The following is a 56,598-nucleotide window of genomic DNA, read 5'->3' on the forward strand; positions in this document are numbered from 1 at the left end:
GCTTTCGCAAGCAGCCGCCCGCGAAGGCGCGGTATTGCACCCAGTGGAAGACCGAGCAGTCCGCAGATACCTCACGACCGCGATCGGCGACGGCGCACGGGTTCCCGCCCAGATGCGTCATGAAGAGGCGTACGCGCGAAGCGCATCACTGGCCGCTCCGCAGGGTGTTCTCGTTCGCGCTGCTGCGGGATCGGCGGGAAACCGGCTCCCCCGAGGCGAAACGGAACCCCGCGCCGACGGAGCATCGCTGGTGGTGCTCAGCACGCCCGGCGACGATCACCTCGCCTGGCTGCGTGCGGGAGAGGCACTGAGTTCGGTGCTGCTGACCGCCACCGTGCACGGACTCGCGTCCGGCCGGTTGAGCCGGGCCAGCCGACGGTTGCGCGAGGCTCTCGCGGAACGCGTCACGCTTGGCCACGCGCCCCAGGCGGTGCTGTGGGTGGGACGGCCGCCGGTCGGCGTGAAGCGGGTCCGGAGGACGCGATCGCAGGCCAGCGTCGACGACGTGCTCGAACCGCTCCAGGCGCCGGCGAGGCATCGCGGCTGACCTTCCCCTCCCGGACACGCCAATCACCGCACCGGCCATCCAGCCGCGGTTGTCCACTTCCGACGGTGCCGGACGCCGGTGCTTTAGAGTGGCACCGTGGCAGCGGAAACCGGCGAATTCCCCCGCGCCGGGCGTCCCGCGCGCCGGCCGGTCCTTTCCGATGTCGCGCGGCTGGCCGGAACCTCCACCGCGGTGGTCAGCTACGTCCTCAACGACGGGCCCCGTCCAGTCGCCGACAAGACGCGGCGCAAGGTCGAGGACGCCATCCGCCTGCTCGGCTACCGGCGCAACCCGCTCGCCGGGGCGTTGAGCGGCGGCCGGTCCAATTTGGTCGGACTGCTGGTGCCGGACACCGCGAACGCCTTCTACGGCGAGATGTCGCGCTGTCTCGAAGCGGAGGGCCGCCGCCGGGGATTGCTCACCCTGCTCGGCAACACCGATTACCGCCCGGGCCTCGCCGACGAATACGGCGAGGCGTTCTCCGAACTGCGGCCGCGCGGGATTTTCGTGACTACCGGCGAAAAGCCGCGGCTGGCGGCCGAAACTCCGTGCGTGTTCCTGCAGTGGGCCGCACCGGACGACAGCTCGCCCAGTGTGGTGTTCAACGACTTCGACGGCGCACGGCTCGTCACTGAGCATCTGCTCGGGCACGGGTACGAAGACATCTTGTGCGTGGCAGGCGAAATCGCGGTGGGTCCGGCCGAAGGTCGCGAAGGCGGCTGGCGCAAGGCGATGGCGGACGCCGGTCTGCCCACCGAGGGCAGGCTCGTCCGGACGTCCTTCGACAAGGTCGAGGCGGGCCGCGCGGTGCGCGACGTGCTGACGAGCGGCAGCCGGATCCGCGCTGTCTACGCGACCACCGACGAGCAGGCGCTGGTGACCATCCGCATCGCGCACAGCCTGGGGTTGCGCGTGCCGGAGGACCTCGCGGTCGTCGGCTTCGACGGGACGAGGGAAGCCCGTCTCGGCAACGTTCCGCTCACCACGGTCCACGTTCCGCTGGAGGAATTCGCGGTGCGGGCGTTCGATGCCCTGGACGGCAAAGGCGACTCGTCCGCCGTGCTGGACGGAACGCTCAGCATCGGCGTCACGTGCGGCTGCGAACCCGGAGCTGCCGAGCAGGCCGCCCACGCCGGAGCAGCCGCGCGCGGATAACCGCCCCGCCGCGGAGAAACCCGCGACGGGGCAGGTCGCTACCGCGCGAGAGTGTTGTGCTCGTCCGAGGCGTACTCCGGGTTCAGCGACAGCGCGCTGAACCGGAACGGCCGGTCCACGCGGGTGAACCCGAGCGGGCAATGCCGGGTGCCCGCGGGCAGATACACCGAACCGCTCGTGGTGATCGTGTGCCGGACGCCCTCGACGTCGAGGTAGATCTCCGCGCCCAGGTCGTCGGGGTCCTCCGGATTGTTGCCGTGCCAGATCAGGACCTCGTCGTAGTCGTGCTGGTGCTCCTTCACCCACTGCACCGGAGTGTCGCATTCGCCGATCCACGTGTAGGTGAGGTGGATCTTGCTCTCCGGCACCTCCTTCGCGCGCATGAGGGCGAGCGATTCGCCGACGTTGGGCGGTTCGACGACGCCCGCCGCCGCGCCCTCGTTGACGAGGTCGTCGAGACAGTTGGGCATTTTCCTCACGAACAGGCGCTCGTACGGACTGGTCATGCGGCTGCTTCCTCCTCTGCTCCCTGCACGGGGTCGAGCCGGTTGCAGGCACACTCTAAACGATTAGCTTCTCCACTTGTAGACTCTTCCCTCTTGCCGGAACTGGCCGTACCCTGTGGCGACGCCTGACAGATCTAACGGATTAGATTTCTGGCTTCCCTGGAGGTTCCCAGTGTCGCGCGGACCCCGATGCCTGCCCGCCCTCCTGCTCGCCGCCGCGCTGCTCGCGGCCTGCAGCCGTCCGGACGACGCGGCCGCCGGCGGCGCCGACACGCTTCGCGTCTCCGTCTCCGCCGACGCCGGCGAGAGCCTCAATCCTTACGTCGGCACCCAGAGCCCGATCCAGGAACTGCGCAGCTCCCTGCTTTTCGAGGGGCTCACCGCGCTGGACCCGGCGGGCAGAACCGAATGGCGGCTCGCGACCGGCATGACGCCGAACGACGACCGGACACAGTGGACGATCACGCTGCGGCCCGGCGTGAAGTTCACTGACGGCACCGATTTCACCTCCGCCGACGTCGTGTCGAGCATCAAGTACCTGCGCGATCCGGCTCATGCCGCGCAGGGCCTCGCGCTGATCCAGATGATCGACCCCGCTTCGATCCAGGCGGTGGACAAGCTGACCGTCCGAATCGGACTGACCGAGCCGTTCAGCCCGTTCAAGGACATCTGGGCGAGCGTGCTGCTGCCGATGACCGAAACCGGTTCGGCCCCGGCGAAGCCGATCGGCACCGGGCCGTTCGCGGTCAGGTCGTTCGCCGCGGGCCGGGAGTCCACAGTGGAGCGATTCGACGGCTACTGGGGCAAGAAACCCCGGCTTTCCGTCGTCCGGCTGATCGAGTACCAGAGCCAGCAGGCGCAGGCGAACGCGTTGCTGTCCGGCCGGGTCGACATCGCGTCCAACACGACGCCGACGATCGCGAAATCGCTCGCCGGGCGGGACGGGATCCGCTTGCTCGACAGCAAAGGGAATTTCAGCCTGCGGATCGGGCTCGACACGGCCGTCGCGCCGTTCAGCGACGTCCGGGTGCGCCAGGCCTTGCGGCTGCTGGTCGACCGGCAGCAGATCGTGTCCAACGTCTTCAGCGGCTACGCCCGGATCGCGAACGACTACGAAACCACCGCGCCGCCGTGCGCCGCGCCGAACATCCCGCAGCGCGCCCCGGACGTCGCGACAGCGAAACGGCTGCTGGCCGAGGCCGGGCAGAGCGATCTGTCGTTCGCGATCACCACCGACGGCCTGCTGCCCGGCATGTCGGAGCTGGCGCAGGTCTTCGCGCAGAACGCCGCGCAGGCCGGGGTCAAGGTGAGCGTCAACGTGGTCCCGACGCCGGAGCTGCTGGCGAAATGGGGCCAGTGGCCTGCTTTCGTCGACTACAACCCGGTCCCCTACCTGCCGTCCGTGCTCGGCTCGCTGCTGCCGGACCGGATCGGCAACGGTTCGCACTGGAACGACGCCGCGTTCGTGAAGCTCGCCGGCCAGCTGTTCTCCTCGCCCGAACCGGACCAGTGCCCGCTCATGAACCGGATGCACGAAATCGAGTACACGAGCGGACCGAACATCACGCCCGCGTTCTCCGACGTGCTCATGCCGCACCGGGCGACGGTGCACGGACTGGTGCCCGACGTGAACGGCCGCCCGCTGTCGTTCCTGACCGACGTGACCGTCGGATGACCGCACGATGGCTGGCGCGCCGGCTCGCGCTCGGCGTGCTCGTGCTGTTCCTGGTCTCGGTGCTGGTTTTCCTGGTGACCCAAGCGTTGCCGGGCGACGTGGCGCGGATCGTCCTCGGCAAGGACGCCACCCTCGAGCAGGTGGCGAACCTGCGTCACCAGCTCGGCCTCGACCAGCCGCTCCTGGAGCAGTACGGCCGCTGGCTGGGCGGACTGCTCACCGGCCACCCGGGAGTATCGCTGCAGAACAAGGAACCCGTCTCGGAAATCCTCGGGCCGCGGATCGTGAACTCCTTTGCCCTCGGCTTCATCTCGATGGCGCTGATCCTGCCGCTCTCGGTGGTCGCCGGAGTGCTGAGCGCCGCGCGCCGCGACAGTTTCGCGGACAAAGCGTTCGTCGCGGTCACGTCGCTGAGCATGGCATTGCCGCCGTTCGTCGTGGGGATGCTGCTGATCGCGCTCTTCGCCACCTCGATGCTCGGGGTGCTGCCAGGGGTCTCGGACATCCCGCCCGGCGACCTGCCGTGGTGGCATCCGGCGGAACTCGTGCTGCCCGTCGCCACGCTCACGTTCATGGGGGTGATGTACTTGGGGCGCTTGGTGCGCGCTTCGGTCATCGACGCGCTGGACAGCGAATACGTGCAGATGGCTGTCCTCAAAGGACTGAGCCGTCGGCGCATCCTGTTCCGCCACGCGCTGCCCAACGCCATCGCGGCGAGCCTGCCCGCGGCCGGTCTGGTCGCGGCCGTCACGATCACCGGCGTCGTGGTCGTCGAATACGTCTACTCGTATCCCGGGCTCGGCACGGCGCTGGTCAGCGCGGTGAACTCGCACGATCTGCCGGTACTGCAGGCGTGCGTGCTCATCCTCGCGGCCACGTACTACCTGTGCAATCTCCTCGCGGACGTCCTCGCCGCGGCCGGGCGCACCCGATGAGCGTTTCGGTGGCGCGCCGCGCGGCGCGGACCGGTCGCGCACGGCTCGGGCTCGGATTGCTCGCCGCGATCGCCTTCATCGTCGTCTTCGGCCCGCTGCTCGCGCCGTGGCCGCCGACCGCCATCGTCGCGCCTCCGCTGGAGGGACCGAGCGCGCACTTCCCGCTGGGCACCGACCTTTTGGGCCGGGACGTGCTCAGCCGCCTGCTGTCCGGCGGCGGCACCCTCACCTGGATGACGCTCCTCGCCACCGGAATCGGCGTAGTGCTCGGGGCGCTCATCGGTTTGGCCGCCGCCTATCGCGACGGCATCGCCGACACCGTCCTCATGCGAGCGACGGACATCGTGCTGAGTTTCCCGGAGACCATCTTCGTGCTGGTGTTCGTGGCCGCGTTCGGCCGCCATCCGCTGCTCACCGCGTCGCTCGTCGGAGTCGCGTTCGCCCCCGGCGTCTCGCGAGTGCTGCGCGGCGCGGCACTTCCGGTGCTCGACAGCGAATACGTGTTGTGGGCCAAGGCGAACGGCCTGCCCGGTCGGCAGATCGTCCTCGGCGAAGTGCTGCCCGGCGTGACGTCACCGCTGATGGTGGAGACCGGAATGCGGCTGGTGTGGGCAGTCACCGCGATCGCCTCACTGAACTATCTCGGCTTCGGCATCGCCCCGCCCGCTCCGGATTGGGGGCTCATGGTCAGCGAAAACCAGGACGGCCTGGCCGCAGCGCCGCTGCCGGTGCTGGCGCCGATCGCGCTGATCCTCATGATGGCGCTCGGCGGCAACCTCGTGGCCGAATCCGTCGCCAGGACTGTCAGCCGCACGGAAGGAAAGAGCTGACGTGGCCAAGGAAGTCGCGGTGTCGGGCGTGACCGTCGAGGCCGCCGGGCACACCATCGTGCGAGACATCGGCTTCGAACTCGGTCGCGGCGAAGTCCTCGGCGTGGTCGGCGAATCGGGCTCCGGCAAAAGCACTCTCGCGCTCGCGCTGCTGGGTTTCGCCCGCACCGGCGCGACAATCGCCAGCGGACAGGTCGTTGTCGACGGAGTAGACCTGCTTTCCTTGCCACCCGCGCAATTACGCCGCGCACGAGGCCGGAAAGTCGCCTATGTGCCCCAGGATCCGGCCACCGCGCTCAACCCGAGCCTGCGCGTCTCGACCCAGCTGACCGAGGGGCTGGACCCGCCCGCGCTGCCCCGCGTGCGGCAGCTGCTGGACACCGTCGGGCTGCCCGGCGACGACGCGTTCCTGCGCCGCCGCCCGCGCCAGCTTTCCGGCGGCCAGCAGCAACGGGTCGCCATCGCGATGGCGATCGCGGCCGGACCGCGGCTGATCGTGCTCGACGAGCCGACGACCGGGCTCGACGTCGCCACCCAGTCCCGCGTGCTCGACCTGGTGCGGGAACTGTGCCGGACCCGCGATCTGGCGGCGATCTACGTCTCGCACGATCTCGCGGTGGTCGCCGACGTCGCCGACCAGGTGATGGTCATGTACGGCGGCGAGGTAGTCGAACACGGCGCCGCCCGCTCTGTGCTCAGCCGCGCCGCACACCCCTACACCCGCGCCTTGCTGGCGGCCGTGCCGTCCGCGACCCACCGGCACCGGCTGGTCCCCATCCGCGGACGGGCACCCGGCATCGGCGATCCTCGTGCTGGGTGTGCCTTCGCACCACGCTGCGATTACGCCGCTTCTTCTTGCAGCACAACGCATCCGGCGCTGACCCGCTCGACTTCGGGAACCCTCGCACGGTGCATTCTCGCGGAAGAAGTAGCTCGGACTGCGCGAAGCGTGCCGCGCGCACCCGAGCCGGACGTACCTGCTGCGGACCAGGCGGCGCTGTTGTCGGTCTCCGGCCTGAACGCCAGCTACCGCGGACGGCAGGTCGTCTTCGACGTCTCCTTCGACCTGCGACCCGGCCAATGCCTCGCCGTCGTCGGCGAATCCGGCAGCGGCAAGACCACCATGTCACGATGCCTGGCCGGGCTGCACCCCGAACACCAGGGCGAGGTGACCTTCGACGGCAAGCCAGTCCCGCCCGCCGCTGCCCGGCGAGACTCCCGCACGCGGCGCGAACTGCAGTACGTCTTCCAGAACCCCTATGGCTCGCTCAGTCCACATCGGACAGTCGAGGACGGTCTGCTGGTCGCCCTGCGCCACTACTTCGGCGTGCACGCCCGCGAAGGCCGCCGCCGGGCCCGCGCCGCGCTCGACCGCGTCGAAATCCCGGCCCGGCTGGCCGGCCGCTACCCGTCGGAACTGTCCGGAGGACAACGCCAGCGAGTCGCGATCGCCCGGGCGCTGGCGTGCGAACCGAAGCTGATCATCTGCGACGAGGTGACGTCCGCTTTGGACGTTTCAGTGCAAGCGTCCGTGGTGGAACTGCTGCGCTCCTTGATGGACGACGGACCGTCGATGATCTTCGTGACGCACAATCTCGCGGTGGTGCGCAGCATTTCGGACGAGGTCGTCGTGCTCAGCGAGGGCCGGGCCGTCGAATCGGGACGGACTGACCGGGTACTCGCTTCGCCGTCGCATCCGTACACGCGGAGCCTGCTCGCGGCGACGCTGGAGGTGCCTGATCAGCTCGGGCCAACGCGGCGATAGCGGATGTGCGTGGTGAGCGGCGAATGCAGCACCTCGACGGGCTCGAAGCCGAACGACTCCACCCCGTCGAACATGCGCTCGCCCGACCCGAGCAGGACGGGCGCGATGTCGAGCGTGAACTCGTCGATCACCCCGGCGAGCAGCGCCTGCCGGACCGTCGAAGCCCCGCCGGCGATGTCGACGCCCTTGTCCCCCGCAGCCTCGCACGCAGCCGCGTAGGCAGCGTCGAAGCCGTCGGTGACGAAGTAGAACGTCGTCCCGCCCTCCATCTCGATCGGCTCGTGGCGATGATGAGTCAATACGAAAACCGGCGCGTGATACGGCGGTTCGGAGCCCCACCAGCCCGACCAGTCCTCGTCCCAGTCGCCGCGGACGGGGCCGAACATGTTCCGCCCCATGACATACGCGCCGCGAGGCCGCATCAGCCATTCACTCGCGGTCTGGTCGGCGTCGTTCGCCCGGGGGTCGCCGATGTGCCAGCCGTGCAGCTCCGTCCCCCGTCTGCCGAGCGGGTCCTCCCGGCTCTGCGCCGGCCCGGCGACGAAACCGTCCAGCGACATCGACATGTGACAGGTCGTCTCCGGCACGGCGAACCTCCCGAGTGATTGCGGTTTGCAAGCGGTTGGGAGGAACATAGCACCCAGGAGCCGGAAGCGCTACGCGTTGAGCGGGCGGTCTCCGACTCTCCGAACAGCCATCCTCATTCGGCGGCCAGCAAGGCCCTGAGTTCCTCGGAGGAAAGGCGCCGCGCCGGATCGGCCGCACCACCGGAGAACCGCACACCTTCTCGCCGCAGCACGTCAGTGACGGTTTCGTCGCGTCCGTCCTCCCATCGGAAGTGCGGCGACGGGCTGCCGTCCGCCGAAAGCACCCGCCAAGCGTTCTCGCATTCCCGGCAGGTGCTCAGGTGGCGGCCCAGCGGCTGCCCGGCGGTGCCGACCACGGTCGCGACATCCCCGTAAGTCGTCCAGCGCCCGGCGGGGATCTTGGCGAGCAACCGGTGCAGCTCCGACCAGTCGAAGGGACCGGCCCCGGCACCCGTGCCCGCGAGGGCGGCGAGAGTCTGCCCGTCGGGAGCGGCGACCAACTGAGTGGCGGCACCGGCTGGCACCGCCGCCTGCGCTTGCCGGTAGAGGTATTTCACGAGTCCGGTGACGGTGAAGTTGCCGGTCGCGCCCCATTCCGCGGCCTCTGTCCCGGTCCAGCGCAACGGCCTGCTGGCGGTGCCGGTCCAAACCGCGCGGTCCCGGTGCGCGACAGCGGCCCACTCCGCGAATTGCGCCGCGTCCGGCCCTCCCGCCAGCACCCGCAACTCAGTGCCCGGAGGGAGAACGTCGCTGGCGATCAACTGACGCACGGCGGGCTCCTGCCGGGCTGCCCGGCGCACGTCCTCGTCGCGCTGGCGCTTGGCGAGCAGCGGCGACACGGTGAATTCTTCGACCGCCGGCGTCGGGTAGAGGGCGCTGACCGAAACGACCGGCCCGCCGCCGGTCTGGTACGCGCTGATCGCGCGCAGGCTGATGTCGATGCCCATTTCCCGCAACCACACCGCGACTGCCGTGGTCGACGCCGTGAACCCGCCCGCCAGCAACACGATCCGCGGCTGCCCCAAGGGCGCGCCCGCCAACCCGCCGACGTCCTCCCCCAGGTGCGCTTCCAGCCGCGCGGACGCCTCGTCCCCGCTGAGGTTTTCGCCCCGGCTCGCGCGCCAGGCCCGGTACTCGTCGACCAGCGTTTCCGGGGTGAACCGGCTGCAGTACGCCGCGTACTTCAGCGCCTGCATCTCCACCGTCTCCGGAGCGACGTCGCGTTTGAGCTCAGCCACCACCAGGTGCCCGTCCGTGTCGATCGCCAGGACGTCGAGCCGGTCCCGCTCCCGGCCGCGCGCGGAAGTCCACCGATCGCATTCGCTGGTGACGACCAGCAGGCCGTCGCCGAGCATCTCCGAGTGCTCGAGCACCCACTCCTGCAAGTGGTCTCGCTCCTTCAACCCGGCCTGGGCCAAGGTGATCGGAGTCGCGCGCTCGGCTGCCGCACCGGCGACCTGATAGACCAATTCGTCCATGCTCCGACCCTACTGCGGCTTCGGGGAGGCCCCGGCTCCAGCGACCCGCGCACGAGCGGAGCACCGCGTCTCAGGCGTGGCGTTCGCGGGCGACGCCCTCGCTCCGTCCAACGCCAACACGCCAGGGCTGGTCGCGTTCCGGAAATTCGCCTTTCGCGGGAAAGCGGCGCCGCTGAACCAGGTCGGCCCGCTGATCACCCGTCCCGGCGAAGCACGATCAGAAAAGAGAACCCACCGCGACAGCCGCGCACACCGACAGGAACAGCCCGCCCACCGCGAAGCCCAGCGGTTTCTGCCGCCATGCCGTATGCCGGTCCAGCGCGTACCAGCCGGGCCCGGTCAGCAGCAGGGCCAGCGCCATCGCCGCGAGCGTCAGTTCCAGTTCGAATCCCGGGCCGGTGCTTCCGAACAGGCCGCCCGACCACTTCACCCGGACCGCGCTGAGGGCCACGCCCAGCAGTCCGGCCGCGGCGAGCGGGGTCAGCAGGCCCAGCGCCAGCAGGACGGCGCCGCCGACCTCGGTGATTCCGGTCAGCCAGGTCAGGAACTCGATGTTGTGGCTGAAACCGTAGCCCCGCACCAGGTTTTCGAAGTGCTCCATCCCGGAGCCGCCGAAGAGGCCGAAGACCTGCATCAGCCCGTGCGCCCCCATCGCGACCGACAGCATCAGCCGCAGCACCAGCAGACCGAAGTCCAAGCCGCCATTCTCATCCGACCAACGGGACATGTTCGCCACGCCGGACACCCTAGCCATTCCGCGGACCCGCCCCGGCGACCCACCGGACGTGTCGCGGAAAACGTCACGGCGCGGAGGCGGCACCCTCGGGCAAGTAGCTGTCCCGGAAACCGAACGCCCTCGGCGAGGGCCCGTTCCCCCGCAGCAGTTCCAGTCGCTCGACGGCTTCCTCGACCGTCGGGAGATGCCCGGCGGGCACCCACCACAGCACCTGGAACGGCGACTTCGGCAGTTCGAACCACTCCGAGCGGCGGCGCAGCATGTCCAGGTGACCGCTGCGGTAGACGTAGTCCCACAAGGCGTCGCGGGTTTCCCAGACCGACATGTTGACCAGGACGTCGTCGCCGAGCGAGGTCCGGATCGCCGTGGCGTCGTTGCCGCCGTCCTCGACCAGGCGCCACACGAAGCCGGGCGCGTTGTCGGCGACCTCGTTCAGCGTGTCGAGCATCGACGTGAAGCCGTGCATGCGGGCGTCGGCGAGCGGGAATTTGAGGATGCCCACGTTGAGCTGGGCGAGGTGGTGTTCCGTCACTCCTTCACCTCACCATCGCCGGGCCTTCTATGTCAACTATCATTATTTTTAGAAGACTCGACGACGACACAGCACAGCCCGGGGCGCGGATCCATGCGCGCGGTCAGACCGTCAGCGTCTTCGAGCAGCCCCTCCAGCAGCGCCAGGTTCATGCCGCACACCAGCCCCGGATGCCGCTGCGAGAGGACGTGGAAGGGGCAGTTGACGAGACGCAGGACGTCGTCGTCCAGGCGAGGCTCGTACCCGCGAGCGGCCAGCAGTTCCTTCGCGGCGGCGAGATCTTCGACCGGTCCCGCGGCAGCACGGCCCTCCCGCCGGGCGGCGGCCTGCAGTTCAGTGTCCAGCCGGGCGACCTCGGCGACCTCGGCCAGCAGATCGGCGGCGGTGCGGTAGTCGCGCGCCGGAACGGAGAACTGCCGCTCGGCGCCGGACCGGCGGTACAGCTTCGCCGGACGGCCGGCGCCCGGACCCGAACGTCCGCTCAGCCGCTTGCTTTCCGTCTCCAGCAGGCCCGCGTCCACGAGCTTGTCGAGATGGAAAGCGGCGAGCGTGCGCTGGATCCCGGCCCCCTCGGCCGCTTCGTTCCGGCTCACGTCGTGATCCTGGGAAACCACGTAGTCGTACAGCCGCCGCCGGACCGGATCCTGCAGGACGGCGATCGCCTCGATGTCTTCCACGCCGCCAGTCTAAGAACAACGAGGATGCGCGTTAGAGGACGCCGCTCCCCTTCGAGGCCCGCCGCGTCGCAACCGACCGCGGCGGCTCGGCGCGCATGTGGTCGCGGACGCGGGCCATGATGCCGCCCAGCGCGTCCAGGTCCGAAGTGGACAGTGGGGCGACCAGCAACCGGCGGACGACCTCGACGTGCCCGGGAAGCACCTTCGCGACCAGCTCCCGGCCCGCCTCGGTGATGGCGACGACGGTGGCCCGCTGGTCGTCCGCACTGGGACCGCGGGTGACCAGGCCCGCCTTTTCGAGCAAGCCCGCCTGATGAGTCAGGCCGCTGCGGCTGTAGACGACGCCGTCGGCCAGCTCCGTCATCGTCAACGGCCCGCCGGAATCGGAGAGCCGGGCGAGCAGTTCGAACTGCACGTAGCTGAGGTCTCCCTCGGCCCGCAGCTGCTGGCTGACGGCGTGCTGCAGCAGGCTCACAGCCTCCATCAGCGAGAAGTAGGTAGTGAGCTGCCCGGGCTCCAGCGCGTCCGCCATGCCGTCAGTCTAGATGCTTCGAAGTCGAATCATTGTGGCCGTCCTCACGTCTCCGAGACTTTGCTTCGACATCGAAGCATACTCGCTCCCAGATGCTTCGATGTCGAAACACATTACGGAGGATGTCATGAAAGCAGTGCGCTACCACCGCTACGGCGGAAGCGAAGTCCTGACTCTCGAAGAAACCGAGCGACCGGTGCCCGCCGAGGGACAGGTGCTCGTAAAGGTGGCCGCGACGTCGTTCAACCCGGTCGACCTCGGGATCCGCGCGGGCGGTCTGCAGGAGGTATTTCCCTTGGCGTTCCCGCACATTCCGGGCATCGAGGTCGCCGGAACGATCGCCGAGCTGGGTCCCCGGACCGACGGCCGTCAGGTCGGCGACGCGGTCGTGGCCTTCCTGCCGATGAACGCCGACGGCGCCGCGGCCGAGTACGCCGTCGTTCCCGCCGACGCGCTGGCCGCCGCCCCGAAGACGGTCGATCTGCCCGACGCCGCCGCGCTGCCGGTCGGCGGATTGACGGCCTGGCAGGCGCTCTTCGACGACGCTCACCTGCGAGCAGGCCAGACGATCCTGATCAACGGCGCCGGCGGAGCGGTCGGCGGCTACGCCGTTCAACTCGCGCATCAAGCGGGCGCGGCAGTCACCGCGACCTCGAGCCCGCGCACCGAGGAACGCCTCCGCGAGTATGGAGCCGACCGGATCATCGGACACCTCGACTTCTCTTCCGGCGCGCCCGCGGTCGACGGAGGACTGTTCGACGTCGTGCTCAACCTCGTGCCCACCACTCCGGAGGAGACCGCGGCGCTCGTCAGCCTGGTCGCCGACGGCGGAACGCTGGTCAGCACCACCACTCCCCCGCCGGAGAACCCCGGACGCGGGATCCGGACGGCGCGGGTGTTCGTCGCCAGCAAGGCCGAGCAGCTGGCCGAACTCGTCGAGCGCGTCGACGCGGGGACGTTGCGGATCACCGTCGCCGACCGGCGGCCGCTGGCGGATCTCCCGGCTGTGCACGAGGAAGCAGCCTCGGGACGGCTCGTCGGCAAGACCGTTCTCATTCCCTGAAAGTCCGGTTCGAGCGCTGGAGGACCCCGCCTTCAGCGCTCGAACCGCACAGGCTCAGCTCCGGGCCTTCGCCAAACCCGCCGGCACCGCACCGAGCCACCAACGCGGGTCCGCCGTCCCCTCCGTCGTGCGGCCGTCGCGGTGGACGAAGAACCGTTCATCCCGCCCGGGCGTGTCGAACTCCCCGTCCAGACCGCGCGTCAGCCATTCCGCGCCGAAGGCGAAGACCTCCGCCGCAGTTCCGCCCAGCGGGTGGAATTCGTCTTCGTAGACCCGCATTTCCTTGGGCGCACGGATCTTTTCGTAAGTCTCGAGCGCGCTCTCCACCGGCGTCAGCTCGTCGAACTCGCCGATGCCGAGCAATACCGGGCAACGGATGCCGGTCACGAGGTCGCCCAGCGGCATCTTTTCCTTGAGGTCCCGGTCGAACGCCGCCTCGTCGGCATAGCCCGCCATGTACAGGTAGTTGTTCTTGAAACTCGGCTGCGCCCGCTCGAAGATCGTCTCGAAATCACCGGACACCGCCTCGAAGGCGGCCACCGCGCGCAAGCGGGTCCCCTGCACCGCCGCGGCGCGCAGTGCCCAGTAGCCGCTCATGCTGATGCCGAACATCCCGATCCGGTTTTCGTCCACTTCGGACAGACCGGCGAGGTACGCCGCGTAGGTTTCGAGAGCGCGTTCGTAGTTGTCCAGGGTCACGGTCAGCCCGCGCGCCCGGGTCTCGCCCTGCCCCGGCCCCTCGATGGACAGCGCCACGACTCCGCGCGAGGTGTAGTAGCGCTCGGCCGCGAAGATGTAGTCCTCCTTGATCATGTCCATGCCAGGCCCGAGAATCACCGCCGGGACACCGGAAACCGGCTGCGCGGGCAAGTGCAGCAGACCGAAGATCTTGCCGCCTTCGAAGTCCAGCTCGACCCGGCGGACCGTGTTTCCGCGAAGCTCTCCCAGCCGTGCCACGCACGAATCGCAGCGCTCGCGGAAATTCGCCTTGCGGCCGTCGGCGGAGTCGAAGATCGAGTACTGCGCGCGGCCGTACATCACCGCTGCCCGCAGATACAAATCCGACGCCGTCCTGCGGTAGCCGAGCCGCTCGTGGTGCGCGGCCCGCTCCTCCGCCTGTCCCGCGACGACAGCCCACGCCTTCGGCAGCATCGCACCGGCGCGCACCATCGCGAACACCTTGTCGAAGTCGGCGTGATCGTGCCCGAGCTGTTCGAGCGTGCCCTTGCCTTCCGGGTGCAACGCGTCGAAGCCGCCCTGCGCCAGCGCGATGTCCAAAGCCCAGCTCTGCCCGGCCGAACGTGTCGTCATGATCGCCTCCTCAATTAACTAAGTACTTAGCTAATGTGCCACGGCTAGACTCCGCCCGGCAAGGAATGCGGCGGGCACCACAGGAGAGCGGACCGATGGGCGACGAGGCGATCACCCGGCTGGCGCGAGCCGCTTACCGGCTCAGCGCGGCCGATTCCCGGCTGCGCGGCCGCGCGACCCGCAGCGCCGAAGCCCTTTCCCTCGCGCACGCCCGCGCGCTCAAGAGCCTCGCCGAACACGGGCCGATGACGGTCAACCAGCTGGCCGGGCACGCGGAAACGACGGGAGCGGCGGTCACCCAACTGGTGAACGGCCTGGCCAGCGCCGGTTACGTCACGCGCGAACGGGCCGACTCCGGGGACCGCCGCACGTCGATCGTCGCGTTGACCGACGCGGGCCGCCGGCGACACGAGGAGCGGGAGCAGGTCCTCGCCGCCGGCCTGCGCGAGCTGGCCCAGGACCTCGACGATCACGCGATCGACGCCGCGGGCACGGTGCTCGACCGGCTGGCCGCGCTGTACGACCGTCTCTGAAGCGCACGGCAAGCTCTATCACCTGATTGAAACGGCTGATAGAGTCCGCGCCATGGGCACCGAAGCCGCGCGGATCCCCGCCAGTCGCGGGGCGGCGACCGAGCAGCGCCTGATCGCCGCCGCGGAACGGCTTTTCGCCGAACAGGGCGTCGGCGCGGTGTCGTTGCGGACCGTCATGCAGGCGGCGCAGACGAACGTGGCGGCGATCCACTACCACTTCGGTTCCAAGGAAGGGCTGCTCGACGCGGTCCTGCGCAGCCGCCTCGGCCAGGTGACCGGCGAGCGGAACGCGGTGCTGCGGGAATTCCCCGGAAAGGACGTCTCCGCGCACGAACTGGCCCGCGCGTTCGTGCAGCCGGTGGTCGCGGTGCTCGAATCCGGCGGCGAATGCTGGATCCGGCTGGTCGGCCGGCTGCTGGCGACCGGCGGCGACGGCCTGGACGCGGTCGCCGATTCGTTCTTCGAGCGCAACGCCGCGTTCGTCGGACTGCTCGACCGGCTGAGCCCGGGCGTCCCCCGCCGGACGCTCGATTTCCGGCTGTCCCAAGCGATGACCGTGACGCTGAACGTCCTCGGCGACGTCGGCCGCACCCGCCGCCTGCACGGCCCGGACGCGGCGGACTGGACCACCGGCCAGATCGTCGACGACCTCGTCGACGTCGTGACCTCCGTACTCGCCGGCCCGCCCGGGGCCCGCCGCAGGAAGTGAGGAACCGATGGGAACCAAGCAGCGAGCGCAGATCGAGATGACGCCCGAGGAGGTGTCGGCCTATCTCGCCGCCCAGCGCACCGCGACGCTGGTGTCGCTCGGCCCCGGCGGGCATCCGCACGCGGTCGCGATGTGGTTCGCGGTCATCGACGGCGTGCTGTGGTTCGAGACGAAAGCCAAGGCGCAGAAGGCAGTCAACCTCCGCCGCGACCCGCGCGTCACGGTGCTGATCGAGGACGGCCTGACCTACGACGTCCTGCGCGGCGTCTCGCTCGAAGGGCGGGCCGAGGTCGTCGACGACCCGGAGGCGCTCTGGGCGGTCGGGGTCAACGTCTGGGAGCGATACCACGGCGAGTACACCGACGAGGCGAAGCCGATGGTGGAGTTCATGCTCCGCAAGAGGGTCGCGATCCGCGTCGACGTCGAGCGGATCCGTTTGTGGGACCACCGCAAGCTCGGCCTGCCCCCGATGCCGCTCGCCGGATCGACCGCCGACCCGCAACCGCCCGCCCGCTGACGCTTTCGCCCCGCCAGGAGGTCGCGATGGGACGCTTTTCCCTTCCCGCACAGGCGCCGAAGGGCCTGGACTCGCCGGTGACGGCGGCGCTCATGAAGTGCATGGCCCGAATCCAGACCAAGGTTTTCACCCTGACCGGCGGCCGGATCGGCAGCGCATGGCGCGTCGGCGCCGGCTTTCGCAAGCCGGTGCCGACGCTCCTGCTGGAACACCGCGGCCGCAAGTCCGGGCGGCTGTTCGTCACCCCGCTGCTGTACCTGCGCTCCGGCGACGACCTGGTCGTCGTCGCCTCCCAGGGCGGGCTGCCGAAGCATCCGCAGTGGTATTTCAATCTGCTCGCGGAGCCGGAAGCCCGCGTGCGGCTCAAAGGCCGCCGCGATGTTCCGGTCACGGCGCGAGTCGCCCCGGCGGACGAACGGCGCGAATGGTGGCCGCGGCTGGTCGATCTCTACGCGGACTTCGCGAAATACCAGGACTGGACGGACCGCGAGATCCCGGTGGTGGTGCTCACCCGACGCGGGACGGCGCGCGGCCGGTGAACCGGAACTCGACGGCGACCGGAATGTCGTCCAGCTCCAGCGCTTCCTTGAGCCGCGGCAGGCTTTCCCCGGTGATGCGGCTGCGGATCTCGCCGAGGTCCACGTCCTGTTCGCACGTGACGATCAGGGCCAGGGCCGGATTGTCGCGCGATCCGGCGAGCGACGCGCGAGCCTGATGCACGCCGGGATAACCGCGCAGCTCTTCGGTGAAAGGCGCGACCGCGGTGTCGGCGTGCAATTCGGTGCGGCCGCGGGCAGGGTCGGATTCGAACCTCCACAGCTTGGTGCGCGGCCGGTGCGCGAGCTGGGCGAGCAGCCAGCGCAGCGCGAGCAGTCCCACCACTATCGCCGCCACCGCGATCACGTAGAACGCCCAGGTGGGCGGCTCTCCGGTGCCCGGCACGATCGGCGCCGCGGGGTCGACGAGCCGCAGTACGCGGAAGTGGGCGGCCAGCCCGAATCCGCCTGCGGCGAGCAGCACGAGACCGATCACCGCGAGCAGGAAGCGATTGAGCGTGGCCGGGCGGTTGACGCTGGTCATGACGCCTCCTTGGTGGCACGGACCCGCACCGACACCGCGGGCCGCCGGGCGGGCGCGATGCGGTCCAGGCGGGACTCGACGGCGGCACGAACGGCGTCGGCCAGCCCGTCGGTCCGGGTGCGCGCGGTTTTCACCCGCACCTTGACCTTGCGCGGGCCGGTCGAGAGCCGGGCTCGCTCGACACCGTCCACATTCGCCGCCGCCGTGCGCAACGCGGTCCGGTAGCCCGCGGTCTCGGCGCCGGAATCCGGGTCTCCCGTGAGCGGGAGGATCCGGCGTTTGCCGGGCAGGAGCGCCGCCCACAGCAGCACCAGCCCGACGACGGCGACCGCGCCCGAGATCAGCGCCGGAACGAGATCGGTCCACCGCGCGTCGTGGACGCCCCCGGCGACCGCGCGATAGTCCAGCCACGGCTGATGCCCGGTGAGCCGCTGAATGGCCGCGACCGCGATCAAGACGCCCGCGGCCAGCAGCGCACCGGCGGTCAAGCTCGCCGGAAGAGACCGGCGGGTACGGCGTTTCACTCGATCCTCCTCCCGGCGGCCTCGGCGTGCAAGGCCGTCACCGTGATGCCGACGCGGCTGACCGGCATTCCGGTCAATTCCTCGACGCGCCCGCGCAGATGGCCGCGGACCCGTTCGGTCGTCGCGCCGACCGGGGCCGGGTACTCCAGCGAGATCCGCACGTCCAGCTCCACCTCGCCGCCCGCGATCCGGACGGCGGTTTTCGCCGACCGGTCCAGCGCCTCCCCGCCGAGGCTGATCCCGAGCGCGCGCCCGGCGGCCCCGCCGACCCTGTCGATTTCGCCCGCCGCGTGAGCAGCCAGCCGCTCGACGGCGTGCTCGCTGATCGTGAGGCTCCCTCGTTCCTCAGGCGCGGCCGTGGCCGCGCCCTCCATCACGACAGCCACGGCTCACCCCCGGTCGCGGCCGGTGAGCTGCGAAAGGTCGAGCTTGCCGTCCAGCAGGCGGCCGACGAGCAGCCCGACCGCGCCCAGCACGAGGACCAGCAGAAACGCGCCGAACCCGCCGATCGCGGCGGCAAGGCCCAGCACGAGGCCGGTGATCAATCCCAAAGCAGTCGCGTTCACGACACCGTCTCCTTCCGGTTTTCTGACTCGGTTTCCGCCGGCGCCGGTTCTTCGACGTCGGCGATGAGCACGTGCACCGGGCGGCCGGGCGACGCGACGGCCGCGCGCACCGCGGCCGCCACGTCCCCGGCGGAGAACGGGGCCCGGACCGTCACCCCGACGGTGACGTCCTCCTCGGTCACCCGCACCCCGCTCACCCGGCCGCCCGCGCCGAGGGTCGAGACCCGGCCGAACTGCCCGCCGTGCACGTCTGCCACCTCCGGCAGCTCCCGCACCGCGGCGGCGATCCGACCGGCCTCCGCAAGCAGATTCATCGCACCCGACCTCCATCGCCGGTCGCCCGGCGGACCGCGACCTTCGCGGCCTGCCCGGCCTCGCTGTCGTGCACCACCGGCAGGTCCCGCACCGCGGCAGCGACCCGGCCGGCCTCCGCGAGAGCCTTCAGCGCCCCCGAACGCCGTCTCCCGCCGCGACCGCCCGCAGCCGCCCGGCGGCCGTGCACCGCGGGCAGCCGGACGGCCGCGGCGGCCCGGCCGGCTGCCGCGAGCACGCTCACTGCACCCGGCCGCTGTCGCCGGACGCGTCCTCCCCCTCGTCGTCGGACGGCAGGTGCAGGTCGCCCACGTTGATGTTGACCTCGACCACCTCGAGCCCGGTCATCCCCTCGACCGCGCTGATCACGTTCCGCCGGATCGAGCGCGCGACCTCCGCGATCGCGACGCCGTACTCGACCACGATCTGCAGGTCCACCGCGGCCTGCTTCTCCCCCACCTCGACCGAAACGCCCTGCCCGGCCGACGCCGTCGCGCCCGGGATCCGCTCCCGCAGCGCCGAGAACGCCCGCGCCGCGCCGCCGCCGAGGTCGTAGACCCCGTGGATCTCGCGCGTCGCCAGCCCGGCGATCTTCTGCACCACCACGTCCGCGACGGTGGTCGTCCCCTGCGAACTGGTCAGCGGTCCCGCGTTGACCTTCTCCACGTCCTGGGACTTGGCCGCCGCGTCAGTCGTCGAAGCCATCGTTTCTCCTCCAGTCGTTTCCGGTTGTTCAGTTCATCGGTACGACTCGGGGGCGGCCCAAAAATCACTCCCCGATCGAGTGGCGACGATCACATCATCGGGTGAGTGACGGTTTTGCCTTCGCGGTGTCTTTAGGCTTGACGCATTCTCGCGTTCGTTGTTCGGCGACAAAGGAGAACATTCATGTCCATGGGCGACAAGATCGGCGCCAAGGCCGACGACTTCGGCGGCAAGGCCAAGGAAGCGGCCGGTTCGCTGACCGGAGACGAAAAACTCGAGAACGAAGGCAAGGCGGACCAGGCGAAGGCCGGGATCAAGGAAGCCGCCGAAAACGTGAAAGACGCTCTTGGCGACGCCGCGGGCAAAGTCAAGAACGCGCTGAAGAAAGACTGACTTTTCGCAGTGAGCACGCGGGGCCCCGGCACGACGACGGGGCCCCGCTTCGCTTTTCAGCCGGTCAGCGCACCTGCTTCAGCACATTCTCGACCGCTGCGACCACCACGTCCGGCCGATCGAGCGGGACGTCGTGGGAGCTGTGCTCAGCGGTGACCAGCGTTCGGTTCGGCGCGGCGTGCGTGAAGTCTCGCTGGGCCTGTCGCCACAACTGTGCGTCCTCGGGAGCCGGAAACGGCGTCTCGGCGGACACGATCACAGTCACGGGAATGCCGGCCGGCCAGGTCAGCTCGTGGTACGCCGCGTGCACCGGCCCGTAATCGTCGGCCTGGGCGAGCAGTTGACGTGTCTGCCGGGTGGACGGCGCTTTCTTGAGATCTTCGACCTGCTTCTCGTTCAACGCCACCAGCTTCGCGGTCTCGGCCGGAGTGAAGAACTGCGGCAGATTGGCATCCACGAGCACCGCCCCCGCGACCCGATCCGGGTGGCTCCAGGCAAAGGAGAAAGCGACTTCGCCGGCCAATGAATGCGACACCAGGATCACGCGGTCAGAGGCACCTAATCGCGTCAGCCCGGCGGCAAGGTCGGCGGCGGCGTTGTCCGCTCGCCACGGGCCGGGCGATTCGTCGCTTTTGCCTTCCCCTGCCCGGTCGTAGGAGATGATCTCGGATCCGGTCCTCGCCGCGAGTTCCGGAACGACCTTGCCCCATTCCGACGAATCCATCCCGCCGCCCGCGTCGAGCACGATGGCGGGCGACCGGCCTGGCGTGACGGAAAACGCCATGGCGCGGCCGTTGACCGGCACCAGGCGCAACTCGGCCGACGGAGGATCCGCCTCGGCATTGCACGAGGCCAGCCCGCCCGCAGCGACCACCACAGCCGCCACGGCGACGAGCGGCCGACGGAATCCTCCCCGCCGGGCACCGGAAACAGCCATCGAATCCCCCTCCGCGCACCAGGAACGGCGCTCCGTATGTCCTTTGTGGACACAAGAGCCCGCTCAACCCCAGCATCGCGAACAATCCGGTCAGGCGCGATACCGCTGGCTGCCCGAGCGCGGTAGGGACAACCCCACCCCCGAGGACTCCCTCAGGACTGTTCTCCCCGGGAATCCCCGAGAGACAACGAACGCTCCCCGGCCGCGGCCCGGCGTTCGGCCAGGTCTTTCTCCACCGCCGGGTAGATCCGCTCCAGCCGGTAGGCCCAGAACAGGACGATCAGCAGCACGAACAGCACCATCGGCACGTACACGAACAGCGCGTTGATCGCGGCCAGCGCCGAATCCGGCTGGGTGTGGTTCAAGCCGTTGTAGCCCGCCGCGCCCATGACCCAGCCCAGCACCGCCGCGCCCAGGCCGTAGCCGAGTTTCTGGCCCATGCTGCCCGCGCTGTAGAGCACGCCTTCCAAACGGCGTCCGTTCTTCCATTCGCCGTATTCGATGGTGTCGGGGAGCATGCCCCAGATCGCGCCGAAGATCGGGATGCGCCCGATGCCGCGGAGGATCGAACCGGCGACCGCCAGGGTCATGTTCGTCGGGTCGACGGCGATGACCAGGGAACCCGCGACGAAGATCGCCGCGCCGACGATCATCGGGGCGATCTTGCCGAAGCGGTTGTACACCGGCTGCATGAACAGCATTCCGAGCAGCGCCGGAATGTAGAGCATGAACGACATCAGCGCGGCGAATCCGGCGTTGCCGAGGAAGTACTGGGCGAAGTACGCAGTCGCCCCGGTGTAGAGCGATTCCGCGACGCTGAACACGATGAAGATCGCGAACAGCAGCAGCCAATAACGGTTCCGTGCCGCGAGTTTGAGCGATTCGGCGATTCCCGGCTGGTCCTTCGGCGGCGCGGTGTCGACGATGCGCTCCCGCGTATTGCGGAAGGTCACGAAGAACAGCACCGCCGCGAGAGCGCCGAAGAGACAGAACGTGACGATCCACGCCCGCTGGTCGCCGCCGAGCGCGCTCACCAACGGCAGGGTGAGCACGGTGACGACCAGCGAGCCGAGGGTGGCGCCGAACATCCGGGTGACGTTGAGCCGGGAGCGTTCGGTGAAGTCCCGCGTCATCCGGGTGTTCAGCGTTCCGTACGGGATCACCGCCGCGCTGAGGGCGATGTTCATCAGCGCGTAGGTGACCGCGATGTACACCAGCGTCGGCGCCGGTTCCATGCCCGGCACGGTGAACACCAGGATCAGCGCGATCGCGAACGGGGCGGCGGCCCACAGCACCCAGGGGCGCGCCTTGCCCCAGCGGGTCGACGTCCGGTCGACGATCGCGCCCATCCCGACGTCGACCACGCCGTCGAACAGCCGCGCGATGAGCACGATCGTGCCGACCGCCGACGCCGCCGCCCCGATCACGTTGGTGTAGAAGAAAACCACGTAGGTGGCCAGCGCGCCCCAGGCGATGTTCGTGGCCAGGTCACCGCCTCCGAAGGAGAGGCGTTCCTTCCAGTTCACCGTGGCGAATTCTTCGCTTCGTGCGCTCATCGTCGAGCGTCCCTTCGGATCGGGGTGGGGAGAGAGGGTCAGCGCTGCGCGGCAGCCAGGAGTTCGTCGGCGAGCGCGGCCAGGTCGAGATCGTTCGCGCGTTCCACTTCGGCGACGGCGGCCTCGTCGATCGCCTCGATCCCCCGGTAGGCGCCCGCGATCGCAGCCGCCATGCAGCCGATGGTGTCGCTGTCGCCGCCCGCGTTGGCCGCCAGCCGCGCGACGCGCACTGGATCTCCGCCCGCGGCGACGAAAAACCCGAGCGCGGCCGGCACTGCCTCCGCGGCGGGCAGGCCGACGCCGATCTCCCCGGCGATCAAATCGATGGCGTGCTCGTCGTCGCGGGCCGTGATGGCCAGTGCCACCGCACGCTCGATCCGCCGTTCGACCGACGCGCCCGGCACGTCACGACCTTCCGTGCGGCCGAGTTCAGCACCGGCTCGCGCGCCGTCGACGGCCGAGCGGACGATGTCGACGATCTCCGCTCCAGGAGTGCAAGCCCGCGCGACCGCAGCGGCGATGGCCGCGGCGCCCGCGACGCCGGGCGGCGTGTTGTGGCTGGGCACGCAGGTGGTGAACGCGGTCCGGACCGCCGCTTCCGGGTCGCCGTGGTGGAACAGCCCGACCGGCCCGACCCGCATCGCGGCGCCGTTGCTGGCGCCCTGGGTCATGATCGTCCCGGTCCGGCCGACCTCGCGCGGGTCCTCGCCGCGTTCCAGCCGGGCGATGGCCTCGCGGGTCGTCGGCCCGGCGAAATGCGGGAAGTAGTTCTCGTTCTTGGACCACTCGATCAGCAGGTGCGCCATGTCGTCCGGGCTCAGCGCGGCCCCGGTGCGGGCGAGCAGCCGGGCCAGCAGGATCATCTGGCTGGAGTCGTCGGTGATCTGCGCGGCGGCGCGGCCCTTGGCGTAGGGCGCGCCGGGGAGCGGGGCGTGGAATTCGGTGACGTAGCCGCCGAACGCGGCGCGGATCTGGTCCCGGCTCAGTTCCTCGGTCGGCGCGCCCAGCGCGTCGGCCAGGCAGGCCGCGGCGAGACTGCCGTGGATCTTGGAACGCAGCACAGAATTCAACTCGGTTACCTCTCAGTCGTGATGGTGATCAGGTCGTCTGGCCAGTCGCCGCGCTGCGAGCCGGACAGATAGGTGCGGCCGCCGACGGCGGTGACGCAACGGGTCGCCTGGGCCACCGCCCGGCGAAGGCTTTCGCGCACTTCGGCCCCGCCGAGCAGCGCACCCAGGAACGCCCCGGCCAGCGCGTCGCCGGCACCGGTCGTGTCGACAGCGGTCACCTCGCCGCGCAATCGCGCGCGATGCACCACGCCGTCTCGGTCCACAGTGGACGCTCCGTGCGCTCCTTCGCTGAGGACCACGAGTTCCGCGCCGAGTTCGATCAGCCGATGCGCAGAGGCGCGCGGTGTGGCAGCGAGCTTGGTCGCCGAGGCGGCGTTGAGGAAAACGATGTCGCTGAGCCCGAGCAGCCGCGCGAACTCCGGCTGATCCGGCTCGAACGCGTCCGGTTCGAGGTCGACCGCCACCCGTGCTCCGCGCTCCCGCGCGAGCTCGGCGACGGCAGCCGCCCACTCGAGATCGTCGGCCAGCGGCGCGACGAGGTCCGCGCCCGCCAGGACCGAGACGTCGATCTCCTCGATCGCCGGGATCTTGATCCCGGTGTCGGCTCCGGTCAGCGCCTTCTCCCCGCTCGCGTCGAGCTGGACGAAGCACATCCAGGTCGGATGGTCCAGGTCGCGCAGGGAATGTTCGAGCGATACCCCGAGCCGTGTCAGTTCGGCCAGCGCGGCGTCGGTGTCCGGCCCGGCTCCGGTCTTCGTGATCAAGTCGACCGCGACGGCGTGCTGCGCGGCCGCAGCGGCGAGGTTGGCGCTCATCCCGCCGCCGTAGACGCCGGACAGGGAGCCGATGGCCTTGTTGTCGTTGCCCGCGATGTGCGGGACCTGGACGAAGTAGTCGATGCTCGCGTCCCCCACGACGACGAGCCGCGGCACGGTGCTCATTGCTCAGCGCTCGCTTCTGAGGTCGATGTCGAGGTGGTAGCGATCGCCGCGCAGGATGTAGCGGGTGAACTCCAGCGGACGCTGATCCGCGCCGAACGACGTGCGCTCGCGCAGCATCGCCGCGGCGCCGGGCTCGACCTGGAGCCGCTCGGCCTCCGCCTCGGACAGATTCACGGCGCTGACCCGCTCCCGCGCGTGCGTGGGCTGCGCGTCGCGGCCGGAGAGGAAGGCGTACAGCGAATCCCCGGTGAACTCGGCGAAGTCGATTCCGGGCTGCTGCACCAGATAGTGGTCGAGGAAGACGAACGGCTCGTCGCCCATCCAGTAGCGCCGCTCGATGTGGCTCACCGTGTCGCCGGGTTCGAGATCGAGCGCCTTGGCGACCGCGGCGTCGGCGCTTTCCTCGGCATTGCCGAGCAATTCCGGCCGGATCGCGAAGCCGCGCTGCCGGAGCTCGCGCCCCAGGCCGAGCATCGGGCTCATCGCGCGGATCTCGTTCGACGCGACGATGCTGCCCCGGCCGTGGAACCGCTCCACGAGGCCGAGCCGCTGCAGCTCCTGGAACGCACGCCGCACGGAGGTCTGGGACACGCCGTACTGCGCCCGGAGCTGACTCTCCGACGGAAGCCAGTCCCCCGGCTTCAGCCTGCCGCTCAGGATGTCGCGCTGGATCTCGCTCTGAATCGTGCGATACAGCGGCGCACGGCTTGGTCGACCGGTCATACAACTTAGTGTACTAAGTGTGTCAACTGCGTCGCGTCGGCCTTGCCGGATCGCTTTTCGGAGGCGAGCCGATCCGGTCGAGGAGGTCCAGGAGCGATGACGCAGCGAAAACGACTTGGCAAGCCCATGCTCCTCATCGCGCTCTGCGCCATTGCCTGTGCCGCGTGCGCGACCTCCGGCACCCCATCAGCGAGTTCGCCCGTTACGCCGTCCTCGTCGGCCGCACCCTCCAGTGCTCCGTCACTCGCCAGTGCGCCGCCATCGGACACGACGGCTTTCCCCTCTTCCGAGGAAGCGCCGACAACGAGCGCCCCGCAAGCACCGCAGCCCGCTGACTACCTGAAGGCCGTGAAGGTCTCGTCATTGCCCGCCAGGTGTAATGGGTTCCAAATGCAAGGCACCACTCGAGCCGTGCAGCTCACACCGGGCGTATGGACCGCGCTACCGGACGGCGCGACAGTCGAGGACGCCGTCAACGCCGAGGTCCTCGACGGCTTCTGCAGCTCGGTCAAGGCTTTCGAACGTGTCTACCGAGCCGGACGCACCCACCCCGGGGCCTGCTGGTGAGCCTGCGGCCCCGGAGCGGCAGGCTCACCGGACACTGCCGCCGCCACTCCGCCGAGCACGACCGCGACCACGACGTCATCCCCCGCAGTCCCCGGACTCTTTCCCTTGCGCATTATGGCGTTTCCCCCGCGGAGTCCACTTCGGAACACCCCCGCTCCGGTATAGTCGGCCCCATGCGAACCCCTCCCTCCCCCGGTTCCGGATCCGCGCCGGATCCGGCGCGGGTGCTCGGGGCGCGGGTGCGCGAACTGCGGCGCGGACGCGGGCTGACGCTCAAGCAGGTCGGCGAGGTTTCCCGCCTGTCGCATGCCTTTCTCAGCCAGTTCGAGCGCGGACTGGCCGCCGCGAGCGTCAGCACTCTGCAGCGGATCGCGGTCGCGCTGGACACCACGGTGTCGGCCCTTCTCGCCGGACCCGCGGAGCAGGGCGTGGGATTGCTGCGCGCCGACGAGGGAATGGTGATGCCCGGGGCCGAAATCCCGACCGGGTCCACGGCGCGGGCGCTGTCGCGGGCGGGTTTTCCGGTGCAGCCCATCGAATACACCGGCGGCCCGGCGGAGTTCGGCGAGTATTTCGAGCACGTCGGGCAGGAGATGCTGTACGTCGTCACCGGGCGGATCGAGCTGGATTTCGCCGACGGGCGCCGCGAACAGCTCGGCGAGGCCGACGTGGCGACCTATCCGGGGTCGCGGCCGCATCGCTGGCGCAGGCTGGGCGACGAACCGGTCCGGGTCCTGCTGATCAACGCCGGGGAATGACGGCGGACCGCGCGGCCGGGGAAGAGCCGCGCGGTCCGGAAAACGAGGCTCAGCGCAGCAGCGGCACGACCTGTTCGGTGTAGCGCCGCATCTGCTCGGCGGCCATGTCGTAGGTGTGCCCGGGGAAATGCGGGAACACCACCAGGTGTTCGAGGCCGAGCGTGTCCTTGTGGTGCTGCACGATCTCGGCCACCTCCTCCGGCGTGCCGACCGCCCAGCACTTCTGCTTCGTGGACTGCTCCAGCGTCGGCACCAGCCCGGCGGGCGCGCGGTTGCCGTCGTCGCCCTGGTAGCCGCTGCTCCAGCCGAACGGCGCGAGCAGGTTCCAGAACTCGTCGTGCCCGATCCGCCCGGTGCGCCAAGCCTCCTCGTGGGTGTCGGCGATGTGCACGGGCAGCACCAGAATGCGCTTCTCCCCCGGCGCCAGCCCGACGCCGTGGCGTTGTTCGTACAGCTCGGCGTAGCGCTCCCACTGGTCGCGAATGTACCCGTGGTACTGGTTCCACCACACGCATCCGTGGCCCACCTCGGCGGCGTAGTCCAGGGTCGGCGGACTGGTGACCGCCTGCCAGATCTCGACCGGGTGCAGCGGGCCCGGCACCAGGGTCAGCGTGTCGGCCTCGTGGTCGGGATCGCGGTTGTCCGGCGGCGGAAGCTCGAAGAACTTTCCTTGGTACGAGAAGGTTTCCTGACTCAGTGCCGTGCGCACGATGTCCATGTACTCGGCGAAAACCTCGCGGTTGTGCGCGTCGATGACCTTGCGTTCCTCGCTCGACGACATCACTCCGATGTCCGCCTGGTGCGCGGTGAGGCTGCGCAGTTCTCGAGAGACCGTGCCCCGGCCGACGCCGAGCACCGCTCGTCCGCCGGAGAGATTGAGCAGGCTGCTGAAGTCCTCGGCCAGCCGCAGCGGATTCCACTGCGGCACGATGCTGAACATCGACCCCAGCTGGATCCGCTCGGTCCGCGCCGCCAGATGCGCTTCCAGCATCATCGCGTTCGGCACGACCTCGTAGCCCTCGTGCTGGAAATGGTGCTCTGCCAGCCAATAACTGTCGTATCCCAATTCCTCGGCGAGCACGCCCATCCCGACCAGCCGCTCGTGCGCGTGCCACACCTGCTCGCGGGTCGCGCGGCGGCGCGCGGCCGGCACCGGGTTCCCGGCTAGCACGTCCGGCATCTCGACCGAGCCGAAGAAGAACACTCCGTGGCGCACAGGGCCTCCATCCCTCCCGGGCTGGGCCGGGCTGTGAGCAGACGCAAAATGTAACTAATATCAACACTGTGCGGCTCGACCTGCGGAGTGTCAAGCCCAAACAGGCCCTTGACATCTCCGGAAGGCTCAGCGCAGGCTGTGGCAGCAGTGTTACCTATATCAACATGGCCGGTGAATCCGCCGCAGGGGGTTCTTCCGCTGGAGGACAGATGGTCAAAGACGCCCACGCAGTCCGCGCACCCGCCGTATCCGTCGAGCACCACGGCGTCGAAAGGATCCCCGACGACCAGCGCCACGGTTCGCCGCGATCCGCCTTTTCCCTGTGGTTCGCGGGAAATCTGCAGTACTCGGCGCTCGCGGTCGGCGCCATTCCCACCGCGTTCCTCGGCCTGGGGTTCGGCGAAGCCGTCCTGTCGCTGGCCATCGGCATCCTGATCGGCAGCGTGCTGCTGGGCTTCGCCGCCTCGATGGGGCCGCGCGCCGGGGTGCCGCAGATGATCCAGTCGCGCATTCCGTTCGGCTACTACGGCAATTTCCTGCCGGTGCTGCTCCTGTGCCTGACCGGCCTCGGCTATTTCGCGGTGAACACCGTGCTCGGGGCCTACATCGTCCGCGAACTCTTCGGGCTGCCGTTCCTGGTTTCGCTCGTAGCGGTCGCGGCGGTGCAGATCGTCATCGCGATCGTCGGGCACGATCTGGTGCACCAGGCCGAGCGCTTCCTCGCGGTCGTCGCGTCCGTGCTGTTCCTGATCCTTACCTGGTACGGCCTGGCGAAAGGCGATCTCGCCGCGTCGGGCGACGTCCTGCACCGGGGTGCGGGCGGGGTCGCCGGAGGCATGCTGACCACCGTCGCGCTCGCTTCGACCAGGACGTTCGGCTGGTGCATCGGCGGTTCCGACTACACGCGTTATCTGCCGCGTGACACCTCACGGCGACGGGTGCTGCTCGCGGCGTTCTCCGGCGCCTCGCTCGCCGGGCTGTGGATGGCGGTCGTCGGGGCCGCGATCGGCACCGTGATCACTGTGGACAGTCCGACCGACCTCGTGGCGAAGCTGATCCCGTCCGGGCTGGCCGCGGTGATCCTGGTGGCGTTGCTGGCGGCCTCGATCTCCGGCAGCGTGCTGGACATCTACACCGCCTCGCTGGGCTTGCTGATGGTCGGGGCCAAGGTGCGCCGCTGGATCTCCGCCGTCATCATCGGCGTGCTGGGGACCGCGGTGGGGTTCGTCGCCGGGCACAACGCCGGGTCCGTGTTCGGCACCTTCCAGAATTTCCTGTTCCTGATGGGCTATTGGATCGGCCCCTGGCTGGGAATCGTCGTCGTGGACACGCTGGTCTTCGGCCGCCGCGAGATCGACCCGCGGCGGTATTTCGACCGCACCCGGCGGTTCCGCCCGGGCTTGGCGGCGTTCGTGCTCGCGATCGCGGTTTCGGTGCCGTTCATGGACCAAAGCCTTTACACCGGCGCGTTCGCGGCGCGCTTCCCGCAGTTCGGCGACCTCACGCCGTGGGTCGCGGGCGCGGTGGCCGCCTTGGCCTACTACCTCATCCGACGCTATCGAAAGGCCGACGAGTGACGAAACAAGCGCTTGGCCCGTTGAAGTACGGCACGACAGTCCAGCCCTGGGGCAGAGGAGCCGCGGCAGGCGGCTTCGTCTTCCTCAGCGGGATCGACGGCGTGACGGACGAACAGGGCCAGCCTGCCCACGGCGTCGCCGCGCAGACCCTGGTCACGCTGAACCGGGTGCGCCGGCTGCTCGCCGACGCGGGCGCGGAGTTCGAGGACATCGTGCAGTTCGACCAGTTTCTCGCCGATCCCGCCGACCGCGCGGAGTACATGCGGGTGCGCGACGCTTGGCTCGCCGAGCACGCGCCGAAGCTGCTGTCCGAGCGTTCGTATGCGTCGCTGCTGATCTATCCCGCGCTGGCCACGCCCGAGATGCGGGTGGAAATCCGGGCCGTCGCCTATCTCGGCTCCTGAAGGAAGAGGAATTCCTTATGGTTTCACGGTTTTTCGCCGAACTGAGGGCCTCGCAAGTCGAGACGGCCTGCGGACCGTCTTCGGTCGCGGTGCTGCCCGTCGGCGCGATCGAACAGCACGGCCCGCACCTTCCGCTGGCCACCGACGCGCTCGTGGCCGAAGCGGTGTCGAAAGAAGTCGTAGCCAGGCACGGCGAAGACCTCGATCTGTGGCTGCTGCCGACGATCAGCTACGGTCGGTCCGTCGAACACATCTGGGCGGCGGGCACCCTTTCCCTGTCCACGTCGACCTTCGCCGCGACGCTCGACGACATCGGACGTTCGGTCGCCGCCGCCGGCATCCGCAGGCTCGCCCTCGTGAACGGGCACGGCGGGAACGTGTCCGAAATCCAAACCGCGCTGCGCGACCTGCGCCTGGCGTACGGACTCCTGACCTTCGCCATCAACGTTTTCCTCCCCGAGGAGCACGACCCGGCCTGGGCGGCGAGCGAAAACGGGCTCGGGATCCACGGCGGGGCCGCGGAAACGTCCCTGATGCTGCACCTGCGTCCCGACCTGGTCGACCTCGGTTCCGCGGAACGCCGGATCCCCGCGCAGATGGCCGACAACGTGCACGCCCGGTTCGGCGGCAGCGTCAGTTTCGGATGGCTGGCCAACGATTTCGGCCCGGAAGGCTACCTCGGGGACCCGACACTGGCCAGCGCCGAGGCGGGCGCGCGCGGATTCAAGTCGCTCGCAGGCACTCTCGGCGACCAGCTCGCGGAGGTCGCACGTTTCGACTTCCCCGATTCCGCACGGACGCGCTAGTCCAGTCCCTTCGCCGCAGGAAGCCGGTCCACCATGCACAACCCCCTGATCGTGGGCATCGGCGGCACTGTCCGCCCCGATTCCTCTTCCGAACGAGCCCTCCGAGCGGTGCTCGAAGACGTGCGGGCGCACGGGGCCCGCACCGAACTGTTCACCGCGCGAGACCTCGGATTCGCCATGTACGAACCGGATCTCGCCCATCGCTGTCCGTCCGCGACCGCGTTCCTCGACGCGATCCGCCGCGCCGACGGCGTGCTGATCTCGACGCCCGGATACCACGGCGGGTTGTCCGGCCTCCTCAAGAACGCCTTGGACTACCTCCAGGACCTCGCCGAGGACGACCGTCCTTACCTGCACGGACGCGCGGTCGGCTGCATCGTCAGCGCGTACGGGCCGCAGGCGGGGGTGACGACGTTGACGTCGCTGCGCTCGACCGTCCACGCCCTGCGCGGCTGGCCGACCCCGCTCGGCGTCGTGGTCGACTCGGCCGGCCGGCCGTTCTCCGCCGACGGCCGGGTCGCCGACCGGAAACTCGCCGCGCAGCTCGCCACCGTCGCCGAGCAGGTCGCCCGGTTCGCGACGGCGGAGATCCGGACCGTCGCGTGACGCCGGCCATGACTTCCGTCGACGTCCGCCCGCTCGACGCCTTGCTCGCGCCCGGACGTCCGGTCGTGCTCTCCTCCGACAGCGACGCTGCCCTCGTCCTGCCCGCGGCCGAGGCATCCGCGACCGCGCTGGCGTTCGTCGTCCGGCATTCCTCCGGACTGGTGTGTGTCGCACTGCCCAGCGACCGGTGCGACGCGCTCGAACTGCCGCCCATGCGCCCGAACTTCGGCCGAGGTTCCGGCTGGTGCGTCGCGGTCGATGCCGCGACTGGCGTCACCACCGGGATCTCGGCCGCGGACCGGGCGGAGACGATCCGTCGCCTCGCCTCCCGCGACACCCGGCCGGAGGACCTGCACCGGCCCGGACACGTACTGCCTTACGCCACGCACCCGCGAGGAATCCTTGGCAGGCTCGCGATCCCCGAAGCGGCCGTCGAACTGTGCCTGCTGGCCGGGCTGCCCGCCGCGGCTGCGTTCGCCGCCCTGGTCAGCCCGGCAGATCCGAGGAGGATGGCTACGCCGGACGAATCAGCTGCCTTCGCCGCCGCGCACGGCTTGCCAGTCGTCGATACGGCTGCGGTTCTCCGGAATTGCTCGCGGATGCCTCGATAAGCCCGTTCTCGACGGCCGCCGGTCCCGAAGCGCGCTCCGTCTTGACTGGCCGGGACGAGGCTGTTGCTGTCGGGCGACCTCCGATCTGATGACCGGGGTCGCCTGTCCGGCTGGCCCGCCTCCCGGGTCCGGTCGCCGTGGGTCATCGGCGGCGGACACGAGCGGGTCGATCTTGTTCCGGCCCCTGTCCGACCGGACCGGCACTACCTTAAATTCAAGCGAGCCAGAGTCTTCGACACGCACCTGCGGAGGTAGAGGATGCCTGCTCCGAACGACGACAAACCCGAGCAACCCGGTTCCGGCAAGGACCGGCGGGACTTCCTGAAGGGAGCCGCCGCCGCGGCCGCGCTGGGGGTGGGCGGGGTCGCGGCCGGCGGCCTGCTGGGCGGGCAGCAGGCCCAGGCCTTCCCGCAGCAGACCGGACTGCCGCCGATCGGGGCGGAGATCCCGTGCAGCTGCCTCGCGATCAACACCCCGCTGCAGATCCGGACAGCCCTGGTCAGCGTCGATTTCCGGGGCGGGATCAAGGTCCGGGTCGACGTGAACCCGGACGACCCGTTCAACTCGGTGCGGCTGCGCGTCGTCGGCCACCGGGTGTCGGCCGAACTGCCCGGCGGCGACAGCGCGAAACAGGGCGGCGGCACGATCACGATCGAGCAGAACGACGTCGACGTGGACGCGAAGAGCCTGCTCAAGCTGACGCAGCGGTTCCCGCCGCGCTACGAGCAGGTCATGGTCCTGAGCTTCACCATGACGATCGACCAGCCCGGCGACATGCTGCGGCGGGCGGGCATCCAGTCCCGGAAGGCCTACGAGCCGCTGGTGCTGACGACGAAGGAGCCGGGGATCCTGGTCGGGCAGCTCACGCAGTTCCCTCCGCGAGGGGACCTCTACCAGCTGCAGAACCCGATCGACCTGGTGCTGCCGGACGACCCGGACACGACGATCGCGACGATCCAGAAATTCCCGGTGAAGGTGGGCGGACTCTGAGGTTCCGGGTTGCGGAGCGGCCCGGTCCACTCCGTGCGGCGGGGCGGACCGGGCTGTTTCTTCGGGTTCGCGGTTGCAGAGCGGCTCGGTTCTGCTCGGCGCGGGATCGACCAGCCGCTACTTCCCGTTCAGCGCCACAGAGCGGCCCGGCTCACCCCGGGCGCGGGACCGACCGGCCGCTACTTCCGGTCCAGCACCGCAGAACGGCCCCGTCCACCTCGTGCACGGGACCGACCAGCCACTTCTTCCAGTTCAGCACCGCAGAACGACCCGGCTCGCCCCGGGCGCAGGACCGACCAGCCGCTTCTTCGAGTGCCAGGCCGCAGGGCGGCCCCGTTCACCCCGTGCGAACCGGGCCGCTTCATCGGATCCGATGCGTCGAACGGAACCCGGTTCATCCGCCTGCGCGCGAACCATCCCCCTCCGTCAATCCCAGCACCGTCGAACACCGCATCACCGCTTGCGCGTCTCCCGCGAAAGTCAGCTTCCCCGTCGCCAGCGCCTCGAACGGCCCGAGCGCACCGGCGCCGATGCGGACGAACGTCGTCGCGTCCGTGCGAATGCTCAGCACCGGCGATTCGGCAGGCCCGCGCGCCGTGGTCAGGGCGCCGTGGTCGATGGTCAGGTGGAAGATCTCCTCGTCCACTCTGAACTCGTACGTCTCCGCCGCCTCCGGCAGCCGGCTCGCGTCCGCCATCGACTGGACCGCCAGCAGCGCCCAGTGCGGCCGCGTGACCATGTCCGCGCTCGGTTCGCCCAGCAGGCCGATGCCCCATTTCGACAGCGCCAGCACCGGTTCCCGCAGCTGTTCGCCCAGCGGGCCGAGCCGGTACGCGTGTCCGGCGCCGGTTTCGGAGCGCTCGACGATTCCGGCGGCGCCCAGTTTCTTCAGCCGGTCCGCCAGGAGATTCGTGCCGATGCCGGGCAGGTCCGCGAGCAGCTCGGTGTAGCGGCGCGGGCCGAGGAGCAGTTCGCGGACGATGAGCAGCGTCCAGCGTTCCCCGACAGTGTCGAGAGCAGCGGCCAGCCCGCAGTACTGCCGGTACTGCCGCTCCCCTCGTGCGGTGGTCGTCACCACCCCAGCCTACTACTGGATTTTCAAGTACGGCGTGAGGGCCGTCCGGAGTTGCCCGGGGACCGGGACCGGTTCGAGTCCGGCGGGTCCGCGGGTCATGCAGGCGACGGCCTGGTGTCCGCGGGCCACGAGCTGCGGCACCGCGACCTCGGTCCGGTAGTAGTCGAACGCCATCGCGACCCGGTGGCCCTCGAGTTCGGTCAGAGTCATCCGCAGTTCGACGACATCCCCGGCGGTCAGTTCACCGAAGTATTCGCAGCCGCAGCCGGTGGTGACTACAGCGAAGCCGTCGGTGAGCGAGGCGAGGACGTCGGGGGCGTGTTCGGCGAGGAACCGTTCTCGGCAATGTCCTTGCCAGCGAAGGTAATGCGCGAAGTAGACGTTGCCGACGAGGTTGGTTTCCTCCAGCGTGACGGGATGGCGGTACCGGTACGCCGGGGTCATCCGGCACCGCCAACCGTGAGCAGTGCGATGGCGACTGGCAGCCGGTATCCGTCCACCGTGAACACGGCGGAGGCGATTCTGGCGCTGCCCGCTGCGAGGACGAGCCATCCTCCGTCGTAGGCTCCGGAAAGCCTTGCGTCCGAAGGACTTGCGTTCACCTCAGTCAGGCATCGCGTCACTGTCGAGGCTCGTGCGGCCAGGAGCTCGGACGACTCGTCGCAAGGGCCTGAGATGACGCGGAGCAACCCAGCGTCCGGCGGCCCGTGCGGTCCGGCGAACTCCCAGGCACTGGCGACCGGACAGGAGCTGTCGGCGTCCACAGTGAACGGTTCGCCGATCGACACTCGCAACGACGGATCGAGTCCGAGCGCGACGGCCGTCCTGGTGATCGCGACGGACAGCAATGCCGGGGGCCGAGGTCGGTCGTCGGGCAGCGGTCCGGTGTCGGCCAGACGCAGGCCGGTCCATCGGACAGCGGTGCGGCCTTGCGCGTCCGTGGCCAGGACGTTCCAGGCGTAGCGGCCGTCGGCGGCGTGTTGTTCGGTGCCGTGCAGTTCCCACGGGCCGGTCGCGCGCGGGTCGAAGTCGACGCGGTCGCAGGCGACGGGCAGGAGGCGACGCGTCGGGACGCACGACTGCAGGACGTGCACGGTGGCGTCGTGGGCGGCGGGGTCGCCGAGTACCGAGGTGTACCAGGGTTCGTCGTTCGGGGTGATCGTGGCCCGGCAGGACCACGGGTCCGGGACGGCCGCCGCGGCGACTCGGCGAAACTGTCCATTGTGGAATAGGAGCTGGTTGTAAAGGTCGGCTGGTTCGATCCGGCCGCGATCGGGAACTTCGGGCGGCGCGGCGACGTTTTCCGGTGCCGACAAAGGGAAAGTGGCGGTGAAGTGGTCCACGAGGAAACCGGATTCCGCGCAGCGCAGCACGGTGGTCACGACGTCGCCCTCCCGCAGCGCGCATACCCGGACGACGTGCTCGCCGGTTTCGGCGATGACGACGGGGCGGTCGAATCTGACGTCGCAGGCGGTCGTCAGGGCCCGGCCCGCGACTGTCGAGGCGGCTTGCGCCATGGCTTCCAGTCCGACGACGGCGGGCAGCAGCGCGGCTCCGTCGACGCGGTGGCCGTCCAGCCAAGGGTCTGTGCGCAGGGAAAGCGTCGAGTCGGCGACGAGTTCGACGCCGGGATGGCCAGCCCGGATCCGCTGCAGGAACCGGCCCGTTCCCGCCGGGAGTTCCCCGCCGAGCCGTCCGTGCACTGACACATCGGCGGACGTCGACTGCGTGCGCAGCAGGCGCAGGAACAGCTCCGTCCCTTCCTCGACCGAGATCGGCGTGGCACCGGAGCGGGCGAGGGCCTGCGCCGCGCCCATGCGTTCGGCCATGCCAGTGCCCGACCAGGCGGACCAGGCGATGTCGAGCACCCGGCAGCTGGGCAGTTCTCGCGCGAGCCGTCGGGCCTCGGCGCGCAGGAGTCCGTTGACCAGCGCGTAGTGGCACTCCCCCGCCATCCCAGCCGACCCGATCACCGAGCCGAACGTGACCAGCAGCTTCAGCGATTCGGCCGGGACAGCGGCGAGCAAGGCGCGGAGCCCGGTGATCTTCGGGCGCAGGTGAGCGTGGACGCGGCCGGGCGTCAAGTCGGCGAAGCGGGCGGGTTCGTTGATGCCGCTCGCGTGCAGCAGCGCGGTCGCCGGACCGGTTTCGGCGGTGAGCTTTTCCACGGCGAGCGCGACGGCCTCAGGGTCGCCGACGTCCGCGGCCTCGTAGGCGACGCGGATGCCGTCCGCGCGGAGCCGGTCCAGATTGGACTGGAGGAGTGCGTCGGTCTCCGGGTGGGAACGGCCGAGTACGGCGAGGGCGAGGCCGGTCGCGCTGGCCAGTGCGTGCGCGCAGGCGTAGCCGATGCCTTTGCCGCCGCCGCTGACCAGCAGCACGTCTTGGTCGCCGAGCGGTGTTTCGGCGGGCACCGCGGGCACTAGCTGTTCGCGCGGTTCGTACCAGGCGCCGTCCTCGCCGAGGATTAGTTCGCGGAAGCGGCCGGGTTCGGCGTGGAGCGCGGAGAAATCCTTGGTGCGCACCGGGACTTGAGCGAGAGTGACGCCGATCTCGGGATGTTCCTGGTGCAGCGAACGGAAGAAGCCGCTGATCGCGCAGTCGTGCGTCACCACTACGAGTGCCTTGTGACACAACGCTTTCCGCCCGGAATCGAGCAGCGCCTCGACGTCTTCGGGGTCGGCGAGGTACACGGTTTCGGTCGGACGCCAGGGTTCCGTCCGAGCCGGGACCAGCGTCTCGGCGAAACAGCCGAGCCACGGCCGCACGCCCAGCGCCTCCGCGTCGGATTCCGAGGTCTCCGGGAGTCGTTCGATCTCCGCGATCACCTCGCCCACCGAACTGTCGGCGAAGGCCATCGACACCGACGGCAGCGTCCGGCCCAGCGCCGAAGCCGCCTCGACGACGAGCTGGGTCGCCCGTAGCGAGCTCAAGTTGAGGTCGGCGAGCAGGCGGGCGTCAGAGCCGATGAGTGCCGCGTCGAGTTCGGTGGCTTCGGCGAGCAGGCTGGTGACCGTCGCGGCGGCGTCGCGCGCCGGAGCGGCGTCCATGGCTTCCCCTGGCGAGGGAACCACCGACGGCGCCACGGAACACGGGTTCGTCAGGAACTCCGGTTCGCGGTCGAGGTCGAGGGGGCGAGCGGAGCGTCCGGCGAACCACGGGACGAGATTCGCGGCGGCACCGGCGGCGAACAGCGCTGCGGCGGAATCGGCGGCTGCGCGGTCGCCGGCGTCCAGGCTGACCGTCGGGGTCTTCTGGCCGGCCAAGGCGCTCAGGGCACGGCCGGGACCCGCTTCGCAGAACAAATCCACGTCGACGGCCCGCATCGCGGCCCGGAACCGCACCGGCGCGCAGAGTTGCGTGACGAGCAGTTCGACGAGGTCGTCGTCCTCGGCGAGTTGCCGACCGTACACAGTGGACATCACGGTGTACCGCACCGGAGAAAGCTCGATGCTGCCGAGGAATTCGCGCCACGGGGCGACGCAGTCCGCCATCGCGGGGCTGTGGAAACCGTGAGACACCGGAAGCCAGGCGACGCGAAAGCCGTGCCGCTCGGCCTCGCGCGCCACCGCCTGGAGTTCGGCCACGGTGCCGGAAAGCACCTGCGACTCGGCGGAGTTGTCGGCGGCGAGCACGACGTCCGTCCCCGCGCAGAGCGCCTCGGCCTCGCTCGTCGCGACAGCGAGCATCCCGGTGCCGGACGTCCCGTATTCGCCCATGATCCGGCCGCGTTCGACGGCCAGCCGTTCGCCGTCCTCCGCGGACAGGCACCCCGCCCAGGTGAGCGCGGCCAGTTCGCCGAGACTGTGCCCGATCGCGACGGTGGCGGCCACGCCCAGCTCCTCGAGCCGGGACAGCGCTGCCTGGGACGCGCGGTAGATCGCGGGTTGAGCCAGCGTGGTGTCCGCCGGTTCCGCGCCGCTCGCGCCCTGTCCGGGGAACAGCAGCGCGACCCGGCCCGGCACGGCGTTTCCCAGCCAGGAGCCCGGCGACGTCGAGAGCTGTCCGCGCGTCAGCGACGGCGCCTCGGCCGCCGCGCGGGCGGCGAGCGCGGCAAGTTCGGCCGGGGTTCGTGCGACGAGCGCGGCCCGGACTGGCCCGGCTGGGTCCCGGCGTCCGTATTGGCAGGCCAGGTCGTGCAACTCAGCGCGCGACAGCAGCGGTGCCGTCTCGGCGATCCGGGTCAGCTCAGCGGCAACCCGGGCGGGATCCGGTCCGCTGACAGCGATGACGTCGAACTCCGGAGCCGGACGGCTCGGCGCCGGCGACCGCACCGGGCGAGGCCGCGCCGGGGAACCCAGCACGACGTGGGTGTTGATGCCGCCGAAGCCCATCGCGCTCACCCCGGCGAGCCGGCGGCCGTCCGGCCACGGCTCGGGAGCGCGCAGCACCCGCAGGGTCTCCCCGAGCGCCGGATGCGGCGTCGTGCAGCCGGTGGTCGGCGGCAGCATCCCGGACGACACGCTCAGCGCGGCCTTGACCACCCCGGCCGCGCCGGCCGCCGCCTTGGTGTGCCCGATGTTCGCCTTGACCGAACCGAGCGCGGCGGCCGGACCGGCTCCGGACCGGGCCCGGTTCAACGCGGTCAGCTCGACGAGATCGCCGACCGCCGTCCCCGTGCCATGTCCCTCGTACAGCCCGATCTCGGCGTGCCCGACCCCGGCCATCTCGCCCGCCCGGCGCAACGCGAGCAGCTGCCCGTCCGCCTCGGGCCGGGTGATGCCGCCGCGACCGTCCGACGAGACGCCCCAGCCGAGGATTTCCGCATACACCGGCACTCCCGCCGCGCGGGCGTCTTCGGCGCGGGCGAGCGCGAGCATCCCGCAGCCCTCGCCCGGCCAGAATCCGGCCGAACGCTCGTCGTAGATCCGCATTTCCTCGGCGGCGAGCGCGCCGGTCTTGGCGAATCCGACCAGCTCGAACGGGTCCAGCGACAGATCCACTCCCCCGGCCAGCGCGAAGTCCGCTCCGCCGTCCCGGAGTGCCCGGCAGGCGGTGATCACCGCGAGCATCGACGAAGCGCACGCACCGTCCACTGTGTACCCGCCGCCGTGGAAGCCGAAGTGGTTGCAGATGCGGCCCGCGATGGTGTTGGCGAGACTCCCCGCCAGCGTCTCGTCCCCTACTTCGGGAAACGCTGCCAGGTACCGCTTTTCGACCTCCGCCAGGTTCTCCTCGTCGAGCGTGGCGCGCAGGACGTCGCGGACGTACGGCCAGCGCAGCCGCAGCGTCCGGGCGCGGGTGATTTCGCCGGTCAGGCTGTTGCCGACGATGACGGCCACGCGGTCCGCGTCCAGGCCCGCGCCCGCCGGATGACCCGCGTCGGCAAGCGCGCGATCCGCGGTTTCCAGCGCCAGCCAGTGCGCGGGGTCCGCCGCGCGGAACGTCGAGCCGGGGATCCGGAACGCTTCCCGGTCGAACTCCCAGTCCGCCAGCACCGCGGCCTGGGTGCTGTACGTCCGGTCCGGGGCGCTCGTGTCGGCGCTCCAGTAGTCGGCGAGGTCGAGCCGGCCCGGCGGCAGCCGCCGGAACGCGCGGCGTTGGTGGAGCACGGTTTCCCACAGCTGCGCCGGGCCGTCCGCGTCCGGATAGCGGCAGGCCATCCCGACGATCGCGATCGGCTCGCCGGGTTCGCGGCGGGTCACGCGGGTTCCCGGGCCGGCGCCGGCTCGGCGGCGGTGCGTTGCGCCGGGACCAAGACGGTCCACTGAGGACTCTTGCGGGCGGCGACCGCGAGCACCACAGCCCGCAGCGCGCAGGTGATCGTCAGCGCGAAGAACAGGCCGAAGACGACGTGGAACTGCACCAGCACGCCGTAGACCGCGGCCGTGGCGAGGCCGAAACAGACCTGGTTCCGCCGGGACGACGGCGTCGTTCCGGGGTCGGTGATCATGTAGTTGGTGAATAGGACGAACGCCGTCCCGGTGATCGGCAGCACCGCACTGACCAGCGAAATGTCGGTGAACAGCGCGCGCAGCACGGCCTGGCCAAGGAAACCGCCGATCCAGCCGAGGATCAGCGGAATCTTGCCGGTGAGCTTGGCGTTGAGCATGGTCCCGGCGATCAGCAGCAACGCGGGCACGACCGCGCCCCACCAGCCGGCGACCCATTCGGTGAACTCGTACGGCGGCGCGATGCCGACCCAGCCGAACAGCAGCAGGACCACCACGATCCCGACGTTGCTCGGGTTGAGCACGTGCCTGCTCTTGCCGCCGATCCGCACCCGGACGACGTACTTCGAGGCGACGCCGACGACCGAGGCGAGCACCGTCGGCATGAACCGGTCGTTGGCGTACAGGAGCATCGCGCACGCCATGCCGGTGATGTAGGCGGGAAGCAGGAAGTCGGCCACCGCGCCCGGTTTGCCGAGGTACCGCGGACGGCGTCCGGCGGTCGCGGCCTCCACCGACTCCAGCACGATCTCCGCGGTCAGCGCCGCGAACACGGCGACCACCGGGGTGAGATACGCCTGTTCGAAGCCGAGCACGGTGTGCCCGAGCACGGTCAGCACGGTGATCGACGCGCCGAACCGGCGCAGGGCGGCGGAACGGCGTTCGCTCGGCGACTTGGTCACCGGTCCTCCTCGATGGTGCCGTCGGGGTTGAGCCGCAGCTGGTGCCAGCCGGGCGGGAGCGCCACCGAACCGTCGTGCCGGTGTCCGCAGCCGTCCCGCCACGCCAGGCGGACCGGCACGGAGGCCGGTGGCTGATTGCCCAGGCCGAAGTGCAGGTCGGGGGCGTTGACGCCGTTGTGGCCGTTGGCCGGGTACACCTGCTGCAGCCGTTTCCCGCCACCCGGCGCGGCGACCTCCGCCTCGGCTCCGATCGCGGGCGACGTCGGCCCCGGCGCATTCGCGCGGCACGCATTGGCGCCGACGGGTTTTCGCAGGCGCAATCCCAGGAAAGCACCGGCGGGCGAGGTGTTGCGGTACAACGTGGACGGCGCCCATTGGTTGGCGACGACGAAATCGAGCCGGCCGTCCCCGTCGACGTCGCCGACCGCGAACGAGCGGCTGACCGCGTCGGTGCCGACCCCGACCTGGTCCGCGACGTTCACGTAGCGGCCGTCCGAGCCGCGGGCGAAGAACGTGTTGCGGTCGTGTCCGGACAGATCGGTACCCTCGGTGAATCGCGGCCACAGCGAGGGATGGCTCAGCACGAGGTCGTTCGACATCGCGGTCTCCTGCAACTGCGCCCACCGGTTCACCTCGCCGGCGACGAAACCGGTCGCGTGCATGACTTCCTCGGAACCGGAATTGCCGAAGTCGGCGGCTTTGACGTCCCACGACCATCCGGTGCGGGACAGGCCGAGCTCCTCGCTGTGGTCGTCGTAAGGTGCGACGCCGTTGCGCAACTTGTCGGCTGTTTCGGCGCGGTCCGCGGTCGACTGGTAGGCGAAGTTGCTTTCCTGCAACGCGTACGGCTCAGTGATGTTGCTGACCAGGATGTCCGGGACGCCCTTCGCGTCGAGGTCGGCGAAGGCCACGCCCATGCCCTTGAACGAATCGTTGCCCAGCACCTTCGACTTCGGCGTCGTCGCGTGCCGCGTACCGGTCGCCGTGCGGAACGCCGCGTGGCCCGGGGAGGATTCGTTGACCAGCAGATGGTCCGGGCCGAAGTCGTTGGCCACGTAGAGATCCGGCCGCCCCCGGCCGCCGATGTCCTGTGCGGCGAGCGCGAGCGCCCATCCGGTCCGCGTGCCCGGAGGGAAAGCGTCGGGCTCCTCGGCGAACCGGCCAGCGCCAGCGGAGCGGAACAGCCGGAGCGTGCCCCCGTTCGCGGCGTGCGACAGCGAATCGTTCATCGTCAGTTCGGGCTGGTGCGCGGTGGGGTCGAGCACGCGCGCGCCGTCCGGGAAGTAATTGCCGAACACGAGGTCGGGGTGCCCGTCGCCGTCGAAATCGCCGATCGTGGCGGCGTTGGTGTTCCAGACCTGCCACGGGCTGACCAGCTCGCGCGGCCGGAACGCCGCTGCCGACGGGGTATTCCCCGGCAGTCGCTCGAAGATCACCGGCGAACGGCCCCAGTAGTAGACGACGACGTCCTGGCGGCCGTTCTCGTCCGCGTCGGCGGGCAGGCAGCCCATCGGGGCCGCGAAGGACGGCATCTCCAGCCCCGACGGGACCAGCGTGAACGGCTGGTACCGCGCGCCGGTGCCGGGAGCGGGTTCGACGGTGACGGTGTCCGTGCGGGGATCCACCAGGCAAACGTCGTGCGCGACCGGACCGCCGTCCGCGGCGAACAGCGCGGTCGCCGCGCCCACCGAGGAGATCCAGGACCGGATCTGTTCGTAGGCCGGGGCAACGGTCCGGACGTGCCGTCCGCCGGGCGCGTTGTCCGGGCTGGCTTGTGCGGCGGTGAACGAGAACTGGTGTGCCAGCTCGGTTTCCTCCGCTGAGGACGACTGCGGAACGACCGTGAACGCGAATACCGCCGCGCAGCCGAACAACGCGACCATGCGGGCCAGGTGTCGGCGCAGAAAGGGTCTCATCGGCTCTTCCTCTCCCACAGGTACCGGATTTCCGCGCGCCAGCGCTGGTAATGCGCGAGCGTCGACGGGTAGGGCATGAGCTGTCCGAGCGCCTCGTCGGTCCAGTCCGCAGCGTCATCGGTACTGGCTCCGGCTAGCACTTCCGCGGCTTTGTCGGTGTGCGCGGGCACGATCCCGCTGACCCGCCGCGCGGCACAGGCGAACGCGCACCCTTGGGCGAGGTGCGCGCGGTACGCACCGGACAGGTCGGCGAGGCGGGCGAGTTCGGCGGCGTCGGCCCCTCCCGCGTAGGTCGCGGCGAGGCCGATCCCGCTCCACAAGTCTGCCTGCCGTCCGGCGGGGAACTCAGCGATCCTCAGGGCAACACCGTCCGGGTCGGCGCATTCGCAGAACCACAGCGCCCGGCCGAGCCCCTGGTCGCGGATCTGCCGCGGCCCGCGGCCGAGCCCGGGTTCGAGGCGGTGCCGTCCGACGACCCGATCAGTGCGGAAAAAGCCTTGGTGGAAGCCGTATCCGTCCCAGGCCAGCCAGCGCAGCAACGGATCTGTCGCCGTGCTCCGGAAGGGGCGCAGCCGCAGCCGGGCATAAGCCCAGCCGACGCCGACGTGCACGAGGTGCGGATACTCCGCGGCCGGTCCGCTCAGCAGCGCTCCGACCCGGCCGCGCCGGAGCGGGAGGAGCACGTCCAGCAGGGCGCAGCCCATTCCCGCGCCCTCGAACGCGAACCCGCGCAGTTCTGGTTCGAGCGCGGACACTTGCCGGCACAGGACATCGGCGTCCGGCTCGACCGAGGCGTTCAATCCGGTCAGGAACGCGCGTCCGGCCGATTCCAGGACGCCGCGAGCCGGGCCGGGCCGCAGCCGGAACCGGCGCAGTCCGAAGTCGACCTGGCTCGAGTCCTGGCGCAGCGCCCTGGCCAGGATCCCGGCGCTCACCTCGCTTCCCGCGGCGCCGCCACGACGCTTTCCATCAGGGCGGTGACCAGCATCGGCCGTGCCTCCCGCTGGAAGTCGACGTCGGGATGGAATTCCCGGACCGTGCCCTCAAGCACCAGCAGGGACAGGATCGGGAACACGAACTGCGGGTCGGCGTGGAGGCCGTGCCGACGCTGGATGTCGAACAGCTTGGCGGAGAAGGAAACCAGGTCGAAGTCGGCGGCGTTGCGTCCGGTGTGCTTCTCCACCAGCGCGGCCAGCTCCGCGCGGAATCCCTCGGTGTCGGAGCCCGGCGGCGCCTTCGCCGTCGACAGCACGATGTCGGCGCAGGCCTCGCCGTCGCCTTGGCTCATGCAGTAGAAGAACGCGGCGAACTTCTCCCGCGCGGACTCCGACAGCTGAACGGCGAAACCCGCGTCCAGCACGACGATCGAGCCGTCCTCGCGGAAGTAGAGGTTGCCCGGGTGCAGGTCGCAGTGCACCACTCCGTCCAGGAAAAGCATCCGGTACACCGCGCGCAACGCCCGCACGACCGCGTTCCGGCGCTGCTCCTCGCCGAGATCCTCCGGACGGCGGCGCACCAGCCCGTCGACGAAGTCCATCACCAGAGTGTCCTCAGTGGACAGTCCAGGACAGATGCCGGGAACGGTCACTCCGTCCGCGGCGCCCAGTGCTTTCCGGAAGCCTTCGAGCCGCTCCGCTTCCCTCGCGAAATCCAGTTGCGCGCGAATGCTTTCGGCGAGCTGCGCGGCGACGGCGGCGACCGGCACGCCGCGCAGCATCGGCAACCTCGCCGCCAGCCCAGCACCTCGTTCCAGCATCGCGAGATCAGCCGAGAGCGACCGGACGATGCCCGGCCTGCGCACCTTCGCCGCGACCGCCCGGCCGTCCGGGAGCACCACCCGGTACACGCAGGCGATGCTGCCCGCGCCGACCAGCTGCGGCTCCCCCGCCCCCAGGCTCAGCGCGGGCGGCATCGTGCGCAGCGGGACCGGGCGGACCTGGTCGTGCAGCCGGGAAAGCGCGCGGCACACCCGCGGCGGCAGGATGTCCGCTCGTGTGCTCAAGAGCTGGGCCGCCTTCACGAACGCCGGGCCCAGCGCCACCACAGTGTCCGCCAGCCAGACGTCTCGCTCGAACCGTTCTCCGCGCAGCCACGCCGCCGCCGTCGCCGGTCCCAGCAGCAGCGACCGGCCGGCGAGGACCGCGAACGCACGTGCGGTCCTCAGCGCCACCGCGCCTCCCCTCGACAACGTCATCTCTCCCCTTCGCCGTCCGGGCTGATTGCCCGACGACCGACGTTACAACCAGTAGCGCGAGACATGCTCCGCGTGACCACAAGACCATCCGTTCCAGCGAAACCGGCGCGGAACACTCGGCCGGACAAGGTTTTTCCCTATCGGGGCCGGGAAACCGGCTCGGCCCGCTACAGCCACTAGGCCGCGGGGCACGGCCGCTGACTCGGTCGTGACCGTGCCTGGCCCGATCCAGGCACGGCGAAACACCCTGCGTAGCCGTCACCTGGCCGCTTTCGCTTACGCGGCGCGAAACTCAGTCGACATCGGCGGTCCGTTGCGCTTCCTGGCTGCTGCGGGCAGCGGGAAAACCCACCCCGAGCTGATCCGCCGCGAGCGCAGTGCCTTCCAGCCGAGCGCGAATCTTGGCGAACGCTGTCCGGCGCGACGTCGACTGGTCGTCGGCGAACGGGGAGAATCCGCAGTCGTCGCAGGTTCCCAGCTGCTCCACCGGGATGTACCGGGCGGCGCGCAGAACGCGGTCGCGCACCTCCTCGGCGGTCTCCACCCGGGGGTCGATCGGATCGATCACTCCGACGAACACCCGGATTCCCGGCCGGAGCTGGTCCGCGACGACGCGCAGGACGCGGTCCGGGTCGGACTCGCTGGCCAGCTGGAGGTAGAAATTGCCTGCGGCGTGCCGGAACAGCTCGGGAAGCAGGCCGGCGTAGTCGACGTCGAGGCTGTGCGTCGAGTCGAGGTCGCCGCCGGGGCAGGTGTGGACGCCGATGCGCGCCCGTTCGGATTCGCTGAACCTCTCCAGGACCCGGTTGTTCAGCTCGACGAAATCGCGCAGAATCCGCCCGCTGGGGTCGAGCTTCAGCGACAAGCGCCCCTCAGTGAAATCCAGCTGGACACCGTGCGCGCCCGCGTCCAGGCATCCGCGGATATCGGCCTCGGCGCCGTCGACCAGGTCGTCGAGGAAATTCTCGCGCGAATAGCCGTCGATCCCGGATGCCGGGTACACCAGAGACAGCGCGGAAGGCGCGATCACCGCTTGTTTCACCGGAAGGTTCGTGCACTCTTTGGCGGCCCGTAAATAGCGTTCGGCATGTTCTTGGTAGCGGAAGGGCCCGGAGGTCAGACAGGGCAATTGCCGCTGGTGCCCGTCGGCGAAGGGGATGACGACGCCGTCCGCGGAAAGGTTCGCCGCGCCCGCGATCGGGTAGGTGACGAAGCTGGGTTTGCGCTGCTCGCCGTCGGTGACCACGGTCGCGCCCATCGCCGCTTGGGTTTCGATGGTCTCGCGAACGGCTCGGTCGAGAACGGAGGCGAACGCCGCGTCGCCGAGCTGCCCGCTTTGCCGCGCGGCGAGAGCGCCGAGCAATTCGGGCGAACGGGGGATGCTGCCGATGGGCTCGGAAGGAATGGTCATGCGGCGAGCCTAGAAGCGGCGGTGCGGGAAAGAACACGGCAGAACGCGGTAATCCTTCTTTCGAGCCATTACCGGCTCGAAAGTGTTGACACAGTGCCGCGATGGGAGAGGGCGGTTTATTGGCAGAGTGCGAAAAACCCCTCCACACTCTGCCGAAACCTTCAGCGCCGCCCGCCACGACCGCTATTCGGCCGACAAATTCTGCACATCAGCCAGGCGACTCCCTGCCCGATCGGCTTGTGGCCGAATTCGAGCCTGTCCGCGAAGACTTCTCGCTTTCCTTTCCTGCCGGACTCGCGTTTCCCTCCGCTAACCCGGGAGGCCCGCGGCCGCGGCGATGCCCTGGTCGAGGCTCAGGCTGTAGTCCAGGTTCATATGGTCGGCGTCGTAATACACACTGACCTTTCCGATCACCGCGTAGCAGCGTTGCCGGTCGCAGAAGTAGTCGGTCAGGTCGAGCAGCCGGACCTTCGGGTCGGTGCTCGCCTTGGCCGCCGCCGTCAGCGGGTCCGCCGGTTGCGCGACCGAGCGAGCGACCGCGCATTGCCGGGGGTCGTCCGGATTCAGCACGACGCAGTCGGTGGCACGCACGAGTCCGTTGAGCGGCGGGTCGGCCATCACGAACACCGTCGCGCCGGCGCCGGTCCACTGTGCCCAGTAGGAGTTCAGCCCGTCCTGGTACTGCTCCGCTTGCGACCGTCCGCTGCGGTCGTCGGCTCGTTCGTGCCTGCTGTAGAACGACGTGAACACGTACGCGGGCCGCGTTTTCGCGATGTCGCCGGCCATCGCCTTCGTCCAGGCCATGCACCGCCGGTCCAGTGCGGTGCCGTGGTAGTTCAGGGCTTGGATCTCGGCGAACGGGCAGCCTCCCAGGTAGCTCGTGTACATCAGCCAGTGGTTCTTGCGGGCGAGGCTCAGCAGCGGGCCCTGCCATTGCTGGGCGTGCGAGTCACCGACCAGCCACACCACCGTCGGGTTCGCCGCGCCCTGGCTGAAATCGCATTTGGTGGTCGTCTTCGTGCCGTCGCTCGCCGCGTACTGGGACAGCGGCGGCGGGCAGTCCGCGGGCGCGGTGTAGTACCGGTTGGCCGGGCCCATCTCGACGCTCCTGGCCGGGCCGAACGGATCAGCGCACGCGTTGCCCGCCATCAGCGCCCTCGCGCCGTGGCACGGGCCGGTCGTCTCGGCCGCCAGATCGCGGGCCGCCTGGTCGACGTGCCGCTCGTACGTCCAGGTCAAGCCGCCTGCCGCGGCGCATACGACGAGCATTCCGGCCACCATGCCGGCGAAGGTCACCCCGGCGGTGCGGCTCAACGGCTGCCAGGTCCGGACCGGGTCCTCGACAAGTCGCTTCGACGCGTACGCCGCGACCAGGGACGCACCGACGATGCCCGCCTTGACCTGCCAGGTCAGCATGCCGGCGGCCAGCGCGCCGGGGAAGGCGAACGGAGCCAGCATGATCAGCGGCCAATGCCACAGGTACAGCGAATAACTGACATTCCCCAGCCACTGCACCGGCGGAGACGAGGACAGCGGCGTGTGCCATTGCCGTCCCTCGCGGCTGCCGCCGAAGATGACCAGCGCGGTGCCGATCGCGGGCAGCAAGGCGGTCGCGCCGGGGAACGCGGTCTGATCGTCGAACAGGATCGCGGCGGCGGCGATCGCGGCGAAACCGGCCAGCGAGGCCACGTTCGCGACGACCTTGGACAGCACGAGCTTCGCACCGCCGAAGGCCAGCAACGCGCCGAGCGCGAACTCCCACACCCGCACCGGCGTCACGAAATACGCCTGGCTCTTGGACACGTCGGTGAACCAGATGCTGAAGCCCAGCGAGGCGATCCCGACGATCGCGACGCCGGCGATCCTCACCCGCCGCGCGCGGATCTTGAACAGCAGCAGGAGAAGCAGCGGCCAGAACAGGTAGAACTGCTCCTCGACCGACAGCGACCAGTAGTGCTGGGACAGGCTCGCCGACTGGGTGAAATGCGAGTAGTCGACGGAATTCGCAGCCAGCAGCCAGTTTTCCCAGTAAAGCGCGCTCGCGATGACTTCCTGCGCGTTGGACTCCCAGCGCGGATACGGCATCAGGAAGTACGCGGCGACAACGACGAACGCCAGGACGAGAAACGCCGCGGGCAGGAGGCGGCGCACGCGGCGGGCGTAGAACTTCGCGAGCCGGATCCGCCCGGTGCTCGCGACCTCGCGGACCAGATGCGACGTGATCAGGAAGCCGGAAATGACGAAGAAGACGTCGACGCCCACGTAACCGCCGGTCAACCGGGCGGGCCAGAGATGGTTCAGCACCACCAGCCCGACCGCCACCGCGCGCAGCGCCTGGATGTCCGGCCGGAATGCCGGTCTTCGCTCCCCTGACGACTGCGAGGGCCGCACCGGCCCGCTCAACGTCCCCGTGCCCATTTCCGCCCCTTGTGTCCCGCCCCGCTGAAAACTCAGTGATGCTAGCGGGACCGGCAGGCAGGCCCGGCACGGGCTGGCCGAATCGCCGACCCGACGTGCGGAAAGAGGGGACGGCAACCGCCGTCCCCTCGGTCAGTCCGCGCTCAGCGCCAGCCCAGTTCCGGGGCGACGTGGGTCAGGATGCTCTCCAGCACATGGGCGTTGTAGTCCACGCCCAGCTGGTTCGGCACAGTCAGCAGCAGCGTGTCCGCGGCCTGCACCGCCTCGTCTTCCTTCAGCTCCCGCACCAGTTCGTCCGGCTCGGCAGCGTACGAGCGGCCGAAGATGGCTCGGGTGTTTTCGTCGATCATGCCGATCTGGTCGCGCGAGTTGCGGTCGCGGCCGAAGTACGCGCGGTCCAGGTCGTTGGTCAGCGCGAAGATGCTGCGGCTCACCGACACCCTCGGCTCGCGCTCGTGTCCCGCTTCCTTCCACGCTTCGCGGTAGGCCTCGATCTGCTTGCGCTGCTGGACGTGCAGCGGTTCGCCGGTCTCGTCGTCCTTCAGCGTGGAGCTTTGCAGGTTCATGCCCAGTTTCGCCGCCCAGACGGCGGTCGCGTTCGAGCCCGAGCCCCACCAGATGCGGTCGCGCAGGCCCTCGGAATGCGGCTCCAGGCGGAGCAGGCCCGGCGGGTTGGCGAACATCGGGCGCGGGTTCGGCTGGGCGAAGCCTTCGCCTTCCAGCAGTTTCAGGAAGACTTCGACGCGGTCGCGGGCCATGTCCGCCTCGGTCTCGCCCTCAGCGGGGGCATAGCCGAAGTAGCGCCAGCCGTCGATGACCTGCTCGGGGGACCCCCGGCTCACGCCGAGCTGGAGCCTGCCCCGCGAGATGAGGTCGGCGGCGCCCGCGTCCTCGACCATGTACAGCGGGTTCTCGTAGCGCATGTCGATCACGCCGGTGCCGATTTCGATCTTCGACGTCCGCGCGCCGATGGCCGCGAGCAGCGGGAACGGGCTGCCCGCCTGGCGCGCGAAGTGGTGCACGCGGAAGTACGCGCCGTCGACGCCCAGCTCCTCCGCCGCGACCGCCAGGTCGATCGACTGGTGCAGGAAGTCGGAGGCCGACCGGGTCTCGGAGTGCGCGCTCGCCGACCAGTGGCCGAACGAGAGGAAGCCAATCTTCTTCACGCATCGTCAAACGTTCAACTACCCGGCAGAATTCCCGGGGCCCGAGGGTTCAGCGGTCGAGCCGTTCCAGCAGGACGACGGTCACGGTGTCCCCGGCCTCCTTGCCGATCGCCTTCCGGAGCCCGGCGTTGACCGGGAGTTTGTGAGTGCCGTCGCCCAGCGCCATGAACGAGCTGCGGAACGGCTCGCCGTCGACGGTCCCGCGGACCTTCACCAGGCCGCGGGTGCCGAAGAACTCCGCCGAGCCGGGCCAGATCAGGTAGGTGTGGCCGCCCTTGGCCGGGCTCTTGCGCAGGGTCGCGGTGAATTCCTCGTTGAGGTCGGTCATGATCGTGTGCTCCTTGCCCTCGGATGGCTGCTCACCCCGAGGTACGAACCTGGTCGCGGGATTTCGACACCGGATCTCGCCCGTGCGTGCGGCGTCCGTTCAGAGAGGTGGCCTGGACGGCGATGCCGCGGATCGCGGACGGGTCGACGACCTCGGCGGCGGGCGTGCGGCGCGCCACGAACTCGTCCCGGTCCCCGACTGCGGTGATGATCCCGTCACGGACCGCGATCGCCTCGGCCTCGGGCTGTCCGCCGCCGACGGTCAGGATCGGGCCGCCGGTGAAGATCAGGTCGGTCATAACCCGACAGTCGACCACGGATCGGCCCGCCGCGCCCGGCGCTCGCTCCCCGGACTGCGTCGGCTTCCACTGTGTCTTCCGCCCGCTTGCGGTACGCGTCGGCCGTCTCGCCCCGCCAGTCCCGAGGATCCTTCTCGACCAGCTCCGCCGCGACCAATGGATTGCTCACAGAACACCTTGTTTCCCGGCCGCGCGCTTGCCCCGGAAACATCGGGAAAGCATCGGGAAGGCGGAGAACAGCGCCGGGCCTTTCTGGAAACCAGCGTGGCGCTGGCCGGTTCTCGCCCGCCGCCTCGGGAGCCGGTCCGGTGCCGGAAAGACGACACCCCGGCACCGGACCATTCCCCTATCTCGTCCCGCGCCGACCCCGCGCGGAGGCCGCCACCGCCGGGACCGGCCCGCCGGTGATCGTGAACTGCGAGCCCGGTTCGCGGACGACGTCACCGGTCGACGAGTTCGTGATCGTCACGTTCGTCAGCGTCGCGTTGCCTCGGGCACCGCTCATCGCGAGGATGCCCGCGCCGTTGTTCGACCGGTCGATCGTCACATTGTCGACCGTCACGCCCGGCATCGATCCGCCGCCGGTTTTGAACTGGATTCCGTCGTAGGTCGAATCGTGGATTTCGGTGTCCCGGAGCGTGATTCCCGGGATGTCCTTGCCCTGGGCGAAGAACGTGATCGCGCCGAACTTCTGCTGCTCGCCCCAGAACACCCCGCCGCAGCGGTACAGCGCGTTGCCCGCGATCAGGGTCTGCCCGGAAAACGGCAGCGGGTCGTGGTCGGTCGCCAGCATGATGCCGGGGTAGTTCATCGTATCCGACACCAGGTTGTTCTCGATCTTGTTCCCGTACCCGCCGTAGACCGCGATCCCGTTGGCACGCCACGGCAGCTGGACCGTGTTGTTGCGGAAGACGTTGTCGTGCGCGATGTCCACCGCCGGATCCTTCACGTACTGGTTCGCCCACACCGCGAGCGAATCGTCGCCGGTGGTCCGGAACGACGAGTTCACCACGCTCGAGCCGCGGGTGCCGTTGGCGAAATTGATGCCGTCGGCGTAGGTGTCGCGGATCCGCATGCCGCTGAACTGCAGGCCGTCGGCCGGGCCCCACAGCGCCGGGATGTTGCTGTAGTCCCGGCCGACCCACACGCCGACGTTCGCGTGCTCGATCCACACGTTCGAGATCTTCGTGCCGGTGCCGAACCGCCCGTTGAGGCCGACGCCGCCTTCCGCCCCGCCGTCGCCGCCGCGGATCCGGCCGGAGCCGAAGATCGCGAGGTCGGAGATCTGCACGTTTTTGTCGATGTCGAAGCCGAAATTGCCCTCGTGCGGATGGTTGATGCCGCCCGCGTCCTGCGGCTGGATCAGCGAGTACAGCTGCGAGTACCACATTCCGGCGCCCCGGATCGTCGCGTTCGAGATGCCGATCTGGTTGTACTGCCCGCCGCCGTTGGGCACGTTCGGGTCGTCGGTCAGGATCTTGCGTTCCTGCCGCCACTGGCCCGGCGGGATCCAGACGCAGCCGATCACACCGTTCTGGTCGTCGGTGACCGCACGCTGGATCGCCGCGGAGTCGTCGATCCCGTCGTCGGGCACGGCGCCGTAGTCGGTGATCGACGTGCATTCCGCCGGTTTCGGCAGGGCCGGCGCGACCTGTTCGAGGTCGATCAGGTCGATGACGTAGAACGCCGCGGTGTCACCGTTGTCGCGCTGCAGCTTGAACTTCGTGCCCGGCGGATACGACTGCGCCAGCAGCGCGTGCGATTCGTCGAACAGCCGCCGCGCGTCCGCGCCGGGAGTGTTCGTCAGGCCCTCGGGGTCGTCGGTGGTGCCGTAGAGCCAGCTGTGCTTGGACGACAGGTTCAGCTTCTGCGCGAAAGTTCCGTTGACGTACAGGCTGATCGTCGCGTCCTGTCCCCCGCCGCCGGGTGCGTCCGGGATCGAATTGCGGACCACGATCGAGTTCGCCTGGTTCGCGGACGTGAATTCCACGTACTGGCCCTGGTTCGCCAGCCGCACGGACTTGCGGCCGGACGATTCGGTGGCGAAGTTCGTGTGCCCGAACGTGCGCAGCGGATCGGTCTCCAGCAGCTGGCCTTGATACTGCGCAGCTTCCGCTTCGTACTCGACGTACGGCACCGCTGCGCCGCGGCCGACCACCATCGCCCGTGAGAGCGCGTTGTTGGCTTCGTTCGTTTCCTCGACCGTGTCGGTCGCGTCGGCCGTCGCGGTGAGGTTCGCGTTCGCAGCGGTCCACGTGCCCGGCATCGCGACGTTTGCCGTGGCTCCAGCAGCGATCGCGGGTGTGTCCGCGTTGAAAGCGCTGCTGCCGGCGGACAGCCGGGTCACTGAGGTTCCCGCGCCGCTGGTGCCGCGGTTGTGCACGGCGACGGTGAACGACACCGGCGCTCCGACGGCCGGGCTCGGCGGATTCGACGTGATGCCGGTGATCTCGAGGTCCGGTCCCGGTGCCTGCGCGATCACCAGCGGCGTCGGCGAGGTGAAGGTGTTGTTGGAGTCGTCCTGCTCGACGACGGTGTTGGCGGGGTCGACGGTGGCGGTCACGGGGTAGCTGCCCTGCGGCCGTTTGCCCGCCTGCACGGTCACCGTGGCGGACGCACCGGCGGCGAGCGCACCGACCGGCGCGGAGCCGACCACGGTGCCGCCGAGGCTGACGTTGGCCGTCGTCGCGCCAGCAGCGGCGGAACCCGCGTTCCGAACCGTGGCCGATACGGCGAGATCGCTGGCCTCGGTCGGGTTCGACGGGGTCCACGCGGTACCGGTGACGACCAGATCCGGGTTCGGCGCAGGCGTGCCGAACACCTGGAACTCCGCCGCCTGCCCGCCGGGTGCGCCGGAGTTGGCGAAGAACCGCAGCTGCACGTCGGCGGCGCGGCCGGCGAGCGGGATCGTCACGGTGTTCTGGTCGGCGGCCGGGTCGAAGCGGTAGTCGGCCCGCGCGGCGAGCGTCGTGAATTCGCCGGAGTCCTGGGCGCGGCCGAGGATCTCGAAGTTCTGCGTCCGCGCGCTCCAGATCGGGTCCGGGTTGAGTTTCACGACGACCGAGGCGAGATCCGCGTCGGCGCCGAGCTTTGCGGTCAGGGTGTTCGGGTAGCCTGCGGCGGACTCCCAATAAGTGCCAGTGTTGTTGTCGTTCGCGTTGGCGGCCGCGAACGCGCCGACCGTCGAGGACGCCTCGATCGGCTTGCCCGCGGCGAGGTTCTGGCCGGTCTGCGTCCCGGCCCGGACGACGTGGTTGCTGTCCGCGGACTCGTTCCCGGCCGCGTCCTTGGCGCGCACGAAGTACTCGATCCGCGTTCCCGCGGGCCGGTTTTCGGTGAAGGCGGTGCCGGTGACGGTGGTAATCGGCGTGCCGTCGCGGTAGACGGTGTAGCCGGTCACGCCGACGTCGTCGGCCGACGGCGACCAGGTCAGCCGGACCTGTCCGGAGGCGGGCTCGGTCAGCGCGACATTCGCCGGCGCGGTCGGTGCCTGCGTGTCGCCGGTGTCCGGTCCGTACAGCTCGAACTCCGAGAGCTGCGCGGCGGGCCACTGCGTGTTCGCGGTGATGTCCAGCCGCACGTAGCGGGCGGACGCGGTCACCGGGATGGTCACCGTGCCGGAGGCGAATGCGTACCCGGTCGACCGGACCAGGTCGGTGAACGACTTGCCGTCGGCGCTGCCGCGCACGGTGAGCGTCTGGGTGCGCGATTCCCAGGCGGCAGGCAGTTTCAGCACGATGCGCGAGAGGGGCTTGGCCGAGCCGAGGTCGGCCTGGATCCATTGCGGGAAGGCGTTGTTGGCCGATTCCCAGTAGGTGGCCTGGTTGCCGTCGAAGGCGTTCGCGACCGGATAGCCGGGCTGCACGCTGCTCGCCGACACCGTTCGGGTCAAGGGCACATCAGCGGCACTCGCGGCGGGACCAGGCGACGGACCACCGGCTGCGGCGGCGGGCGTGAGCCCCGCCGCGAGAAGACCTGCGGCGAGGAAACCGGTGAGAAGACGGGACAAACGCGTACGTGTCATGGCGTCTTCCGTTCTTTGCGGAGTATGGACGGGTGCCCGCCGGGAAAACCGCGCGGGCACCCGTGCGCTCAAGTGCGGTTGATCGTGAACGTGGACGTCGTGTTCCGGATGTCCTGGTCGTTGTCGCTCAACGCGAGCCCGGAGAACGTCGCCGACCCGGCCGCCGGGCCCTGCCCGGGTTCGGGCAGCTCGTTGGCCCAGATCCCGATCCCGGACTTGGCGTCGAACTCGTCGCCGCTGCGGTGCGCCCCGGAGATCGACACGTTCGTCAGCACCGTGTCCTGGACCGTGTTCTCCGGCTGGCCGCCGGTGTATTTGGTCTGGAACATGATGCCGCTGTAGGTCGGGCTCTGGATGTCCGCGTCGGACACCCGGATGCCGCGGAACTCCTTGGACGCGGAGAACATCCAGATCGCCGGGAACGTCTGCTTGCCCCAGAAATGGCCGCCGGCGCGGACGAGCGAGACGTTCTGGACCGTCGTCGGCTGCGGCCCGAACCCGAGGAACGGATAGCCGAAGTCGAGCGAGCTGAGCGTGATCCCGGAGTAGGTCAGCGTGTCCGCGACGTAAAGGTTCCGGAAGGTGTTGTTGTACCCGCCGTACACCGCGATGCCCGCCGCGCGCCACGGGAGCAGCACAGTCAGGTTCTCGAACACGTTGTCGTACTGGTTGCCCTGATTGATGTCCGTGGCGGCGAACAACGCGAAGCTGTCGTCCCCGGTCGACCGGGCCTCATTGTTGGTGACGTGGTTGCCGGTGCTGCCGTTGGTGAAGTTGACGCCGTCGGCGAACGTGTCGCGGATGCGGGAGTTCTTCACCGTGGAGTTGTCCACATTGGTCGCCCAGAGCAGGCACATCTGGTGCTCCGTCCAGATGTTGTCGATGGTCATGTTCGCGACGCCGGTGAAGTTGAAGACCTTGCCCGGACCGTCGATGCGGGAGGTGTAGTTCCCGAAGACGGCGAACCCGCTGAAGGTCGACCCGCTCGCGCTGGCCTGCGCGTCGAACCCGATGTCGGTGTTCTCCTGCCCGGCCGGCGCGGTGAACCTCGTGAACCACGGCCCGGCGCCGAGCACCGTGACCGGTTTGCCGTACACGGTGACCTTGCTGGTCATCGGGTACTGCCCGGCGGGGAGGTAGACGCCGGTGAGGGTCGGGTCCTGGCGGACCTTGTCCAGCGCGGCCTGCACGTCCTGCTGGCTGAACCCGGCCGGGACCGCGTAGTGCGCCGGGTCCGGGTTGGCGGTCGCGGCGGCCAATTCGAAGTTGACGAAGTCGATCGCGTAGTTCGCGCTGTTGGCCGCGTCCTTCTGCAGCTTGATCTTGTGCCCGGCGGGCACGGTCGTGCCGAGCAGCATGCTGGCCTCGTCGTAGATGTGGCGCGCCGGTCCGGCGCCCGGCGAGTTCCCCGGGGAGGCTTCGGCGCCGTAGAGCCACGCGTAATGCGAGGTCAGGTCGATGGCCTTGAGGAACGTGCCGTCGACGTACACGTTCAGCGTCGAGTTCTGCCCGCCGCCGCCCGCAGCGTCCGGCATCGAGAACCGCGTGACGAGCGTGTTGGTCGCCGCGCGCGTGGTGAACTCCACCGAGGAGCCAGTCGCGTTCAGCGTCACGGCTTTGCGGCCCGACGCCTCGCCCGCGAGATCGCCGATCGTCCGGTTAGGGCCGATCACGGCCGCGCCGCCCGCGACGACGCCGTCCTCGGCCTCGTACATGTCGTAGGGCATGTTGGCGCCGCGGCCGACGAACAGCGATTGGGTGCTGGTGTTGTTGCCCTGCTTGGCGGGCAGCTCGTTGGCGTCGTTCGCGACGACCGTCTTCACCGTGTACCGGCCGTTCGCTGCCGTCCAGCTCCCGACGGTCACCGGCGCGGTGGCTCCGGGCGCGAGGACTCCCGCAGAGGAACCGCTCAGTGTCTTGACGACCGTGCCGTTCTGGTCAGCGATCGTGACCGTGACGTCGTGGGCACCGTCTGCCGAAGCAACTGTGCCCTGGTTGCGCAGTGTCGCGGTGAAGGTCACCGTGTTGCCCGCCGACGGATTGTTCGGCGACCAGGCCGTAGCCGCGACGAGGTCGGAGCTCTGCACCGGGCTGACGGCCAGCGGCGTCGAGCTGGTGTAGGAGTTGTTGTCCTCGTTCTGTTCGATGACGGCGTTCGCCTCGTCGACCTTCGCGGTCACGTCGTAGCTGCCCGTGTCCCGGGGGCCGATGTTCGCCGAGACGGTCGCGGACGCTCCCGCCGCGAGCGCGGCGACTGCTGCCGTGCCGACTTTTGTCTTGCCCAGGTAGAGGTTCACGTCGGTCGCACCGGAGGCTGCCGTCCCGGCGTTGCGGACGGTCGCCGACACCGTGATCGCGTCGGTCTCCACCGGTTTCTGCGGCGTCCAGGACACGTCCGAGACCGTCAGGTCCGGGTTCGGCGCGGGGACGCCGAAGACCTGGAATTCCGCGGCCTGACCGCCGCCCGCGCCGGAGTTGGCGGTGAAGCGCAGGCGGACGTCACTAGCCCGGCCGCTGACCGGGATGGTCACGGTGTTGCCGCTCGCGGGGTCGAAGCTGTACGTCTGGGCGGGCGCCAGCGTGGTGAAGTCGGTCGCGCCCTGGTCGCGGCCTTCGACGGCGATCGTCTGCGTCCGCGCGCTCCACGCGGGGTCCGGGTCGAGCTTCACGACGACCCGGTCGAGGTCGGCGTGCGAACCCAGCGCCACGGTCAGCAGGTTCGGATACGCCCCGCTGCCCTCCCAGTACGTGGTCGCCGAGTCGT

Annotated in this window: 55 protein-coding genes (2 of these 55 cut by a window edge); 20 read left to right on the top strand and 35 right to left on the bottom strand. The window is 69.7% G+C overall.

Going from position 1 to position 56,598, the window contains the following annotated elements; all coding sequences use genetic code 11:
* A protein-coding gene (locus tag ACZ7OI_RS09165; protein ID WP_470263656.1) for an Acg family FMN-binding oxidoreductase crosses the window boundary here: on the top strand, positions 1-547 show its 3' portion. 440 nt of this gene lie to the left of the window's left edge; the window shows 547 of its 987 coding nt (coding positions 441-987); its start codon lies beyond the left edge, outside the window; it ends in the stop codon at positions 545-547.
* A gap of 96 nt (positions 548-643) precedes the next feature.
* Complete coding sequence (locus tag ACZ7OI_RS09170; RefSeq protein WP_470263657.1) at positions 644-1,702, top strand: LacI family DNA-binding transcriptional regulator; 1,059 nt, start codon at positions 644-646, stop codon at positions 1,700-1,702.
* Between the two features lie 38 nt (positions 1,703-1,740).
* Here ACZ7OI_RS09170 and ACZ7OI_RS09175 read toward each other — a convergent pair whose 3' ends face one another.
* A complete protein-coding gene (locus tag ACZ7OI_RS09175) occupies positions 1,741-2,208 on the bottom strand; it encodes a cupin domain-containing protein (RefSeq protein WP_470263658.1) in 468 nt (155 codons plus the stop codon).
* Between the two features lie 172 nt (positions 2,209-2,380).
* Between ACZ7OI_RS09175 and ACZ7OI_RS09180 the strand changes: the two genes are divergently transcribed.
* Genes ACZ7OI_RS09180 through ACZ7OI_RS09195 form a run of 4 tightly spaced genes read left to right on the top strand, consistent with a single transcriptional unit; the run spans position 2,381 to position 7,413 of the window.
* The gene (locus ACZ7OI_RS09180; protein ID WP_470263659.1) at positions 2,381-3,883 is read left to right on the top strand and encodes an ABC transporter substrate-binding protein; all 1,503 of its coding nucleotides are present in this window, start codon (positions 2,381-2,383) and stop codon (positions 3,881-3,883) included.
* The gene (locus ACZ7OI_RS09185) at positions 3,880-4,818 is read left to right on the top strand and encodes an ABC transporter permease (protein ID WP_470263660.1); all 939 of its coding nucleotides are present in this window, start codon (positions 3,880-3,882) and stop codon (positions 4,816-4,818) included. Before ACZ7OI_RS09180 ends, ACZ7OI_RS09185 begins: the two co-directional genes overlap by 4 nt.
* On the top strand, positions 4,815-5,648 hold the full coding sequence (locus ACZ7OI_RS09190) for an ABC transporter permease (protein ID WP_470263661.1): 834 nt from the start codon (positions 4,815-4,817) through the stop codon (positions 5,646-5,648). Before ACZ7OI_RS09185 ends, ACZ7OI_RS09190 begins: the two co-directional genes overlap by 4 nt.
* A 1-nt stretch (position 5,649) precedes the next feature.
* Positions 5,650-7,413: a dipeptide ABC transporter ATP-binding protein gene (locus tag ACZ7OI_RS09195; protein ID WP_470263662.1), complete on the top strand. Its 1,764-nt coding sequence runs from the start codon at positions 5,650-5,652 to the stop codon at positions 7,411-7,413.
* On the opposite strand, the gene ACZ7OI_RS09200 is transcribed toward ACZ7OI_RS09195, so the two are convergent.
* The 6 genes from ACZ7OI_RS09200 to ACZ7OI_RS09225 form a co-directional block, all read right to left on the bottom strand.
* Positions 7,389-7,979, bottom strand: a complete 591-nt coding sequence (locus ACZ7OI_RS09200; protein WP_470264302.1) for a dihydrofolate reductase family protein — start codon at positions 7,977-7,979, stop codon at positions 7,389-7,391. The two genes, ACZ7OI_RS09195 and ACZ7OI_RS09200, sit on opposite strands and share 25 nt — an antisense overlap.
* A 134-nt stretch (positions 7,980-8,113) precedes the next feature.
* Positions 8,114-9,478, bottom strand: coding sequence for an MGMT family protein (locus tag ACZ7OI_RS09205; RefSeq protein ID WP_470263663.1), 1,365 nt, complete (start codon positions 9,476-9,478; stop codon positions 8,114-8,116).
* 217 nt (positions 9,479-9,695) lie between these two features.
* Positions 9,696-10,175 (bottom strand): DoxX family membrane protein, encoded by a 480-nt coding sequence (locus ACZ7OI_RS09210; RefSeq protein WP_470263664.1) that lies wholly within the window; start codon positions 10,173-10,175, stop codon positions 9,696-9,698.
* Between the two features lie 103 nt (positions 10,176-10,278).
* Positions 10,279-10,746, bottom strand: coding sequence for a DUF3291 domain-containing protein (locus ACZ7OI_RS09215; RefSeq protein ID WP_470263665.1), 468 nt, complete (start codon positions 10,744-10,746; stop codon positions 10,279-10,281).
* A gap of 32 nt (positions 10,747-10,778) precedes the next feature.
* Complete coding sequence (locus tag ACZ7OI_RS09220) at positions 10,779-11,423, bottom strand: helix-turn-helix transcriptional regulator (RefSeq protein WP_470263666.1); 645 nt, start codon at positions 11,421-11,423, stop codon at positions 10,779-10,781.
* 31 nt (positions 11,424-11,454) lie between these two features.
* Complete coding sequence (locus ACZ7OI_RS09225; protein ID WP_470263667.1) at positions 11,455-11,955, bottom strand: MarR family winged helix-turn-helix transcriptional regulator; 501 nt, start codon at positions 11,953-11,955, stop codon at positions 11,455-11,457.
* Between the two features lie 127 nt (positions 11,956-12,082).
* Between ACZ7OI_RS09225 and ACZ7OI_RS09230 the strand changes: the two genes are divergently transcribed.
* Positions 12,083-13,018, top strand: coding sequence for an NADP-dependent oxidoreductase (locus ACZ7OI_RS09230; RefSeq protein WP_470263668.1), 936 nt, complete (start codon positions 12,083-12,085; stop codon positions 13,016-13,018).
* Between the two features lie 54 nt (positions 13,019-13,072).
* On the opposite strand, the gene ACZ7OI_RS09235 is transcribed toward ACZ7OI_RS09230, so the two are convergent.
* Entirely contained in the window at positions 13,073-14,329 is a 1,257-nt protein-coding gene (locus ACZ7OI_RS09235; protein WP_470263669.1) for an alpha/beta hydrolase, read from the bottom strand.
* Between the two features lie 95 nt (positions 14,330-14,424).
* On the opposite strand from ACZ7OI_RS09235, the gene ACZ7OI_RS09240 reads away from it, so the two are divergent.
* The 4 genes from ACZ7OI_RS09240 to ACZ7OI_RS09255 are packed head-to-tail and all read left to right on the top strand — an operon-like array spanning position 14,425 to position 16,627.
* Positions 14,425-14,862 carry a MarR family winged helix-turn-helix transcriptional regulator gene (locus ACZ7OI_RS09240; protein WP_470263670.1) on the top strand — a complete coding sequence of 146 codons (438 nt, stop codon included), beginning with the start codon at positions 14,425-14,427 and terminating at the stop codon, positions 14,860-14,862.
* A 52-nt stretch (positions 14,863-14,914) separates the two neighbouring features.
* Complete coding sequence (locus tag ACZ7OI_RS09245) at positions 14,915-15,571, top strand: TetR/AcrR family transcriptional regulator (RefSeq protein ID WP_470263671.1); 657 nt, start codon at positions 14,915-14,917, stop codon at positions 15,569-15,571.
* A 7-nt stretch (positions 15,572-15,578) separates the two neighbouring features.
* Entirely contained in the window at positions 15,579-16,088 is a 510-nt protein-coding gene (locus tag ACZ7OI_RS09250) for a pyridoxamine 5'-phosphate oxidase family protein (RefSeq protein ID WP_470263672.1), read from the top strand.
* Positions 16,089-16,114: 26 nt separating this feature from the next.
* Complete coding sequence (locus tag ACZ7OI_RS09255) at positions 16,115-16,627, top strand: nitroreductase family deazaflavin-dependent oxidoreductase (RefSeq protein ID WP_470263673.1); 513 nt, start codon at positions 16,115-16,117, stop codon at positions 16,625-16,627.
* Here ACZ7OI_RS09255 and ACZ7OI_RS09260 read toward each other — a convergent pair.
* The 7 genes from ACZ7OI_RS09260 to ACZ7OI_RS09290 are packed head-to-tail and all read right to left on the bottom strand — an operon-like array spanning position 16,596 to position 19,275.
* On the bottom strand, positions 16,596-17,168 hold the full coding sequence (locus ACZ7OI_RS09260) for an Asp23/Gls24 family envelope stress response protein (RefSeq protein ID WP_470263674.1): 573 nt from the start codon (positions 17,166-17,168) through the stop codon (positions 16,596-16,598). The two genes, ACZ7OI_RS09255 and ACZ7OI_RS09260, sit on opposite strands and share 32 nt — an antisense overlap.
* Positions 17,165-17,692, bottom strand: a complete 528-nt coding sequence (locus ACZ7OI_RS09265) for a DUF6286 domain-containing protein (protein ID WP_470263675.1) — start codon at positions 17,690-17,692, stop codon at positions 17,165-17,167. The genes ACZ7OI_RS09260 and ACZ7OI_RS09265 overlap by 4 nt, the downstream gene beginning before the upstream one ends.
* Positions 17,689-18,078 (bottom strand): Asp23/Gls24 family envelope stress response protein, encoded by a 390-nt coding sequence (locus tag ACZ7OI_RS09270; protein ID WP_470263676.1) that lies wholly within the window; start codon positions 18,076-18,078, stop codon positions 17,689-17,691. The genes ACZ7OI_RS09265 and ACZ7OI_RS09270 overlap by 4 nt, the downstream gene beginning before the upstream one ends.
* A 3-nt stretch (positions 18,079-18,081) precedes the next feature.
* Complete coding sequence (locus tag ACZ7OI_RS09275) at positions 18,082-18,258, bottom strand: hypothetical protein (protein ID WP_167493543.1); 177 nt, start codon at positions 18,256-18,258, stop codon at positions 18,082-18,084.
* Positions 18,255-18,572, bottom strand: a complete 318-nt coding sequence (locus tag ACZ7OI_RS09280) for a hypothetical protein (RefSeq protein WP_470231768.1) — start codon at positions 18,570-18,572, stop codon at positions 18,255-18,257. The genes ACZ7OI_RS09275 and ACZ7OI_RS09280 overlap by 4 nt, the downstream gene beginning before the upstream one ends.
* The gene (locus ACZ7OI_RS09285) at positions 18,569-18,808 is read right to left on the bottom strand and encodes a hypothetical protein (RefSeq protein ID WP_470263677.1); all 240 of its coding nucleotides are present in this window, start codon (positions 18,806-18,808) and stop codon (positions 18,569-18,571) included. The genes ACZ7OI_RS09280 and ACZ7OI_RS09285 overlap by 4 nt, the downstream gene beginning before the upstream one ends.
* A gap of 2 nt (positions 18,809-18,810) precedes the next feature.
* Entirely contained in the window at positions 18,811-19,275 is a 465-nt protein-coding gene (locus tag ACZ7OI_RS09290; RefSeq protein WP_470231766.1) for an Asp23/Gls24 family envelope stress response protein, read from the bottom strand.
* 183 nt (positions 19,276-19,458) lie between these two features.
* Here ACZ7OI_RS09290 and ACZ7OI_RS09295 point away from each other — a divergent pair, with 183 nt between their 5' ends.
* A complete protein-coding gene (locus tag ACZ7OI_RS09295; protein WP_037812879.1) occupies positions 19,459-19,668 on the top strand; it encodes a CsbD family protein in 210 nt (69 codons plus the stop codon).
* A gap of 64 nt (positions 19,669-19,732) precedes the next feature.
* On the opposite strand, the gene ACZ7OI_RS09300 is transcribed toward ACZ7OI_RS09295, so the two are convergent.
* From ACZ7OI_RS09300 to ACZ7OI_RS09320, 5 genes are all read right to left on the bottom strand, one after another.
* Positions 19,733-20,605 carry an alpha/beta fold hydrolase gene (locus ACZ7OI_RS09300; protein WP_470263678.1) on the bottom strand — a complete coding sequence of 291 codons (873 nt, stop codon included), beginning with the start codon at positions 20,603-20,605 and terminating at the stop codon, positions 19,733-19,735.
* A gap of 152 nt (positions 20,606-20,757) precedes the next feature.
* Positions 20,758-22,161, bottom strand: coding sequence for an MFS transporter (locus ACZ7OI_RS09305; RefSeq protein WP_470263679.1), 1,404 nt, complete (start codon positions 22,159-22,161; stop codon positions 20,758-20,760).
* A 38-nt stretch (positions 22,162-22,199) separates the two neighbouring features.
* Positions 22,200-23,222 carry an ADP-ribosylglycohydrolase family protein gene (locus tag ACZ7OI_RS09310; protein ID WP_470264303.1) on the bottom strand — a complete coding sequence of 341 codons (1,023 nt, stop codon included), beginning with the start codon at positions 23,220-23,222 and terminating at the stop codon, positions 22,200-22,202.
* A gap of 14 nt (positions 23,223-23,236) precedes the next feature.
* Positions 23,237-24,172, bottom strand: coding sequence for a carbohydrate kinase family protein (locus ACZ7OI_RS09315; protein WP_470263680.1), 936 nt, complete (start codon positions 24,170-24,172; stop codon positions 23,237-23,239).
* 3 nt (positions 24,173-24,175) lie between these two features.
* The gene (locus tag ACZ7OI_RS09320; RefSeq protein ID WP_470263681.1) at positions 24,176-24,895 is read right to left on the bottom strand and encodes a GntR family transcriptional regulator; all 720 of its coding nucleotides are present in this window, start codon (positions 24,893-24,895) and stop codon (positions 24,176-24,178) included.
* Positions 24,896-25,306: 411 nt separating this feature from the next.
* Between ACZ7OI_RS09320 and ACZ7OI_RS09325 the strand changes: the two genes are divergently transcribed.
* A complete protein-coding gene (locus ACZ7OI_RS09325) occupies positions 25,307-25,462 on the top strand; it encodes a hypothetical protein (protein ID WP_470263682.1) in 156 nt (51 codons plus the stop codon).
* Positions 25,463-25,635: 173 nt separating this feature from the next.
* A complete protein-coding gene (locus ACZ7OI_RS09330) occupies positions 25,636-26,220 on the top strand; it encodes a helix-turn-helix domain-containing protein (RefSeq protein WP_470263683.1) in 585 nt (194 codons plus the stop codon).
* Between the two features lie 49 nt (positions 26,221-26,269).
* On the opposite strand, the gene ACZ7OI_RS09335 is transcribed toward ACZ7OI_RS09330, so the two are convergent.
* Entirely contained in the window at positions 26,270-27,436 is a 1,167-nt protein-coding gene (locus ACZ7OI_RS09335; protein WP_470263684.1) for an LLM class flavin-dependent oxidoreductase, read from the bottom strand.
* A gap of 209 nt (positions 27,437-27,645) precedes the next feature.
* Between ACZ7OI_RS09335 and ACZ7OI_RS09340 the strand changes: the two genes are divergently transcribed.
* From ACZ7OI_RS09340 to ACZ7OI_RS09365, 6 genes are all read left to right on the top strand, one after another.
* The gene (locus tag ACZ7OI_RS09340) at positions 27,646-29,013 is read left to right on the top strand and encodes a purine-cytosine permease family protein (RefSeq protein ID WP_470263685.1); all 1,368 of its coding nucleotides are present in this window, start codon (positions 27,646-27,648) and stop codon (positions 29,011-29,013) included.
* The gene (locus ACZ7OI_RS09345; protein WP_470263686.1) at positions 29,010-29,417 is read left to right on the top strand and encodes a RidA family protein; all 408 of its coding nucleotides are present in this window, start codon (positions 29,010-29,012) and stop codon (positions 29,415-29,417) included. Before ACZ7OI_RS09340 ends, ACZ7OI_RS09345 begins: the two co-directional genes overlap by 4 nt.
* A 17-nt stretch (positions 29,418-29,434) precedes the next feature.
* Positions 29,435-30,223 (top strand): creatininase family protein, encoded by a 789-nt coding sequence (locus ACZ7OI_RS09350; protein WP_470263687.1) that lies wholly within the window; start codon positions 29,435-29,437, stop codon positions 30,221-30,223.
* A gap of 33 nt (positions 30,224-30,256) precedes the next feature.
* Complete coding sequence (locus ACZ7OI_RS09355; protein WP_470263688.1) at positions 30,257-30,829, top strand: NADPH-dependent FMN reductase; 573 nt, start codon at positions 30,257-30,259, stop codon at positions 30,827-30,829.
* 8 nt (positions 30,830-30,837) lie between these two features.
* Positions 30,838-31,440 (top strand): 3,4-dihydroxy-2-butanone-4-phosphate synthase, encoded by a 603-nt coding sequence (locus tag ACZ7OI_RS09360; RefSeq protein ID WP_470263689.1) that lies wholly within the window; start codon positions 30,838-30,840, stop codon positions 31,438-31,440.
* A gap of 258 nt (positions 31,441-31,698) precedes the next feature.
* Entirely contained in the window at positions 31,699-32,430 is a 732-nt protein-coding gene (locus ACZ7OI_RS09365) for a twin-arginine translocation signal domain-containing protein (RefSeq protein ID WP_470263690.1), read from the top strand.
* A 394-nt stretch (positions 32,431-32,824) separates the two neighbouring features.
* On the opposite strand, the gene ACZ7OI_RS09370 is transcribed toward ACZ7OI_RS09365, so the two are convergent.
* From ACZ7OI_RS09370 to ACZ7OI_RS09435, 14 genes are all read right to left on the bottom strand, one after another.
* Positions 32,825-33,505, bottom strand: coding sequence for a winged helix-turn-helix transcriptional regulator (locus ACZ7OI_RS09370; protein WP_470263691.1), 681 nt, complete (start codon positions 33,503-33,505; stop codon positions 32,825-32,827).
* 12 nt (positions 33,506-33,517) lie between these two features.
* Entirely contained in the window at positions 33,518-33,949 is a 432-nt protein-coding gene (locus ACZ7OI_RS09375; RefSeq protein ID WP_470263692.1) for an acyl-CoA thioesterase, read from the bottom strand.
* Complete coding sequence (locus tag ACZ7OI_RS09380; RefSeq protein WP_470263693.1) at positions 33,946-39,150, bottom strand: SDR family NAD(P)-dependent oxidoreductase; 5,205 nt, start codon at positions 39,148-39,150, stop codon at positions 33,946-33,948. The genes ACZ7OI_RS09375 and ACZ7OI_RS09380 overlap by 4 nt, the downstream gene beginning before the upstream one ends.
* Complete coding sequence (locus ACZ7OI_RS09385) at positions 39,147-40,079, bottom strand: enediyne biosynthesis protein UnbU (protein WP_470263694.1); 933 nt, start codon at positions 40,077-40,079, stop codon at positions 39,147-39,149. The genes ACZ7OI_RS09380 and ACZ7OI_RS09385 overlap by 4 nt, the downstream gene beginning before the upstream one ends.
* Positions 40,076-41,995 carry a CRTAC1 family protein gene (locus tag ACZ7OI_RS09390; RefSeq protein WP_470263695.1) on the bottom strand — a complete coding sequence of 640 codons (1,920 nt, stop codon included), beginning with the start codon at positions 41,993-41,995 and terminating at the stop codon, positions 40,076-40,078. The genes ACZ7OI_RS09385 and ACZ7OI_RS09390 overlap by 4 nt, the downstream gene beginning before the upstream one ends.
* Positions 41,992-42,930, bottom strand: a complete 939-nt coding sequence (locus tag ACZ7OI_RS09395) for a DUF1702 family protein (protein WP_470263696.1) — start codon at positions 42,928-42,930, stop codon at positions 41,992-41,994. Before ACZ7OI_RS09395 ends, ACZ7OI_RS09390 begins: the two co-directional genes overlap by 4 nt.
* The gene (locus ACZ7OI_RS09400; protein WP_470263697.1) at positions 42,927-44,165 is read right to left on the bottom strand and encodes an ABC1 kinase family protein; all 1,239 of its coding nucleotides are present in this window, start codon (positions 44,163-44,165) and stop codon (positions 42,927-42,929) included. Before ACZ7OI_RS09400 ends, ACZ7OI_RS09395 begins: the two co-directional genes overlap by 4 nt.
* A gap of 316 nt (positions 44,166-44,481) precedes the next feature.
* The gene (locus ACZ7OI_RS09405) at positions 44,482-45,600 is read right to left on the bottom strand and encodes a cobalamin-independent methionine synthase II family protein (RefSeq protein WP_470263698.1); all 1,119 of its coding nucleotides are present in this window, start codon (positions 45,598-45,600) and stop codon (positions 44,482-44,484) included.
* A 309-nt stretch (positions 45,601-45,909) separates the two neighbouring features.
* Entirely contained in the window at positions 45,910-48,018 is a 2,109-nt protein-coding gene (locus tag ACZ7OI_RS09410) for an acyltransferase family protein (protein ID WP_470263699.1), read from the bottom strand.
* Between the two features lie 143 nt (positions 48,019-48,161).
* Positions 48,162-49,184 (bottom strand): LLM class flavin-dependent oxidoreductase, encoded by a 1,023-nt coding sequence (locus tag ACZ7OI_RS09415; protein WP_370937790.1) that lies wholly within the window; start codon positions 49,182-49,184, stop codon positions 48,162-48,164.
* A gap of 49 nt (positions 49,185-49,233) precedes the next feature.
* Entirely contained in the window at positions 49,234-49,512 is a 279-nt protein-coding gene (locus tag ACZ7OI_RS09420) for a DUF1905 domain-containing protein (protein ID WP_470263700.1), read from the bottom strand.
* A gap of 31 nt (positions 49,513-49,543) precedes the next feature.
* On the bottom strand, positions 49,544-49,810 hold the full coding sequence (locus tag ACZ7OI_RS09425) for a hypothetical protein (protein ID WP_470263701.1): 267 nt from the start codon (positions 49,808-49,810) through the stop codon (positions 49,544-49,546).
* 346 nt (positions 49,811-50,156) lie between these two features.
* On the bottom strand, positions 50,157-53,834 hold the full coding sequence (locus tag ACZ7OI_RS09430) for a CARDB domain-containing protein (protein WP_470263702.1): 3,678 nt from the start codon (positions 53,832-53,834) through the stop codon (positions 50,157-50,159).
* A gap of 68 nt (positions 53,835-53,902) precedes the next feature.
* Positions 53,903-56,598 carry the 3' portion of a CARDB domain-containing protein gene (locus ACZ7OI_RS09435; protein WP_470263703.1) on the bottom strand. The gene runs 892 nt beyond the window's last position, so the window shows 2,696 of its 3,588 coding nt (coding positions 893-3,588); its start codon lies off the right edge, out of view — the gene reads right to left on this strand; the stop codon is at positions 53,903-53,905.

Source organism: Amycolatopsis sp. NPDC114503 (assembly GCF_055633655.1).

Coding starts and splice junctions, on each gene's coding strand:
- ACZ7OI_RS09175 (WP_470263658.1), bottom strand. CDS start 2,208: ATGACCAGTCCGTACGAGCGCCTGTTCGTGAGGAAAATGCCCAACTGT.
- ACZ7OI_RS09185 (WP_470263660.1), top strand. CDS start 3,880: ATGACCGCACGATGGCTGGCGCGCCGGCTCGCGCTCGGCGTGCTCGTG.
- ACZ7OI_RS09190 (WP_470263661.1), top strand. CDS start 4,815: ATGAGCGTTTCGGTGGCGCGCCGCGCGGCGCGGACCGGTCGCGCACGG.
- ACZ7OI_RS09200 (WP_470264302.1), bottom strand. CDS start 7,979: ATGTCGATGTCGCTGGACGGTTTCGTCGCCGGGCCGGCGCAGAGCCGG.
- ACZ7OI_RS09205 (WP_470263663.1), bottom strand. CDS start 9,478: ATGGACGAATTGGTCTATCAGGTCGCCGGTGCGGCAGCCGAGCGCGCG.
- ACZ7OI_RS09225 (WP_470263667.1), bottom strand. CDS start 11,955: ATGGCGGACGCGCTGGAGCCCGGGCAGCTCACTACCTACTTCTCGCTG.
- ACZ7OI_RS09230 (WP_470263668.1), top strand. CDS start 12,083: ATGAAAGCAGTGCGCTACCACCGCTACGGCGGAAGCGAAGTCCTGACT.
- ACZ7OI_RS09235 (WP_470263669.1), bottom strand. CDS start 14,329: ATGACGACACGTTCGGCCGGGCAGAGCTGGGCTTTGGACATCGCGCTG.
- ACZ7OI_RS09240 (WP_470263670.1), top strand. CDS start 14,425: ATGGGCGACGAGGCGATCACCCGGCTGGCGCGAGCCGCTTACCGGCTC.
- ACZ7OI_RS09245 (WP_470263671.1), top strand. CDS start 14,915: ATGGGCACCGAAGCCGCGCGGATCCCCGCCAGTCGCGGGGCGGCGACC.
- ACZ7OI_RS09250 (WP_470263672.1), top strand. CDS start 15,579: ATGGGAACCAAGCAGCGAGCGCAGATCGAGATGACGCCCGAGGAGGTG.
- ACZ7OI_RS09255 (WP_470263673.1), top strand. CDS start 16,115: ATGGGACGCTTTTCCCTTCCCGCACAGGCGCCGAAGGGCCTGGACTCG.
- ACZ7OI_RS09260 (WP_470263674.1), bottom strand. CDS start 17,168: ATGACCAGCGTCAACCGCCCGGCCACGCTCAATCGCTTCCTGCTCGCG.
- ACZ7OI_RS09280 (WP_470231768.1), bottom strand. CDS start 18,572: ATGAATCTGCTTGCGGAGGCCGGTCGGATCGCCGCCGCGGTGCGGGAG.
- ACZ7OI_RS09290 (WP_470231766.1), bottom strand. CDS start 19,275: ATGGCTTCGACGACTGACGCGGCGGCCAAGTCCCAGGACGTGGAGAAG.
- ACZ7OI_RS09295 (WP_037812879.1), top strand. CDS start 19,459: ATGTCCATGGGCGACAAGATCGGCGCCAAGGCCGACGACTTCGGCGGC.
- ACZ7OI_RS09300 (WP_470263678.1), bottom strand. CDS start 20,605: ATGGCTGTTTCCGGTGCCCGGCGGGGAGGATTCCGTCGGCCGCTCGTC.
- ACZ7OI_RS09305 (WP_470263679.1), bottom strand. CDS start 22,161: ATGAGCGCACGAAGCGAAGAATTCGCCACGGTGAACTGGAAGGAACGC.
- ACZ7OI_RS09315 (WP_470263680.1), bottom strand. CDS start 24,172: ATGAGCACCGTGCCGCGGCTCGTCGTCGTGGGGGACGCGAGCATCGAC.
- ACZ7OI_RS09320 (WP_470263681.1), bottom strand. CDS start 24,895: ATGACCGGTCGACCAAGCCGTGCGCCGCTGTATCGCACGATTCAGAGC.
- ACZ7OI_RS09330 (WP_470263683.1), top strand. CDS start 25,636: ATGCGAACCCCTCCCTCCCCCGGTTCCGGATCCGCGCCGGATCCGGCG.
- ACZ7OI_RS09340 (WP_470263685.1), top strand. CDS start 27,646: ATGGTCAAAGACGCCCACGCAGTCCGCGCACCCGCCGTATCCGTCGAG.
- ACZ7OI_RS09350 (WP_470263687.1), top strand. CDS start 29,435: ATGGTTTCACGGTTTTTCGCCGAACTGAGGGCCTCGCAAGTCGAGACG.
- ACZ7OI_RS09355 (WP_470263688.1), top strand. CDS start 30,257: ATGCACAACCCCCTGATCGTGGGCATCGGCGGCACTGTCCGCCCCGAT.
- ACZ7OI_RS09360 (WP_470263689.1), top strand. CDS start 30,838: ATGACTTCCGTCGACGTCCGCCCGCTCGACGCCTTGCTCGCGCCCGGA.
- ACZ7OI_RS09365 (WP_470263690.1), top strand. CDS start 31,699: ATGCCTGCTCCGAACGACGACAAACCCGAGCAACCCGGTTCCGGCAAG.
- ACZ7OI_RS09375 (WP_470263692.1), bottom strand. CDS start 33,949: ATGACCCCGGCGTACCGGTACCGCCATCCCGTCACGCTGGAGGAAACC.
- ACZ7OI_RS09390 (WP_470263695.1), bottom strand. CDS start 41,995: ATGAGACCCTTTCTGCGCCGACACCTGGCCCGCATGGTCGCGTTGTTC.
- ACZ7OI_RS09405 (WP_470263698.1), bottom strand. CDS start 45,600: ATGACCATTCCTTCCGAGCCCATCGGCAGCATCCCCCGTTCGCCCGAA.
- ACZ7OI_RS09410 (WP_470263699.1), bottom strand. CDS start 48,018: ATGGGCACGGGGACGTTGAGCGGGCCGGTGCGGCCCTCGCAGTCGTCA.
- ACZ7OI_RS09420 (WP_470263700.1), bottom strand. CDS start 49,512: ATGACCGACCTCAACGAGGAATTCACCGCGACCCTGCGCAAGAGCCCG.
- ACZ7OI_RS09425 (WP_470263701.1), bottom strand. CDS start 49,810: ATGACCGACCTGATCTTCACCGGCGGCCCGATCCTGACCGTCGGCGGC.
- ACZ7OI_RS09430 (WP_470263702.1), bottom strand. CDS start 53,834: ATGACACGTACGCGTTTGTCCCGTCTTCTCACCGGTTTCCTCGCCGCA.